This window comes from Leptotrichia sp. (assembly GCF_057270615.1).
On sequence record NZ_DBHIXN010000001.1, the window covers coordinates 1 to 57671 of the forward strand.

Annotated in this window: 62 protein-coding genes and 1 pseudogene (1 of these 63 running past the window's edge); 20 read left to right on the top strand and 43 right to left on the bottom strand. The window is 29.7% G+C overall.

Annotation, left to right across the window (positions count from 1 at the left end):
- Nucleotides 1–124: 124 nt before the first annotated feature.
- Nucleotides 125–706 carry a hypothetical protein gene (locus ACO409_RS00005; protein ID WP_485553791.1) on the top strand — a complete coding sequence of 194 codons (582 nt, stop codon included), beginning with the start codon at nucleotides 125–127 and terminating at the stop codon, nucleotides 704–706.
- Here ACO409_RS00005 and ACO409_RS00010 read toward each other — a convergent pair.
- The 4 genes from ACO409_RS00010 to ACO409_RS00025 all read right to left on the bottom strand — a co-directional run bounded on the left by ACO409_RS00010 (nucleotide 662) and on the right by ACO409_RS00025 (nucleotide 2644).
- Nucleotides 662–847 carry a hypothetical protein gene (locus ACO409_RS00010; protein WP_485553792.1) on the bottom strand — a complete coding sequence of 62 codons (186 nt, stop codon included), beginning with the start codon at nucleotides 845–847 and terminating at the stop codon, nucleotides 662–664. The genes ACO409_RS00005 and ACO409_RS00010 overlap by 45 nt on opposite strands.
- A 76-nt stretch (nucleotides 848–923) precedes the next feature.
- Nucleotides 924–1109 carry a hypothetical protein gene (locus ACO409_RS00015; protein WP_485553793.1) on the bottom strand — a complete coding sequence of 62 codons (186 nt, stop codon included), beginning with the start codon at nucleotides 1107–1109 and terminating at the stop codon, nucleotides 924–926.
- Between the two features lie 94 nt (nucleotides 1110–1203).
- Nucleotides 1204–1932 carry an excalibur calcium-binding domain-containing protein gene (locus ACO409_RS00020; RefSeq protein ID WP_485553794.1) on the bottom strand — a complete coding sequence of 243 codons (729 nt, stop codon included), beginning with the start codon at nucleotides 1930–1932 and terminating at the stop codon, nucleotides 1204–1206.
- Nucleotides 1933–1948: 16 nt separating this feature from the next.
- Nucleotides 1949–2644 carry an XRE family transcriptional regulator gene (locus ACO409_RS00025; protein ID WP_485553795.1) on the bottom strand — a complete coding sequence of 232 codons (696 nt, stop codon included), beginning with the start codon at nucleotides 2642–2644 and terminating at the stop codon, nucleotides 1949–1951.
- 203 nt (nucleotides 2645–2847) lie between these two features.
- On the opposite strand from ACO409_RS00025, the gene ACO409_RS00030 reads away from it, so the two are divergent.
- The 3 genes from ACO409_RS00030 to ACO409_RS00040 all read left to right on the top strand — a co-directional run bounded on the left by ACO409_RS00030 (nucleotide 2848) and on the right by ACO409_RS00040 (nucleotide 3681).
- Nucleotides 2848–3162 (top strand): hypothetical protein, encoded by a 315-nt coding sequence (locus tag ACO409_RS00030; RefSeq protein WP_485553796.1) that lies wholly within the window; start codon nucleotides 2848–2850, stop codon nucleotides 3160–3162.
- Nucleotides 3163–3164: 2 nt separating this feature from the next.
- On the top strand, nucleotides 3165–3368 hold the full coding sequence (locus ACO409_RS00035; protein WP_485553797.1) for a hypothetical protein: 204 nt from the start codon (nucleotides 3165–3167) through the stop codon (nucleotides 3366–3368).
- A gap of 166 nt (nucleotides 3369–3534) precedes the next feature.
- Complete coding sequence (locus tag ACO409_RS00040) at nucleotides 3535–3681, top strand: hypothetical protein (RefSeq protein ID WP_485553798.1); 147 nt, start codon at nucleotides 3535–3537, stop codon at nucleotides 3679–3681.
- Between the two features lie 179 nt (nucleotides 3682–3860).
- On the opposite strand, the gene ACO409_RS00045 is transcribed toward ACO409_RS00040, so the two are convergent.
- The gene (locus ACO409_RS00045) at nucleotides 3861–4043 is read right to left on the bottom strand and encodes a hypothetical protein (RefSeq protein ID WP_485553799.1); all 183 of its coding nucleotides are present in this window, start codon (nucleotides 4041–4043) and stop codon (nucleotides 3861–3863) included.
- An 882-nt stretch (nucleotides 4044–4925) separates the two neighbouring features.
- Here ACO409_RS00045 and ACO409_RS00050 point away from each other — a divergent pair.
- The 8 genes from ACO409_RS00050 (at nucleotide 4926) to ACO409_RS00085 (ending at nucleotide 9833) form a co-directional block, all read left to right on the top strand.
- The gene (locus tag ACO409_RS00050) at nucleotides 4926–5093 is read left to right on the top strand and encodes a hypothetical protein (RefSeq protein ID WP_485553800.1); all 168 of its coding nucleotides are present in this window, start codon (nucleotides 4926–4928) and stop codon (nucleotides 5091–5093) included.
- A gap of 192 nt (nucleotides 5094–5285) precedes the next feature.
- Nucleotides 5286–5954 (top strand): lambda-exonuclease family protein, encoded by a 669-nt coding sequence (locus ACO409_RS00055; protein ID WP_485553801.1) that lies wholly within the window; start codon nucleotides 5286–5288, stop codon nucleotides 5952–5954.
- Between the two features lie 4 nt (nucleotides 5955–5958).
- The gene (locus tag ACO409_RS00060) at nucleotides 5959–7200 is read left to right on the top strand and encodes a hypothetical protein (RefSeq protein ID WP_485553802.1); all 1242 of its coding nucleotides are present in this window, start codon (nucleotides 5959–5961) and stop codon (nucleotides 7198–7200) included.
- A gap of 1 nt (nucleotide 7201) precedes the next feature.
- Nucleotides 7202–8050, top strand: a complete 849-nt coding sequence (locus tag ACO409_RS00065) for a recombinase RecT (RefSeq protein WP_485553803.1) — start codon at nucleotides 7202–7204, stop codon at nucleotides 8048–8050.
- A gap of 35 nt (nucleotides 8051–8085) precedes the next feature.
- Nucleotides 8086–8337, top strand: coding sequence for a hypothetical protein (locus ACO409_RS00070; RefSeq protein WP_485553804.1), 252 nt, complete (start codon nucleotides 8086–8088; stop codon nucleotides 8335–8337).
- A gap of 60 nt (nucleotides 8338–8397) precedes the next feature.
- Nucleotides 8398–8595, top strand: coding sequence for a hypothetical protein (locus tag ACO409_RS00075; protein ID WP_485553805.1), 198 nt, complete (start codon nucleotides 8398–8400; stop codon nucleotides 8593–8595).
- Entirely contained in the window at nucleotides 8592–8771 is a 180-nt protein-coding gene (locus ACO409_RS00080) for a helix-turn-helix domain-containing protein (RefSeq protein ID WP_485553806.1), read from the top strand. The genes ACO409_RS00075 and ACO409_RS00080 overlap by 4 nt, the downstream gene beginning before the upstream one ends.
- Before the next feature lie 12 nt (nucleotides 8772–8783).
- Entirely contained in the window at nucleotides 8784–9833 is a 1050-nt protein-coding gene (locus ACO409_RS00085) for a site-specific integrase (RefSeq protein ID WP_485553807.1), read from the top strand.
- A gap of 197 nt (nucleotides 9834–10030) precedes the next feature.
- Here the strand turns inward: ACO409_RS00085 and ACO409_RS00090 are convergent, their stop codons facing one another.
- From ACO409_RS00090 to nadE, 6 genes are all read right to left on the bottom strand, one after another.
- Nucleotides 10031–10786, bottom strand: coding sequence for a tRNA1(Val) (adenine(37)-N6)-methyltransferase (locus tag ACO409_RS00090; RefSeq protein WP_485553808.1), 756 nt, complete (start codon nucleotides 10784–10786; stop codon nucleotides 10031–10033).
- A 369-nt stretch (nucleotides 10787–11155) separates the two neighbouring features.
- Nucleotides 11156–11875, bottom strand: a complete 720-nt coding sequence (locus tag ACO409_RS00095) for a YebC/PmpR family DNA-binding transcriptional regulator (protein WP_485553809.1) — start codon at nucleotides 11873–11875, stop codon at nucleotides 11156–11158.
- 141 nt (nucleotides 11876–12016) lie between these two features.
- On the bottom strand, nucleotides 12017–12553 hold the full coding sequence (locus tag ACO409_RS00100) for an adenylyltransferase/cytidyltransferase family protein (protein ID WP_485553810.1): 537 nt from the start codon (nucleotides 12551–12553) through the stop codon (nucleotides 12017–12019).
- A 220-nt stretch (nucleotides 12554–12773) separates the two neighbouring features.
- Nucleotides 12774–13871, bottom strand: coding sequence for an RNA-guided endonuclease TnpB family protein (locus ACO409_RS00105; protein ID WP_485553811.1), 1098 nt, complete (start codon nucleotides 13869–13871; stop codon nucleotides 12774–12776).
- A 173-nt stretch (nucleotides 13872–14044) separates the two neighbouring features.
- A complete protein-coding gene (gene pncB, locus ACO409_RS00110) occupies nucleotides 14045–15241 on the bottom strand; it encodes a nicotinate phosphoribosyltransferase (RefSeq protein WP_485553812.1) in 1197 nt (398 codons plus the stop codon).
- A gap of 1 nt (nucleotide 15242) precedes the next feature.
- A complete protein-coding gene (gene nadE / locus ACO409_RS00115) occupies nucleotides 15243–15980 on the bottom strand; it encodes an NAD(+) synthase (protein ID WP_485553813.1) in 738 nt (245 codons plus the stop codon).
- A 203-nt stretch (nucleotides 15981–16183) separates the two neighbouring features.
- Between nadE and ACO409_RS00120 the strand changes: the two genes are divergently transcribed.
- From ACO409_RS00120 to ACO409_RS00155, 8 genes are all read left to right on the top strand, one after another.
- Nucleotides 16184–20500 (top strand): PolC-type DNA polymerase III, encoded by a 4317-nt coding sequence (locus ACO409_RS00120; RefSeq protein ID WP_485553814.1) that lies wholly within the window; start codon nucleotides 16184–16186, stop codon nucleotides 20498–20500.
- 230 nt (nucleotides 20501–20730) lie between these two features.
- On the top strand, nucleotides 20731–22401 hold the full coding sequence (locus ACO409_RS00125) for a formate--tetrahydrofolate ligase (protein WP_485553815.1): 1671 nt from the start codon (nucleotides 20731–20733) through the stop codon (nucleotides 22399–22401).
- 39 nt (nucleotides 22402–22440) lie between these two features.
- Nucleotides 22441–22935, top strand: a complete 495-nt coding sequence (locus ACO409_RS00130) for a pyridoxamine 5'-phosphate oxidase family protein (RefSeq protein WP_485553816.1) — start codon at nucleotides 22441–22443, stop codon at nucleotides 22933–22935.
- Between the two features lie 34 nt (nucleotides 22936–22969).
- Complete coding sequence (locus ACO409_RS00135; RefSeq protein WP_485553817.1) at nucleotides 22970–24091, top strand: AAA family ATPase; 1122 nt, start codon at nucleotides 22970–22972, stop codon at nucleotides 24089–24091.
- Nucleotides 24084–24824 carry a hypothetical protein gene (locus ACO409_RS00140; RefSeq protein ID WP_485553818.1) on the top strand — a complete coding sequence of 247 codons (741 nt, stop codon included), beginning with the start codon at nucleotides 24084–24086 and terminating at the stop codon, nucleotides 24822–24824. Before ACO409_RS00135 ends, ACO409_RS00140 begins: the two co-directional genes overlap by 8 nt.
- 30 nt (nucleotides 24825–24854) lie before the next feature.
- Nucleotides 24855–26060: a MalY/PatB family protein gene (locus ACO409_RS00145; protein ID WP_485553819.1), complete on the top strand. Its 1206-nt coding sequence runs from the start codon at nucleotides 24855–24857 to the stop codon at nucleotides 26058–26060.
- Between the two features lie 469 nt (nucleotides 26061–26529).
- Nucleotides 26530–28167 carry a L,D-transpeptidase gene (locus tag ACO409_RS00150; protein WP_485553820.1) on the top strand — a complete coding sequence of 546 codons (1638 nt, stop codon included), beginning with the start codon at nucleotides 26530–26532 and terminating at the stop codon, nucleotides 28165–28167.
- Nucleotides 28168–28202: 35 nt separating this feature from the next.
- Nucleotides 28203–29978: a L,D-transpeptidase family protein gene (locus tag ACO409_RS00155; RefSeq protein WP_485553821.1), complete on the top strand. Its 1776-nt coding sequence runs from the start codon at nucleotides 28203–28205 to the stop codon at nucleotides 29976–29978.
- Between the two features lie 322 nt (nucleotides 29979–30300).
- Here ACO409_RS00155 and ilvC read toward each other — a convergent pair whose 3' ends face one another.
- From ilvC to ACO409_RS00315, 32 genes and pseudogenes are all read right to left on the bottom strand, one after another.
- Nucleotides 30301–31311, bottom strand: coding sequence for a ketol-acid reductoisomerase (gene ilvC / locus ACO409_RS00160; RefSeq protein WP_485553822.1), 1011 nt, complete (start codon nucleotides 31309–31311; stop codon nucleotides 30301–30303).
- Nucleotides 31312–31398: 87 nt separating this feature from the next.
- The gene (locus ACO409_RS00165; RefSeq protein WP_410000154.1) at nucleotides 31399–32469 is read right to left on the bottom strand and encodes a DMT family transporter; all 1071 of its coding nucleotides are present in this window, start codon (nucleotides 32467–32469) and stop codon (nucleotides 31399–31401) included.
- 36 nt (nucleotides 32470–32505) lie between these two features.
- Nucleotides 32506–33291 carry an ABC transporter ATP-binding protein gene (locus ACO409_RS00170; protein ID WP_291816922.1) on the bottom strand — a complete coding sequence of 262 codons (786 nt, stop codon included), beginning with the start codon at nucleotides 33289–33291 and terminating at the stop codon, nucleotides 32506–32508.
- A gap of 37 nt (nucleotides 33292–33328) precedes the next feature.
- A complete protein-coding gene (locus tag ACO409_RS00175; protein WP_485553823.1) occupies nucleotides 33329–35020 on the bottom strand; it encodes an AAA family ATPase in 1692 nt (563 codons plus the stop codon).
- A 265-nt stretch (nucleotides 35021–35285) separates the two neighbouring features.
- Nucleotides 35286–36344, bottom strand: coding sequence for a 3-isopropylmalate dehydrogenase (gene leuB, locus ACO409_RS00180; protein ID WP_211618793.1), 1059 nt, complete (start codon nucleotides 36342–36344; stop codon nucleotides 35286–35288).
- A 47-nt stretch (nucleotides 36345–36391) separates the two neighbouring features.
- A complete protein-coding gene (locus tag ACO409_RS00185) occupies nucleotides 36392–36763 on the bottom strand; it encodes an OmpA family protein (RefSeq protein ID WP_485553824.1) in 372 nt (123 codons plus the stop codon).
- 89 nt (nucleotides 36764–36852) lie between these two features.
- Nucleotides 36853–36939 (bottom strand): annotated as a pseudogene (locus tag ACO409_RS00190) (type II toxin-antitoxin system mRNA interferase toxin, RelE/StbE family); the annotation flags it as partial.
- Nucleotides 36940–36968: 29 nt separating this feature from the next.
- Nucleotides 36969–37754, bottom strand: coding sequence for an OmpA family protein (locus ACO409_RS00195; protein ID WP_485553825.1), 786 nt, complete (start codon nucleotides 37752–37754; stop codon nucleotides 36969–36971).
- Nucleotides 37755–37846: 92 nt separating this feature from the next.
- The gene (locus ACO409_RS00200; RefSeq protein ID WP_485553826.1) at nucleotides 37847–38044 is read right to left on the bottom strand and encodes a type II toxin-antitoxin system mRNA interferase toxin, RelE/StbE family; all 198 of its coding nucleotides are present in this window, start codon (nucleotides 38042–38044) and stop codon (nucleotides 37847–37849) included.
- A gap of 3 nt (nucleotides 38045–38047) precedes the next feature.
- The gene (locus tag ACO409_RS00205) at nucleotides 38048–38425 is read right to left on the bottom strand and encodes a type II toxin-antitoxin system RelB/DinJ family antitoxin (protein WP_485553827.1); all 378 of its coding nucleotides are present in this window, start codon (nucleotides 38423–38425) and stop codon (nucleotides 38048–38050) included.
- An 84-nt stretch (nucleotides 38426–38509) separates the two neighbouring features.
- A complete protein-coding gene (locus tag ACO409_RS00210; protein ID WP_485553828.1) occupies nucleotides 38510–39058 on the bottom strand; it encodes a DUF2262 domain-containing protein in 549 nt (182 codons plus the stop codon).
- Nucleotides 39059–39288: 230 nt separating this feature from the next.
- Entirely contained in the window at nucleotides 39289–39864 is a 576-nt protein-coding gene (gene leuD / locus ACO409_RS00215) for a 3-isopropylmalate dehydratase small subunit (RefSeq protein WP_485553829.1), read from the bottom strand.
- A gap of 42 nt (nucleotides 39865–39906) precedes the next feature.
- Nucleotides 39907–40155, bottom strand: a complete 249-nt coding sequence (locus ACO409_RS00220) for a hypothetical protein (protein ID WP_485553830.1) — start codon at nucleotides 40153–40155, stop codon at nucleotides 39907–39909.
- Between the two features lie 54 nt (nucleotides 40156–40209).
- Nucleotides 40210–41628: a 3-isopropylmalate dehydratase large subunit gene (gene leuC, locus ACO409_RS00225; RefSeq protein ID WP_314083056.1), complete on the bottom strand. Its 1419-nt coding sequence runs from the start codon at nucleotides 41626–41628 to the stop codon at nucleotides 40210–40212.
- Between the two features lie 62 nt (nucleotides 41629–41690).
- Nucleotides 41691–42365: a Fic family protein gene (locus ACO409_RS00230; RefSeq protein WP_485553831.1), complete on the bottom strand. Its 675-nt coding sequence runs from the start codon at nucleotides 42363–42365 to the stop codon at nucleotides 41691–41693.
- Nucleotides 42366–42402: 37 nt separating this feature from the next.
- Nucleotides 42403–43242, bottom strand: a complete 840-nt coding sequence (locus ACO409_RS00235; protein WP_485553832.1) for a YwqG family protein — start codon at nucleotides 43240–43242, stop codon at nucleotides 42403–42405.
- Nucleotides 43243–43261: 19 nt separating this feature from the next.
- Nucleotides 43262–44107 (bottom strand): metallophosphoesterase, encoded by an 846-nt coding sequence (locus ACO409_RS00240; protein ID WP_485553833.1) that lies wholly within the window; start codon nucleotides 44105–44107, stop codon nucleotides 43262–43264.
- A 39-nt stretch (nucleotides 44108–44146) separates the two neighbouring features.
- Entirely contained in the window at nucleotides 44147–44656 is a 510-nt protein-coding gene (locus tag ACO409_RS00245; protein ID WP_485553834.1) for an NAD(P)H-dependent oxidoreductase, read from the bottom strand.
- Nucleotides 44657–44692: 36 nt separating this feature from the next.
- On the bottom strand, nucleotides 44693–45724 hold the full coding sequence (locus ACO409_RS00250) for a PDDEXK nuclease domain-containing protein (RefSeq protein WP_485553835.1): 1032 nt from the start codon (nucleotides 45722–45724) through the stop codon (nucleotides 44693–44695).
- 70 nt (nucleotides 45725–45794) lie between these two features.
- A complete protein-coding gene (locus ACO409_RS00255; protein WP_485553836.1) occupies nucleotides 45795–46289 on the bottom strand; it encodes an alpha/beta hydrolase family protein in 495 nt (164 codons plus the stop codon).
- 96 nt (nucleotides 46290–46385) lie between these two features.
- Nucleotides 46386–46781, bottom strand: coding sequence for a hypothetical protein (locus ACO409_RS00260; RefSeq protein ID WP_485553837.1), 396 nt, complete (start codon nucleotides 46779–46781; stop codon nucleotides 46386–46388).
- Nucleotides 46782–46805: 24 nt separating this feature from the next.
- A complete protein-coding gene (locus tag ACO409_RS00265; protein ID WP_485553882.1) occupies nucleotides 46806–48338 on the bottom strand; it encodes a 2-isopropylmalate synthase in 1533 nt (510 codons plus the stop codon).
- Nucleotides 48339–48447: 109 nt separating this feature from the next.
- Entirely contained in the window at nucleotides 48448–49197 is a 750-nt protein-coding gene (locus ACO409_RS00270; protein WP_485553838.1) for a class I SAM-dependent methyltransferase, read from the bottom strand.
- A 136-nt stretch (nucleotides 49198–49333) separates the two neighbouring features.
- Nucleotides 49334–49822, bottom strand: a complete 489-nt coding sequence (gene ilvN, locus ACO409_RS00275) for an acetolactate synthase small subunit (protein WP_485553839.1) — start codon at nucleotides 49820–49822, stop codon at nucleotides 49334–49336.
- The gene (gene ilvB / locus ACO409_RS00280) at nucleotides 49815–51536 is read right to left on the bottom strand and encodes a biosynthetic-type acetolactate synthase large subunit (RefSeq protein ID WP_485553840.1); all 1722 of its coding nucleotides are present in this window, start codon (nucleotides 51534–51536) and stop codon (nucleotides 49815–49817) included. The genes ilvN and ilvB overlap by 8 nt, the downstream gene beginning before the upstream one ends.
- 33 nt (nucleotides 51537–51569) lie before the next feature.
- Entirely contained in the window at nucleotides 51570–52793 is a 1224-nt protein-coding gene (gene ilvA / locus ACO409_RS00285; RefSeq protein WP_315047264.1) for a threonine ammonia-lyase, read from the bottom strand.
- 118 nt (nucleotides 52794–52911) lie between these two features.
- Nucleotides 52912–53781, bottom strand: coding sequence for a prolyl oligopeptidase family serine peptidase (locus ACO409_RS00290; RefSeq protein WP_485553841.1), 870 nt, complete (start codon nucleotides 53779–53781; stop codon nucleotides 52912–52914).
- A gap of 103 nt (nucleotides 53782–53884) precedes the next feature.
- Nucleotides 53885–55558 carry a dihydroxy-acid dehydratase gene (gene ilvD, locus ACO409_RS00295; protein ID WP_485553842.1) on the bottom strand — a complete coding sequence of 558 codons (1674 nt, stop codon included), beginning with the start codon at nucleotides 55556–55558 and terminating at the stop codon, nucleotides 53885–53887.
- Between the two features lie 326 nt (nucleotides 55559–55884).
- Nucleotides 55885–56049, bottom strand: a complete 165-nt coding sequence (locus tag ACO409_RS00300; RefSeq protein ID WP_315513792.1) for a LemA family protein — start codon at nucleotides 56047–56049, stop codon at nucleotides 55885–55887.
- A gap of 255 nt (nucleotides 56050–56304) precedes the next feature.
- Entirely contained in the window at nucleotides 56305–57045 is a 741-nt protein-coding gene (locus tag ACO409_RS00305; protein WP_485553843.1) for a tetratricopeptide repeat protein, read from the bottom strand.
- Between the two features lie 17 nt (nucleotides 57046–57062).
- Nucleotides 57063–57200, bottom strand: a complete 138-nt coding sequence (locus ACO409_RS00310) for a hypothetical protein (protein WP_485553844.1) — start codon at nucleotides 57198–57200, stop codon at nucleotides 57063–57065.
- A gap of 26 nt (nucleotides 57201–57226) precedes the next feature.
- Nucleotides 57227–57671, bottom strand: the 3' portion of a protein-coding gene (locus ACO409_RS00315) for a tetratricopeptide repeat protein (protein WP_485553845.1). The gene runs 350 nt beyond the window's last position; the window shows 445 of its 795 coding nt (coding positions 351–795); its start codon lies beyond the right edge, outside the window; its stop codon occupies nucleotides 57227–57229.

The following is a 57671-nucleotide window of genomic DNA, read 5'->3' on the forward strand; positions in this document are numbered from 1 at the left end:
AATTATTTGTAGCAATATTTTTTTCCAGTTCATTTATCTCACCTCCCTTATTTCGCTTTTACCCCCTTTCGAGTTATAATAATATCGCCAAATAAATTAAATCCACAAGAAAGGAGGTGTTATTATGTCAAAATTTTTAAGAAGTATTCAGCAAGGTTTGAAACTTGCCGAAAAAAGATCTAACGATTTCACGATAATCAGAAATGGTCAAGAAATAGGTACTGTAAAAGGATTCATTTGCAGTAAAGAGTACCCTGATACAATCCAAACTGTTCAACCTACCGAAATTTTAGATGGAGATATTTTAAAATTATTAAATAAAGAATATCTAATAATCGACGCTCAACCTAAAATTCATGAAAACGTTTTATGCTATTATATGGCAAAATATAAATCCAATGCTGAAAAATCTTCAATTTCAAATACTTTTAATATTGGTACTGTAAATAGCTCTATCGTTGGTACTCAGCAAAATGCAACTATGAATTTTGATAACTCTATCACAAATTTAAGAGATATTATTTCTCAAGAAACAGAAGATAAAGCTGAATTAGAAAAATTCGCAACATATTTGGAAACTTTTCTTGAGAACAATACCAAAATTGAAAAAAGTAATTTTGAGAAATTTTCTGATTTACTAGCCAAACATTCTAATATTGCATTAGCTGTCGGAAACACTATTTTCCAATGGCTCACTAGAAAATAAAAACATTAATTCCACCCCCAGCATTTCTTTTATAAAAGTTATTTCTTGTAAATCTAATGTTGGGGTAGTTTCTAAAACTTTATTTCTTAAGTCACAAACTAAACTATGAAGTTCGGTTATTCTTTTTTCTTTCTCGTTCATCTCACACCTCCTACCTCGATTCCTGGATTTTCATTTACTTTATTTGCATTTTGTCAAATGATTTTGCATAAAAAAATTAAACCATGTCAAGTTTTTCAAAAACTTTACGAATAGTTTTTTTAGTATTTTTTTTAAAAGCATGATCTATATTTTGCCTAGTATATCCTGTTATTTTTTCAATGTTTTTCCATGTCAGATCTTTGTCAATTTTCAATTTTAAAAATCTTTTGTGCTCAGAATTTTTTTTTATTTTTTTGTTCATTTTTTTCACCTCGATTTATTATAACTTTTAATTTGCATTTTGTCAAATACTTTTTTAAAAAAAGAAGCCAATTGACTTCTTTATATAAACCAAGTTATTCACAAGCTATTCCATCACCATCTTTATCTAGTTTTTGACTATATCCTGGCTGTCCTTTTAATATCCCAGCATAACCCTTGGTTCTAGCTTCTTTACAACTTTTGAAATACAAGTTATTTTGAGAAACGTTTTTATTAATTTTGATTTCTTTTTCAGCAATTTTATTTTGAAGTTTTGGATTATTTATATTTTCAACTATTGCTAATCTTTCTTTTTCGAATTGTTGAGCTTTTGATTGATATAATTGATTAATGACATTTTTCGATTTTTTAAAAATTTTACCAATATTTTCATTTCGGGGGTGTGATTCTGATATATTCCATTCATACATAATTCCTTCAAGTTCTTGACTTCTTTTAGAATTTTTCAACTCATAATATTTCTGTATTACAAATGAATAATCTTTTAAATCTTCTTTATACTTTGCTAATATTTCTAATCGTTTTTTGGATTTTGAGTATTTTTTTATAAAATTATTAATTTTATTATTAAGCAAATTAAAATTTTTAATATTACTTTCAGAAACAGCAGGAAATCCAAAATTATTTATTTCTTTTTCTAATTGTTCGAATTCTGAATTTTCCTGTTTTTTTTCAGGAGAAATAAAAATATCTAACAGTTTGCTAGAAGCCTTTTGCGAAGACTTAGCGTTACCCGCTTCTGAATCACAAGCAAAAATTAATAACGCACCAAAACATAATAAACCAATTTTTTTCTTGTTCAATTTTTGACCCCCTATCTTAAACTCTTTTTCTATTTCTCATACTTACAACCATACTAATAATTCCTTTACATATTACTTTATCAAGTTCATAATTTTGAATCACTATATCTGCATAGGCTGGATTATAAGATTTTAATATCAAATTCCCTGTTCCTTCCTCGAAGAAAATTTTTTTTAAAAATTTTTCCTCTCCATAATACACGACACCTTCTTTTCCGTTCATTGATCGTATGTCAAAAAATCCAGTATCAACAACAATAATATCGCCATCATGGTAATACGGTTCCATACTGTCTCCACGAACTTTTGTAGCAAAATCACTTTTTTTAATATTCCCATTCAGTTTAGGCAAACTTATATATTCTATTTCATCGATATTATCTGTATATTCAATCAAACCATTCCCGGCACTTGCCATACCAAAAAGAGGGATTTGAATAAAACTATTAAATACTTCATCAGATATATTACTTGAATGTTTTTCTGGATTATGTCCTAACATTTCAATAAAATCTTTTTTCAAAACTTTAGACAAAGCAATTAATAAATTCGTATCCAATTTTTGCCTTTCCATGCTTTCAATTCTAGAAAGTGCTGAAACTGAAATATCTACACCTTCTTTCTTCAATTTATCAACAACATCTTCCTGAAAATACCCAAGTTCTTCACGTCTTTTTCTGATTTCGTTAGAAACCCTTTCTATTTTATTCATATTCTTAACCTCCGTTATTATTATTAAAATTATACCTTATTTTTTGACATTTGTAAAATGATTTGAAAAAAATCAAATAATTATTTGACAAATGTAAAATTATATAGTATAATAATCTTGTAAATGAAAAAATATTATTTTTTTAATCATTCATTTGCATTTTGTCAAATGAAATAACAAAAAATATAGAAGGAGATAAAAAAATGACAGATCTAGAAAAAGAAGTAAGAGGCATAGTATTTGATATTATCGCCAGCAAAGAACTAAAAGTAAACGATGATGATGAAATCGAATATACACAGGAATGGCTCAACAAATGGCTTATGAGCTGGATATTGGATGGCTACACAACTAAAGAAGTTATGAAAGTTCTGGAATACTTTGAGAACTTTTATTACGAAGACGAAAGAGAAGTTTGTGATACAGTCTATTATGAAGACTGTAACGGCGGAGTGGACTGGTACGAAGAAAACGAAAGAATGGAAACGTTTATCGTTGAAACTAAAAAGGTGGGATAACAATGGAAAAGATGTGTGAACTTGCAAAAGCCCTAAGTGACTTGAAACTCACGAAAAGAGACGTGAGAACAGGATTGAACGAGTTTGAATTGTCAGTTGTCTCAAAAAGGTGTAAAACAACAGCAGATGGAACTCAAAAACTTATAGAACGTTTTTTAAAAAACAATGCAGATATAAAATTTTTGAAAAGGAGGGCAACAAAATAAAATACACTTTATACAAAGATAATAAATTCGTAATGCAAAGAAAACATTTTTATCCTTTGAGAGTGTATCTTTTAAAAGTTCTGGAGATGAAAAGTGTTTTTGAGATAAGTACAAAAGAAGTGATAAAAAAAGCAAAGAAAAATAATTATAGAATAGAGGTAGAAAGATGAAATTTGACGGATTAAAAATGGTAAACGAAAACAGCAAAAAAGTAAGAGAGGAAATGGAAGCAAAAAAATTAAAGAACAGAATCAAAAGGCTATTTAACAAAAAACAGCCAAAGCGACTAATTTTAAATCCAGACTGGAAATAAATTGATGTTTTATCAATCGTTATAAATCTTAAAATTCAAAGAAAGGAATGATAAATAATGTTCTCAATAAAAGAAATAAGAGAAGAAACAGATTACAAAGTAGTAAACAAATTATTAAAAGAAAGCTGGTGTTTATTAGAAACACTAGCTTATAAAGATAAGATAATTTACATACTCGGTTACAGAGTTTTACCTAATACAAAAACAACCGATTGATGTTTATAAAATATTTCAGGATCATAAGAAGTTGTAAAAATTTCAAGTAATATCCAATTTTCTTTTAATTTTGAATTGACATCAGAAATTGATTTTGTTTGATAAACTTCTTTAATCTTAGTTAAATCCATACCTTTAATTTTCATAAACTTTCTCCTTTCGTTATAGTTTTATTTAGCAATAATATTATAACACAGAGATTAAAGGTATAACTAAAAAAATTAATGTTTTACCAAGCCTATAACAAATACTGTTGTGGGTTTGGATAAGATATTAATTATCTTTTAGGACAATAAAAATTAAATAGTAGGTGGGAATCAATAAAAAAGAGCCGTTGGCTAGACGACTCGTAAAATATGTCCTCTACCCTTAGAATTTATTATTTACCTACGTAAATTTTAAAACACTTCTTACCGTAATCTTTGGCGTAATGTTTTACGCCACTCTTATCAGTAAAAGAAGCTCTAAGGATATACAGACCTTTTTTGTCTCTTCCCATAGGAGGGTTACACCCCCTTTCATATCTGTTGTTAAATCATAAGTTTTTCTCTGGGTAGAGAACTGAAATAAGTATAACATTAATTCAATCTTTTTTCAATAAAAAAACTGACTATCTTTCGACAGCCAGAACTTATTAAACAACAGATATGAAACGGTTTAGCCAAAACCGATTTAAACAAGTTGCTAGCAAAGAGAACAAGAAAACGTTTTTTAATCTCTTTATTATATGATTTTACATTATTTTTTTTAAAAAGTCAAGAAAAAAGTATTAGTTTAATCGTGCCATCTATGTTGCTGCATATTTTTGCACAAGGCATAGCTACTAGAATATGCAGAACTGTCATAATGAGTCTTCTTTTCTAATATTTATTTTTTTAATTTTTAACTGTTATAGATGGCACAATTAAGTTAATACAAACAATATTTTTAGTCAGCATCACAAAGCACGTCAAGAGTAACAAAGGGCTTATCAAAAAGCATTTGGGCAAATCAGGTATTGCTGGCTGAGGATAAAGAATAGGAGGAATATGAAAACAGAAGAACAAATTAGAGAAATGGCAGAGGCATTACATAAAAGAATTGACTTGACAATGAAACAAGGAAAAACTTTTGAAAATCCTGAAGTGCAGAATTTACATACTTCGTTGGGATTAATATATATTATTTTAGACAAAGAAAAAGGAGTGATTGGATGACAAATACAACGAAATGGATAGTTCTAATTGTAGCAACTGCTCTAATGCAGATTGAAGTGATCAGAGTTAAAGGGCATTGGATAGCAGGTGGCAATGTGGTGTTTCCGTTTTTGATGGCTATATTGCTGTGGTGGTGTCCTAGAGTAGTAAAGGAATTCATGAGGTCTTGTAAATAGGTGGGAAAGGAGAAGCATGGAATATAAAGAAATAAGTTATGCTAACGAAGAAGAGTGGCTTAACATCAGAAAAAAAGGAATCGGTGGGAGCGATGCAGGGGCAATAATGGGAAAAAATAAATATAAAAATATTATTGATGTCTGGAATGATAAAACTGGAAGAGTAAATGAAAAATTCACTAGTCTAGCAGCTCAAAGAGGTAAAGATTTGGAAAAAAATATATTTTATTCATATAAAATAGACAATCCTGACAAGAATATTTTGGAAGTCGATAAAATGTATATACATCCGAAGTACGATTTCATACGAGCTAATTTGGACGGAGAAATTGTTTACAAAGGCAAAAAAGGAATACTTGAAATAAAGACAACTACAATCAATAAGTGGAATAAATATGTTGAGGAATGGCAAAACAACATTCCTGAAAGCTATTTGTATCAAATTTTACATTACTTTTTGGTGACTGGCTATGAATACGCCGTATTAGTTGTTGAAATAAAATTTGAATGTTTTAAAAACAAAGATACAACACCGTTTGATTTAGATAAAAGGTTGCAGACAATTGTAATCAATAGATCAGATTGGGAAGATGAGATACAGGAACTTTTAAATAAAGAAATTGAATTTTGGGCATGTGTTGAAAATAACACTGAACCAAGAATGATAAAAACTTACGGAGGTTAAAGAAATGACGGAAGAAAGAAAAAAAGAATTAAAAAATAAATATCAAAATAACGAGATTAAGATCTCAGAATTGAATGAGGACGAAATACTTTTTTTATATGATGAGTGTTATGATTATAGAAGTTTTAACGAAGAAGAAATGGGATATATAATTTCTTGGGTCGGAGAACAAATTAGTTCGGAAGAAGTAGACAGAAGAAGATGGCATGAAGATTTGTTAATTGTAAAAAAAATTGGCGATAGATTTTTTGAGTTTGAATACGGTAGTGGACTTACTGAAGATATAGAAAACGATTATAGTTTTTCAGAAATGAGAGAAATATTTCCTCAAAACAAAGATGTAACCGCATTGGTCAAACTGCCTAAAATGGAGTTTGTTTTTGACAGTGCAAAAATAACTCCGGCTAGAATCGATAAAGATATGATTGATTTTGAAAAAGCTGAACAAAAAGTTGAAGAAATAGAAAAACTTTATGATGTTGTGTTTACGGATGTAAAAGACATCAAAAAATACAGGGAAGAAGTGGCAAGTACAAAATCGAGTGCTGAAAAATTTAAAAAGGATTTGATGGATTATTTAACAGCTGACACAAAAGAAATCAATCAAAAACTTATTAATTTAATCAAGAGAGTTGATGCAGTCAGAAAATATTTACATGACAAAGAAAAAGAATTAGATAATGCTAAAAGAGAAAAAATAAAATCAATAAAAGAATTTGTATTTAAATATAGACCCGAATATTTGGTTTACTTGATAGATAACAAAAAATGGGAAAACAAAACATTTAAAGAGGATGATATTGAAGCCGAAATACAACAGCAATACGACGAATTAATCAGAAAAGAAAATTTCATAAAACAGGAAATTGAAAAAGCAAATAAAGAAATTAAATTCAAAATTGTATTTGAAAGCATGAAATATTTAATTCAAGAAGACTATACAGTCATTTCTAAAGCAATAAATGATAAAATGAATGAAATTAAGCAAACTGAAGAAAATTTAAGAATAAGAGCAGAAGAAGAAAAACAAAGAGAAATCGCTGAACTTGAAAGAAAAAGAGAAATTGAAAAGCAAGAAGCAATTGCTAAAGCTCTTCAAGAAAAAGAGCAAAAAGAAACAGATATTACTCAAAAAAAGGATACTTACATTTGCATAAAAGTAAATGGGCTTTCTAAAGAAAAAGCGTTAGAATTAAAACAATTTTTAGATAAAAATAACATAAAATATTTTAAGGAGATGAAATAAAATGGCAGGAACTTTAACAAATCCAAAAAAATCAAAAGGAACAGTTGGAACAACTACACTAAAATCAATGATAAATGATGAAAGAACAAAAAACAAATTCAAGGAACTGTTAGGAAATAAAGCGGCTGGATTTTTAACGTCATTATTAAATACGACAAATGGAAATAAGCAGTTGCAAGAAGCTGAACCGCAAAGTATTTTAAAAGCTGGAGCAATAGCAGCAACATTAGATTTACCAATTGACCCAAATTTAGGATTTGCCTATATTGTACCATACAATAACAAAGGGAAAAATGAAGCTCAATTCCAATTGGGCTACAAAGGATTTATACAACTAGCAATTAGAACAGGACAATACAAAAAAATAAATGTTACAGAACTTTACGAAGGACAGTTTGAAAGCTATGATCCGATTACTGATGAACTTAAATATAATCTCGATGGTAAAATAAGCGATGAAGTAACTCATTATATTGCATATTTTCAAACCACAAACGGATTTGAGAAATACAATGTAATGAGCAAGGAAGAAGTAAGAGAACACGCTAAAAAGTTCAGCAAGACATTTTTAAGCAGATTTTCAAGTTGGCAAACTAACTTCGACAGCATGGCTAAGAAAACTGTATTAAAACTATTGTTAAGTAAATTTGGTATACTAAGCATTGAAATGCAGACTGCACAAAAAGTAGATCAAGCAGTTATAAAAGAAATAGAGCCGAACGGCAATGTCGAAGTTGAATATGTGGATAATCCCGATAGCGAAAATGATGTTGCTTCTGAAAATGAAACAATAAATGATAACAGCGAAAATGAAAATAATGATGAGATAAATTCGGAAGATATATTTTAATAAAAAAAGGGGAATGAAAGAAACAGAGGAATGAAATGGCAACAAGTGACTGGAACGGAGAAAAAATTAAAGAAGATAAAGAATTTTATATTGTAAACGGAGATATAGTGGATAAAAACGAATTAGAAGAACAGGAGGAAACAGTATACTATGATTGCGATGGAAAAGCATATTTTGAAGATGAAGTAGAATGTTTTGAAAACATTAGTAACGCAATTGAAAATATAAAAAAAGGATGCATTTTGAAATTGATTGTTATACAGAAAATAACAATCCGATTCATTTAGAAGAAATAAAGAAGTTGAATAATACATTGCAAAAATTGAAAACGAAGGATTAAATAATAAATGATAAAATATGCTGAGATACACAAAATCAAAATTGAAAATGAAATAAGATATGTAGCAAAAGTTTTTGTTGATAGAGAAGAAATAGAAGATGAAAGTTTTAGCAGCAGTTGTTTAGAAAAAGTTGTTGAATATTTAATAAGCAAAGAATACGTTATATCAAATTACTTTGATATGACGGAAATGGAGGGGAAATGAAAATAAAAAAATATTTTTATAATGCTAAGGATATTATGAAAATATTGGAAGTAAGTTTAAGTCAAGCATATAAAGTAATCAGGGAGTTAAACGAGGAATTAAAGCAAAAAGGAATACGTGTGCAACGTGGAAAAGTGGCGATTGAATATTTCAACGAACGTTACAAAATTACTTAGGGAGTGATTTATATGTCGGTTTATAAGGAAAAAGGCGATAAAAAATGGAAAGTTGAAATAAGAACTGTTGATTCCACAGGAAAAGCAATTAGAAAAAGAAAAAGCGGTTTTAATACCAAAAAAGAAGCAGTGTTATGGGAGCAAGAATTTTTAAACAAACTTGCCTCAAATTCAAATGTAACGTTTAAAACTATGTGGGAAATTTACTTGGAAGATTGCAGACTAAAAGTAAAAGACAGTACAATTATTAGAAAAATACAGTCAATGAATAATTATATACTGCCTATTTTTGGAAATATTTTGGTGAACGAGATAAATACAAACCATATCAGAAACTTTCAAAATGAACTTCTGAAAAAAAACCTTTCTAAAAATACCCTTAGAATTATCGAAAGCCAAGCGAAATGTGTTTTTAATTTTGCAGTAAAATATTACAATCTTGAATCTAATCCTATGTCCAAAGTAAAAACGATTGGTTCGAGAAAAAATACTAGGGAGTTTTCCATTTGGAGTTTGGAAGAGTTTCAAAAGTTTATATCAGTTATAGAGGATATACAGGATGTCGTGTTTTTTTCACTGCTATTCTGGACAGGTATGAGAGTTGGCGAAGCAATAGCTTTGAATATTAAAGATGTGGATTTTGAAAATAAGAAATTAAATATTAATAAAACAGTTTCAAGAAGTTTTAATGGAGATATTATAACAAAGACAAAAACAGAGAGTAGCATTCGTAAAATTGCACTTACAGATAAAACACTTGAATTATTAAAAAAACAAATAAATAGAATTTATAAGCCAGCAAACAGCCAAAGATTGTTTGATTTTGGAAGAGGATATGCTAGAAAAAGGTTTCTTGAATATATAGAGCTATCTAAAGTTAAAAAAATAAGAATGCACGATTTAAGGCATTCTCACGCAAGTTTTTTAATTCAGAAAGGTGTAAATATTTTAGCCATTTCCAAAAGGCTTGGACACGAGGACGTCAAAATGACATTAAATACCTATGCTCACTTATATGAAGAAGAAAATAAAAGAATGATAGATATTTTGAACAAAATTTAAAAATTTTATTCTGCCCCTTTTTTGCCCCTTTTAGCAAAATAAAAAAGTTGTATAATTCTCTAAAATAAAAGGGATATTCACTTTTAATGGAATATCCCAAACATCATTATATTTTTTATTACTATTATTTATAATTATTTTTACTAGCTTTTATTATACAAGTATTTGACAAAAAATGCAAGAAAATAATAATTTTTTTATTTGTTTTTAATTTCTATATCTGAATTTTTATATAAATTTTCAATATATTTATTTTTTTCTCCATTTTTATCATAGACAAAAATAGGCATCTCAACACAAAATCCCTTTTTTGCATCTTTTATTGCTTCCAATAAACAAATTTTGGAATTTTCATTCCACTTTGTATAGCAATTTTTCATTCTTTTTGGCTCTAAATTATATCTTTGTAAAAGCATTAAAACTTCTACTAGCCGTTCGCTTCGGAATACGATTGAAAAACTGCCCATATTTTTTAATAAATAGGAAGAAATTTTTATGATTTCCTCAATTGTCAAATTAATATTATGTCTTGCATTTGCCAGCTGTTCCAAACTATTTATCTGAGAAATTTCACCAGTAAATTCAAAATATGGCGGATTTGTGACGATTGTGTCAAATTCATCGCAATTAAAAATATTTTTATAATTTTTTATATCTTCGTTTATTATTTTAACTTGGCTTTCAAATTTATTATTCTTGGTATTTTGTTTTGCAATTTCTGCCATTGTTTGATGCAATTCGATACCTGTAATTTGTGCCTTTGAACGTTGGGCTAAAAGTAAAGCGATAATTCCACAGCCAGTTCCAATATCAAGAATTTTTTTAGTCTTTCGATTAATTTTTACAAAATCAGAAAGCAAGACTGAATCAAGCGTGAAATTTTGAAAGTCATTTCGCTGAATTATTTTCATATTTTTTATTGGAGTAATAGTTTCTTCTCCATTTTTTTTCATAAAATATAGCTCCTTTTTTTCTTGTTCTCCTAATTTATATATTCTCTATTTTTAATTATATGCCTTCGATTCTATTTTCTAAATAGACCTGTTCGATAACTATACAAACTTAGAATTTAATAAAATAAATATCTTGAAGCAAGGGGTCTTGACCCCTTGTATAGATAAAAAAACTTAGGTTATCGAACATATCTAATAAAGTTTGTAGTAAGGATTTAAAATTGAACTCAAAAGCTATAACTGTTTTACTAAAATTCCTAAGTTTATATATTTTAACAGTTCAATCTTCAGCAGATTCAAGTGATAGTAATAATTTTTTTATCTTTTATAAAAATAAATGCGGAAAATTAATTCCGCAATGTATGTTTTTTATAATTCTCCAGCATAATTATGATGAACTTTTTGAACATCATCATCATTTTCTAGAGTATCAATTAATTTTTTTAATTTTTGTAAATCATTTTCAGCAAGAGTTTCAACTTCGATTGATGGCAAATACTGTATATCTGCTTCTAATAATTTATACCCTGCATTTCTCAAGGCATCTGCTACTTCATCAAAATTTGATGCTTCAGTTGTAATATAGAAACTGTCTTCCAAAGTTTCCATATCTTCCATTCCAGCTTCAAGTGCCACTTCCATTAACGCTTCTTCATCAATGTCATCAGTTTTTTCAATGATAATCTCACCTTTTCTTCCAAACATATATGAAACTGATCCAGAAACTCCAAGTTTTCCACCATTTCTATCAAAAGCCATTTTTACAGATGAAGCTGTTCTATTTTTGTTATCAGTAAGAGCTTCTACAATAATAGCAACTCCTGCAGGTCCGTAACCTTCATAACTCAATGTTTCAAAGGCTGCTGAACCATCAGTTCCTGCTCCTTTCTTAATTGCTCTGTTAATATTGTCATTAGGCATATTAATTGCTTTTGCTTTTTCAATTGCATGTTTTAGGGCTACATTAAATTCAGGATTTTCTCCACCTCTTGCTGCTACTGTTATAAGTCTAACAAGTTTTGTAAATGATGCAGCTCTTTTTTTATCCTGTGCTTCCTTACGCCCAGCTATTGTACCGTGTCTTCCCATTTTTTCCTCCTAAATTGATTATATAAAATTATATCATAAAAAAAAAGTCTAATCAATGGTAAAATCAACAAAATTTAGCGAATAACTAAAATATAATTTTTGTTTTTCAAAATGAAATTTACAAAAAAAATTATTATAATTTTATATCTTGTTTAAAATTTCCCTCATTTTCCCAAACTCATCCCAATTTTTTTCATTCACAAATTCCTTCCAACTCTCAAAATCATTTTCTCTCATATATTCTCTCAAAGTTGAAGCATTTATTTTTATGTCATCTCTAGAAATTATAATAAACTTTACAGATTTTTTTATCTTTTCGCTAAACCAGCTTTTACATTTAGATTCCTCACCGTATACGATACAGTCAACTTTTTCCAAGATTTTTTCTGCTTCACAAAATAAATAATCTCCCCATTCTGTAACATTTCCAGCTCCTAAATCAGCAAGAGGAAAAATGACCAGCTTATTTTCCACGATTTCTTCTTCATAAACTTTTTTTATCATTTTTTTTCTCAATTCATACGAAAAAGGATTTTCAATTGTTCCAGATTTATCGCTAGAACCGATAAATACCAAAACTTTATCACATATCTCAAGAGCTTTATTTATAATGTATTCATGTCCTTTGTGAAATGTCTGGAATCTTCCCAGAACCAAGCCTGTCTTATATTTTTTCATTAAAGTTTCTCCGTTTTTTTATAAATTAAATATAAAATTTCAAAATTTTTTTATATTTTTACAAGGATTCAAGATTTCTTGCTACTATAACTGCTTATTTACAGATGTGAACTACTCCCACTTTTAGAAGCGGGAGCTTCTTGGGAAGTACCTGCTTTTGCTAGCCAAATATATTTACCAAGCTCTTTGGGTAGTTCCTACCCTGTCTTCTTTTATTTTCCTAATATTTTAACATTTCTTTTCCAATGTTTTTTATATTCAGTGCTGCATTGTAATCTCTATCAATTTCAATCCCACAGCACTCACATTTATAACTTCTTTCTGATAATTTCAGTTCCTCTTTAATATTTCCACATTTACTGCAAGTTTTCGATGATGGAAACCACTTATCTATCTTCAAAAATTGCTTTCCTAAAAACATCAGTTTATACTCAAGCATTCTCAAAAACATTCCCCATCCATTATCTCCTACACTTTTCCCAAAATTTAATGCCTGGCTCATCCCTTTCATATTCAAATCCTCAACAACCACAGCATTATACGTTTCAGACAATTTTTTCGATAATTTATGCAAAAAATCTCTTCGACAATTTTTGATATACTCATGTAATTTTGATATTTTCGCTTTTTGCTTATACCAATTTTTAGAAAATTTCACTTTTCTTGATAATGATTTCTGCAATTTTTTCAATTCTTCTTCCAACATCCTAAAATATTTTGGATAATCAGCTCTTTGGTTTTCAGAACTGACAAATAATTCAGACATTGAAAAATCAAGTCCAATCACTTTATCATTACTTGGCATTTTTTGAATTTCTTTTTCAAATTCCGTCAAAACAGAAACATAGTAATTTCCATTACTGTTTGTCAATGTTACCGACTTTATTTTATAATCCTTTGGTATTTCTCTATGATATTTCAATTTTACTTTTTTCAATTTTGGCAAAACCAAATATTTGTTTTCCTCAATTCGTATCGAATTATTCACACAATTTGTCGTGTAACTTTTAACACTATTCTTTTTAGATTTGAACCTTGGAAATTTCGCTCTCTTCTGAAAAAAGTTCGTAAACGATCGTCTTACATTTAATTGAGCATTTGAAAGTGCCAAACTGTCTACTTCTTTTAGAAATTGATTTTCATTTTTCAAACTGGCAGGTGTAACTATTTTATTTTTTCCAGTTTCTTCATAAATTTTATTCGCAGTATACAAAATTGTATTGTAAACAAAACGAACACATCCAAAAGTCTTATTTATCAATAATTCTTGCTCCTTATTTGGATAAATCCTGTATTTGAATGCTAAATTATATTTCACAAAATTACACCTCCTTTTGATTTTGAATATTATTTTTAATTATTTCTATTCGATATTTTATACAAAAATTGTATCATGGATATATCCTTTTTTCAATTTTTTTACAAAAAAAGCAATTCATCTCCCACTTATAGAAAGCCTACGACTTCTTGCTATTTTTTTGTTAAATTTTTTTAATATTCTTTTTCCCGCTCCAGCCTAAATTTTACCGATGCTTTCAAATATTTTAAATATTTTTCATCATCACACATAACTTTTCCTTCCACATCGCTCAATTTAGCAACTGGTCTTCCGTTTACATATTGAAGTTTTATTACGATATTTAACGGCTTTTCTTTCGTATCATTAGTTATAAATGTCCCTATTCCAAAAGAAAGTTTAACTTTGTCTTTAAATGTCTTATAAATTTTTTCTGCTTCGTCAAAATTTAGCGAGTCGCTGAACAAAAGTGTCTTTGTCTTTGGATCTATTCCATATTTTTGGTAGTGATTCAATATTTTTTCAGCCCAGATATATGGATCACCGGAATCGTGCCGCACTCCTGTGTAGTTATTTACCATGCTTCTGTCAAAATCCCTTAAAAATAAGTCTGTCGTTATTGTGTCGGTAAGTGCTGTTCCGTTATCTCCCTTGTATTCGTCATACCAGTCTTTTAATGCGTAATGATTTGTGTAAGATAGCGGGATCGAGTCGATTCCCTGATACATTTGGACATATTCGTGTGCATAAGTTCCGATTGGTACTAGATTGTATTTCATTGCCAAAAATACATTGGAAGTTCCGACCATATTTTGAGTTTCGCTGGATAATTTTTTCACTACTTCTTCCTGCCATTCCCTTGAAAGACGTCTTCTACAGCCAAATTCGGCAAATTTAAAGTTATATTTTTTATTTTTAAAATCCAAAATCTTTTTTTCTAATTTTTCTTTTGCAGAAGCAAGCAATTCATCATAATTAAACTTCATTCTAAAATACACTTCGTTAATAATTTCAAGCAAGTAAATTTCAAACTGCATTGCACTGAAAAGCGGTCCAAAGACAATAACTCTAAGTTCTCCATTTTCAAGCACCGTAGTCACATAATCCTTAATCGGATGCCAAAGTCTTAAAAATTCAACATAATCTGACTTTATAAATCTTATCGAACGCAAATAGTTCAATTCTTCATTTTTAAATCGCAAACTGCACAAATGGTCAATTTGCTCATTTATTTCCGTAACCATTTCTTTTGTAAAGAAAATATTTGGAGTACGGCATCTAAAGTGATATTCTCCGACTAAATCAGTATGTTTGTGAAAAATTACTTGATTCATATTAAATTTGTAAAGATCTGTATCAAGCAGTGATGTTATAATTGGCTTTAGTTTCATTTTATTTTTCTCCTTTTTTATACGATGGCATAGGTAAAATTTTGTGTAAATTTATTTTGTGTAAATAGTCTATTTTTTCTTTTATTCTCAAATCTGAAATGTTTCCCGTTCTAATATATTCATCCAAAACTTCATAGCTAAATCCCAATTTTTCCTCATCAGATTTCCCGCTCATTCCATCTTCAGGCACTTTTTTCAAAAACATTTCAGGAAGTCCAAGTTCAGATCCAAGTTTTCGCACTTCGGTTTTTGTAAAATCAGAAATTGGCGAAAAATCCCCCGCAGCATCTCCAAATTTTGTCGAATACCCCACAAAATCTTCTGACAAATTACAAGTATTAGCCACTCTCCCGCCAATAATGGCAGAAATCCCATAAAGTACAGCCATCCGTATTCTAGCAGGCTGATTAGTTTTGTAGGCGTCAAATTCATCAGGATTTACTCCCGTTTGCTGCGAAATTAATTCCTTTAAGTCATTCACAGGCTTTTCCACATTCACTTCATAATGCTTTATCTTCAAAAAATCAACTAATTTTTTGGAATAATCAACATCGTGCTGAACTCCTTTTGGCATAAGAACTCCTATCACATTTTCCCGTCCCAGAGCTGCCACACAAAGTGCCGTCACAACTGAAGAATCTGTTCCTCCTGAAATTCCTACAACTGCCTTACAGTTTTTTCCATTTTCTTCAAAATATTTTTTTATCCATTCGATAACTTTTTCTTTTTCATTTTTCATAAAATCACCTCTTTACCTTATTATACCTGGAAGTTTTGTAAATAACAAGGTTTTCAGAGAAATTTATATTGATAAAACTTTATAAAAATTATATAATAAATTTGTTTCACAAGTAAATTTATAGCCAAATTGATTTAAAACTAAACTCAAAAGTTACAATTATTTGATATAAAAAATAAAAAAATAAGGGGGATAAATAAAAAGTGAGCACTAAATACTTAAAAATTAAGCCATCAGATGATTTTTTTAGAAAATACGGAATCAGAAATTTTGAGATTGAGTATGTTAATTTATTTTCAAAAAAAAGAGAGATAGGAATTTTTTTGCGGGTTAATGATTTTGCTGCACATAGTGAAATACAAGATTTAAGGCAGCTGATCTACAAAAATTTTGAAGATGAAATAAAATTGAATATTAAATTAGACGTCAATCCTGAGCTAATTTGCAAAGATGTTATTGGGTTTGTAAAGTTTATGATTGAGAATTATAAAGAGGAAAGCAAAAAGTATCAGTATATTTTTGCAACTTATGAAGTAGAAAACATAGAAAATAGTATATTTATAAAATTGCCATCAAACCATTTGATAGAAGAAGCTAAAAAAACTAACATGAAGGAAAAATTAAAAAATAAAATTTATGAATGTACTGATAATTCTGAAAAAATTGAATTTGTAACTGGAGATTTCAAAGAAATTACTGAGAGTTTGAATGCTCAAAATAAATTAAATTATGTAAAGGCTAGTGAATTGCCTAAATACGAAAACAATAAAAACAACAGCAATTATTCAAATAACGGAAACTATAGGCGAAAAAAAATTCCTGATATGGACGCTGCAGCTTTTTCTACGCTTGATATTTTGAATATTGGAGATAATGTCGCTTTAGAAGGAAAAGTATTTAATCTTGATATAAGAGAAACTAAAAACGGTAAATTTATGTGCGACTTTATGATTACAGATTATACAGATTCAATCAGTTGTAGAATTTTCTTTAATACAATTGAAGATGTTCAAGTAAAAGTTGGAGAATGGGTAAAAGTTACTGGAAGTTTTGAGGCGGATATGTATAACGGAGAAAAATACATAAGAACTCAACAAGTTGAAAACATTGAATCTAAAGATATAAAAAAAGAAGATAATGCTCCAAAAAAAAGAATAGAACTTCATGCACATACAAATATGAGTGAAATGAGTGGAGTTATGTCAATTAAAGATTATGCAAAAAGAGCGAAAGAATTTGGACATAGCGGAATTGCTGTGACAGATTACGGTGTTGTTCATTCTTTTCCATTCGCATTTAAAGAGGCAAATGAAGATTTTAAGGTTATTTTTGGAATAGAAGCTTATGTAGTTGATGATGAACAGGACTTGATTACAAATCCTAAGGACAATATGATTGAAGATGAAATTTATGTTGTATTTGATATTGAAACAACAGGATTTGATCCATTTAATGACAAGATAATTGAAATTGGAGCTGTAAAAATGCGTGGAAGGGAAATTATTGGAGAATTTTCAGAATTTATAAATCCTGAAATACCAATTCCGCCAAAAATAACAGAACTTACAACGATTACTGATGAAATGGTTGCAAATGCTGAAAAAATAGAAACTGTACTTCCAAGATTTCTTAAATTTTGTACAGGAACTACAGTAGTTGCTCACAATGCAAAATTTGACGTGGGATTTATTAAGCAAAAAACTATTGAACAAAGCCTTGAATATTCGCCAAGTGTAATTGATACGCTACCTTTGGCTAGAACATTGCTTCCTGATCTAAAAGGATATAGTCTTGCCAATCTGGTAAAATACTTTGGAATTGTACTTGAAACACACCATAGAGCTGTCGATGATGCAAAGGCAACTGCAGAAGTCTTTCAGAAATTTTTGAATATGATTTTAAGTAAAGGGATTTTAAAACTGATTGAAATTAATAAAGATTTACAGCCAAATATTCAAAATGCCGAAACATTAAATACAATAATTTTAGTAAAAAATCAAGAAGGACTTCGTGACCTTTACGAACTTGTATCACGTTCAAACATAGAGTTTTTTGGAATGAGAAGACCTAGAATACCAAAAACTTTGTTAAACAGCATGAGAAAAAACTTGATAATCGCAAGTTCAGCTTCAGCTTCTGAAAGAAATAAAGGAGAACTTGTAAACCTTTATTTAAGGGGATCTGAAAAAGAAGACATTGAAGAAAAAGCAAAATTTTACGACTACATTGAGATTCAACCTCATACAAATTATACTGACATGGTGGAAAGAGCTAGCAAGGAAATTGAAAATTACGATATAATCAAAGAAATGAATAAATATTTTTACAAGCTTGGAAAAAGTCAGAATAAAATTGTAGTCGCAACTGGAGATGCACAATATCTTGAAGAACATGAATCAATTAATAGAAATGTGCTACTTTTAGGAAGTGGAACAATGTGGAAAACTGAAATTACAGAAGGAGTCAAAGAATATGAATTTTTTGACAGAAAGCTGTATTTCAAAACTACTGAAGAAATGCTAAAAGCCTTTGATTATTTGGGCGAAGATGAAGCTATGGAAGTTGTTGTGGAAAATACGCATAAAATTAGTGATATGATAGAGCAAGTAAGACCAGTTCCAACAGGATTTTATCCACCAAAAATTGATGGAGCTGAAGAAGAAGTAAGAAAAATGACTTATAAAAGACTTGAGGAGCTTTATGGAGAGAATATTGATGAAAGCCTGAAAGAAAGAGTAGAAAAAGAGCTTAATTCGATTATTCAAAATGGATTTGCGGTACTTTACTTAATTGCACAAAAACTTGTGCATAAATCAGTGGATGCAGGTTATCTTGTAGGTTCACGTGGTTCAGTCGGTTCTTCAATTGTAGCCTATCTTATGGGAATTACCGAAGTAAATGGACTTTATCCGCATTACAGATGTCCAAACTGTAAACATACGGAATTTATGAATGAAGAAGGAAGCGGAGTTGACTATCCTGACAAAAATTGTCCAAAATGCGGTACAAAATATATAAAAGATGGGCATGCCATTCCATTTGAAGTATTTATGGGATTTAATGGAGATAAAGTACCAGATATTGACTTGAACTTTTCTGGGGAATATCAAGGAGAAATTCATAAATATACGGAAGAGCTGTTTGGAAGCGACAATGTCTTTCGTGCGGGAACGATTTCTACACTTGCTGAAAAAAATGCTTTTGGGTATGTGAAAAAATATCTTGAAGAAGTAGAAGGAACACCTGAAATAAAAGAAAGAAGAGCAGAGATTATGAGAATTGCGAAAGGATGTGAAGGTGCAAGAAAAACAACTGGACAACATCCTGGCGGAATGATAGTCGTTCCAAAAGATAAGTCAATTTACGACTTTTGCCCAATCCAACGTCCAGCAAACGATATGAAGTCAACTTCCAAGACAACTCACTTTGATTACCACGTAATGGATGAACAGCTTGTAAAACTGGATATACTGGGACACGATGATCCGACAACACTTAGAATTTTACAAGATCTGACAGGAGTCGATATTTATACGATTCCTCTTGACGATAAAAAAGTAATGAGTTTATTTAGTTCAACTGAAGCACTTGGCGTAACTTCAGAGGAAATTGGCTCTCCGACAGGAACATCAGGAATACCTGAATTTGGTACATCTTTCGTAAAACAGATGCTCGTTGACACAAAGCCAAAAACTTTTGCCGAATTAGTCAGAATTTCAGGACTTTCGCATGGAACAGATGTATGGTTAAACAATGCACAGGATTATGTAAAAAGCGGGATTGCAACCTTGAGCCAAATTATTACGGTACGGGATGACATTATGAATAAATTAATTGATGATGGCTTGGATAAGTCATTAGCCTTTTCTATAATGGAATTTGTCAGAAAAGGTCAGCCTACCAAAAATCCTCAAAAATGGCAAGAATTTTCAAAAAAAATGAAAGAACATGGTGTAGAGCAATGGTACATTGATTCATGCGAAAAAATAAAATATATGTTTCCAAAAGGGCATGCCGTAGCTTACGTAATGATGGCAGTCAGAATTGCCTATTTTAAAGTCCACTATCCAATTGAATTTTATACAGCCTTTCTAAACAGAAAAGTTGGAGATTTTAAAATGACAGCAATGTTTAGGTCAATAGATGACTTGAAAAAAGCAAAAATGGAAATGGACAGAAAAGGAAATTTAAATGCAAAAGAAAAGCAGGAATTATTTTTATATGAAATATTAATTGAAATGCACTACCGTAAAATTGAACTAGAACAAATTGATATTTATAAATCAGAAGCAAAACTTTTTACAATACAAGATGGAAAAATAAGAATGCCGTTAATTGCGATGGATGGACTTGGAGATGCCGTTGCTGAAAATATTGTTTCTGAACGGAAAAAAAATAATTTTTTATCAATTGAAGATTTAGTAAAACGAACAAAACTAAATAAAACAATTGTTGAATTAATGAAAGAATATGGATGCTTTAAGGGATTGTCAGAAACAAATCAGCAGACATTATTTTAAATTTTATTCAAAATTAAAATATTTATGAAATATTAAACAATGTATATTGACAATTACAAAAAGATATAATATTATATAACAAAAAAAGGCATGATTAGTCTTTTAATAAAATTTTTGAAAGAAAGTTGAAAAGAACAAATTATAAATGAATATCGGAAAAGTTTTCTAATTAGCAGTTTGCGGCTTTTTCGATTTTTATTAAATAATAGAAAATATAGGAGGATTTAGAGATGACGGATATTGAAATCGCTCAAAATGCGAAATTGAAAAAAATTAGTGAAATTGCACAAAGTATTGGACTTACAGAGGATGATTTTGAGCCATATGGTAAGTATAAGGCTAAAGTTAGTTTAGATGTACTAAAAAGAAATGCAGGAAAGAAAGATGGAAAGCTGATTTTGATGACAGCTGTTACTCCAACACCTCCAGGGGAAGGAAAATCTACTGTTACTGTTGGATTGACTCAAGCGTTAAATAAATTTGGATATAAATCAATAGCAGCACTTAGGGAGCCATCTTTAGGACCTGTATTTGGAATGAAAGGTGGAGCTGCTGGTGGTGGAATGTCACAAGTTGTGCCTATGGAAGAAATAAACTTACATTTTACAGGGGATATTCACGCAATTACAGCTGCACATAACTTAATTTCTGCATGCATTGACAATCATATACATTTTGGTAATGAACTTAATATTGATGTAAACAATATCACTTTTAAACGTGTACTTGATATGAATGATAGAAATTTGAGAAGCATTGTTGTTGGACTTGGACCAAAAGTAAATGGTGTACCTCGTGAAAACTCTTTTCAAATAACAGTTGCATCAGAAATTATGGCTATCTTCTGTCTTGCTGACTCAATTACTGACTTAAAGAAAAGAATTGGCGAAATAGTTTTTGCATATAATAGAAAAGGAGAAATGCTTAAAGTAAAACAGCTTAATATTCAAGGGGCAGTAGCAGCATTACTAAAAGATGCTATAAAACCTAACTTGGTACAAACTTTGGAAAATACACCTGTATTTATTCACGGTGGGCCTTTTGCAAATATTGCACATGGATGTAATTCGCTATTAGCTACAAAAATGGCATTGAAATTGTCAGACTATGTGGTTACTGAAGCTGGATTTGCTGCCGATTTAGGTGCTGAAAAATTTTTGGATATAAAGGCTAGATTTGGAAACTTGGAGCCAAATGTTATTGTAATCGTTGCAACAGTTCGTGCATTGAAGCATCATGGCGGAGATAAAGATTTAAAATCAGAAAACATCGAAACATTGACAAAAGGGCTTGTAAACCTTGAAAAACATATTGAAAGTATGCAAAAATATAATTTGCCAGTTGTAGTAGCAATTAATAAATTTATAACTGATACTGATGCTGAAATTCAAGTAATAAAGGATTTTTGCAGCAAAATGGATGTAGAAGTTGCCAACTGTGAAATTTGGGAAAAAGGTGGAGAAGGTGGTAAAGAGCTTATGGAAAAAGTTCTAAATGCCATTGAAAAGAATGAAAAATCTAACAAGAAATACACTCCACTTTATGATCTGGACTTATCAATCCAAGAAAAAATTGAAAAAATTGCAAAAGAAATTTACGGAGCAGATGGGGTAGATTTTGCACCAAAAGCACTTAACAATATTAAAAAATACGTGGAAAATGGCTACGACAAATTGCCAGTATGTGTGTCAAAAACACAAAAATCATTATCTGATGATCCTAAATTGCTAGGAAAACCAACAGGATTTAAAATAACAATTAATGAAATTAGATTATCAGCAGGAGCAGGTTTCTTAGTAGCAATGGCAGGAACAATCATTGATATGCCAGGATTACCGAGAAAACCAGCGGCAGAGCTAATTGACATTGATGAAAACGGAGTTATTTCAGGACTATTTTAAAAAAATATTAAAGATACAAAAGAACAGGAAAGAATAAAAATGGAAAATAAAAAAACAAAGATGCGAAGACGGGACAGAGAAATTACAGATAACGAAAAAATAAAAGAAATCATAAAAGCCTGTGACTGTTGCCGTCTTGGCTTAAATGACAATGGAAAAGTTTACATTGTCCCGCTAAACTTTGGCTTTATCGAAGAAAACGAAAACTACACCTTTTATTTTCACGGTGCAAGAACAGGGAGAAAACTTGATATAATAAAACAAAATAACTACGCAGGATTTGAACTTGACACAAATCACAAAATTTACACAAAAGGCGATAAAGCCTGTAATTACACTGCTAGATTCCAAAGTATAATCGGAAATGGAAAAATTGAGATTATTGAAGATTCACAGGAAAAAATGAAGGCGTTGCTGGAACTCATGAAGAAAAATACTGGAAAATCTGACTGGGAATTTGATGAAAGAATGTTGAAGGCGGTTTGTGTGTTTAAACTTGTGGTTGAGGAGATGAGCTGTAAGGAGCATGAGTAGAGAAAAAACTAAAAAAAGGATGTGAGGAGGGAAGATGTTAAAAAAATTCACAGTTCAAAATTTTAAAAATTTTGAAGATATTACATTGGACTTTGGAAATATCGGAAATTATAATTTTAAAGAAAATGTAATAAAAAATAATATAATTTCTAAAATGTTGATATTAGGAAAAAATGGAAGTGGTAAATCAAACGTTGGGCTTGCAATTTTTGATATTATTAACCATTTAACAGATAAGCAAAAAAAATTAAAAGATTATGAAAACTATTTAAATTATAACTTATATGATAAAGATAATGCTTCTTTTAGTTATATTTTTGAATTTGGAAAAGATAAAGTTCAATATGAATATAAAAAAATAGACAGTGAAACTGTAATAGAAGAAAAACTTTCTATTAATGATAAACTTTGTATTGAATACAATAAAGATAACAATATAATAGAAATAGAGATAGGCGAATATGTTAAAAATTTTGAAAATTTCAATAGAGATTTATCTGTTAATGAATTTGAAAAAATATCATTAGTAAAATACATTAAAGGAAATACCTCGATTATAAAAGAAAAGGCATTATATAAATTTTTTGATTTCATTGACAATATGTTATGGATTCGTTCCTTGCAGGAAGGTAATACATATATGGGTTATAGTAATGGAAGTGAAAAAATATTAAAAGGAATAATAGATTTAAATAAAGTCAAAGAATTTGAGAAATTTTTAGAAGAAGCTGGAATAAAACAAAAATTAGTACAAAATGAGGATAGAATACTGATAGAGTTTAAGTCAGGAAAACAAGTGGATTTTTATAAAATTGCTTCAAGTGGAACTAAAATTTTGGCATTGTTATTTTTTTGGATGGAAATTTCCATAAAAAACGTAAGTTTTTTATTTATAGATGAGTTTGATGCCTATTTTCATTATTCATTATCAAAATTCATACTTGAAAGATTATTTTCAAATGACAATATAAAGCAAGTAGCATTATCTTCACATGCGACAAGTTTGATAGATAATGAAATTTTACGTCCAGACTGTTATTTTGTTTTAAACGATAAAGGTAAAATTAAACAATTTTCAGAAATTACTGATAAAAAAATAGAAGAATACCATAATATAGAAAAAATGTATCGTACAGAGGTATTTGAATATGAGTAAAATTTTGATACTTACGGAAGGGAAAGATCCTGATAAAAAACTTATAGAACATATAGTAAAAGAATTTCAAATAAAAGGGGAAGTTATTTGGGCGAAAATTGGAACAATTTATGCTTTTTATAAAGATATTAAAGAAAAGTATGATGAAAATATGGACGTTATCAGATATATAAAATACAAATATTCAGATAAAATCAGTAAAGAATTTAAAGCAAGCGAAATATCTTATGTATATTTATTTTTTGATTATGATTTACATTCAAAATTAAATGAAGAATATGAAAATTTTGAAAAAATATATGATAGGATAAATGAAATATCGGAAATAAACAGTTTTTTTGAAAATGAAACTGAGAATGGTAAATTATATTTAAGTTTTCCAATGATAGAAGCATACCATAAACCTATTGGTTGCAATTATATTTATGAAAAAAATAACTTTGAAGAAAAGTTGGAGGATTTTAAGGTTTTTAAAAAGAAAATAAAAAATGAAACTAGAAACATGGGAATGACGGCTCTTAAATCACAATATAAGGAAATTATAAAATTTTATATTAATAATTCAGAAAACATATTAGAAATGAAATTTAAAGATGTAGAAAAAAATAAAATATTGAAATTTCAAAATGAATTACTAAAAAGTAAAAATAAAGTAAAGATTTATCCATCAATACCAATATTTCTAAATGAATATTATAAAATTGAAAAATTACAGGAAAAACTAGAAATATAAAATAAATTTTTTTAAAAGGAAAAATAAAAAATGTCAGAAAATTACGATTTTGAAACACTTTTAAGCAGAAAAGGACAAGGTTCATTTAAATGGGAAGCAATGTACAGAGAAGTGCCTAATTTATCAGATGATATTGTTCCGTTTTCTGTGGCGGATATGGAGTTAAAGATTGCTCCTGAAATAAGAGAAGGATTGAAAAAATATATTGATGAGGCGATTTTAGGTTATACTGGAGCGACTGACAAATATTATGAAGCGGTTATTTCGTGGATGAAGAGAAGACATAATTTTGAAGTGGAAAAAGATTGGATTGTTTGCACGAGTGGTGTAGTTGCGGCACTTTATACGAGTGTGAAGGTTTATTTACAAGAGGGTGAGGGCGTGATTATTTTTACACCAGTGTATTATCCTTTTTATAATGCGATTAAATCTTCTAATAGAAAAATTGTCGATTGCGGATTGATTGAAACTGACGGATATTATGAGATTGATTTTGAGAAGTTTGAAGAATTTGCAAAAGATGAGAATAATAAAATGTTGATTTTGTGTAGTCCGCATAATCCAGTTGGAAGAGTTTGGAAAAGGGAAGAACTTGAAAAGATAGGAAAGATTGCATTGGAGAATAATTTAATAATTATTTCTGATGAGATTCATTGTGATATTTTGATGCCTGGATTTAAGCATACTGTTTTGCAGACTTTATCGGATGAATTGGCAGAGATAACAGTTACTTGTACTGCGCCTACTAAAAGTTTTAATTTGGCTGGAATTGGAGTGTCGAATATTATTATTAAAAATAAGAAATTGAGAAAACAGTTTGAGGCTCAGATGACGAAAGATGGTTCACATGTGTTTGCGGCACTTGGATTTAAGGCTTGTGAGTTGGCGTATAATGAAGCAGAAGAATGGTTTGATCAGTTTTTGAAATTAGTGGATAAAAATCAAAAATTAGTAAAACAATTTTTTGAAGAAAAGTTTATTGGATTTAAAGCTCCGTTAATTGAAGGAACTTATTTACAATGGCTTGATTTTAGAGATTTAGGATTGAAAGATGAAGAGTTAAAGGCATTTATGACGAAAAAGGCAAATGCATTTTTTAATGAGGGATATATTTTTGGAAAAGCTGGTTCTGGATTCGAGAGAATTAATTTGGCAACACCTACGAAATATATTGAGGCTGTTTTAGAGAGAATTTATAATGCGATTAAGGAAGAATATCCTAGACTTTGTAAATAAATTTCTCAATAAGATATTTTTTTTTGATATAAAATTCCATAAAATCAAAACTTCATTTGTTATTTAAAAAAATAAAAAATCAATTTTTCTTATAAAGTAAAGATTTACAATAAAATTACTATTCAAACAATGAATCAATTTATTGTAAATCCTTAACTCAGCAAATAAATAATATTTTTTATCACTAAATAAATAAAACATTATTTTTAAAGCTATTCTAAAAATGATTTTATTATAAAATTAAATTAATTTTATATATTACTTTTTTATAGAAATTATGATATAATATACGAGAAAAGTAAATTACTCATAACAAAATTTTAGAACTTTAAAAATACGAGTCTTTTAGCACTTTATTAAAACAAAAATTTTGAAAAAAGGATGGAAATATAAAAAATGAAAAAAGTAAGCAACTTTTTTAATAATGAGTATAAATTTTTTGAAGAAAGTAAATATTGGAGGGGAAATTGTGATAAAAAAAATTATTAATTCCGGAAAAGAAAAAATAAAAAGAAAAAAAATAGAAATTGGAATGTTAGCCTTAATTAATACAGTCATAGGATTTAATGTAAATGCAGAGCCATTAAACTTGCCTAAGGAATATTCTGAAAACATCGCAGTAAAAGGTCATGAAAAAGATGTATTCGATTATGACTTTAATAATGATGGAATAAATGAAAAAGTCGTTGTGACTTATAATCTAGTTGATAATTTAATTGATCCCGTTATTTCAATTTATACAAATCAAAATGGAAAAGATCTTTTAACGTATCAAATAGCTTTTGATAAAAAATTTGATATAATGGAACTTCAAGCAATGCAAAAAATGTTTGATAAAGTCAAAAAATACTATCCTGAATATTCTAAAAATATTCAGCCAAACGAAACTAGATATATTACAATTTATGGAGATAATAAAACAGACGATATTGTTTTTGATAAAGTAAAATTTAATAATCACTCTCCTGAAAATACAAATAACTTTTTATTTATAAAAAGATCATTAAGTATGCTAGATGCTCCAAATGGACATGCAATAGCTAACTTAGGATTTAGCGAAAAACCTGAAATTTTATTTGATATGGTTTCAGATGCTTCAAATTCTAAAGCAAAGTGGTACTTTACTGAATTTACAAAAAGAATCACTACTAATGTAAGCAAAAAAGTTAATAAAAATAAAAATGGTAAAGTTATTGCAGAAAATCCCAAAACTGTTAAAGGATTTATTGCAGGCGGAGACAACAATGTTTCTAGAAGAGGATTTTATTGGGATAAAATGATTAATAAAATAGAAATTGTAAATGACTTTATTGTTAAAGCAATAAAAGCTAACCAACAATTATATATTGTTACAGAATATGCACCATTATCACGTGATAAGCCAAGTGAAAAAGATAAATTTGGAAATAAAAATAATCAAAGTATTATAGGTTATACAAATTCCAACAAAAAAGGAGAAATAATCAATATTCCTGATCAGACTGTTTTTAGAATAATTGGTGAAGAAAATAATATGTTAAAAATTGAAACACCATTTTATGGAGGACCTTATTTTATTGAAAAATCAGAAGGAACTTATCAAAAGATAGAAAACATAAAAAAAGAAGTTAATAAATTTGTTGCAATTGATCCAAGCAGTCAAACTGAAGTTCTTTTCCAAAGAATTCCTGAAACACAAAAATACGAAGTTGTAACGTATTCTTATGTAACAACTGGAAGAGATGGGAACGGTTCTTATGAAACACCGCACGGAGCATTTTTAATAGCTTTCACAAGACCTTATATGACTTTTACAAGACATGCAAGACCAGGTGATAAAACAATTCCAGGAAGATCTGATTTAGCTGTTGCAGGAAGTGCAAAATATGCAGTAAGATTTAGTGGTGGAGGTTATATGCATGGTATTCCTGTAAACTTCGACTTCAAAGGTTCTACATTGAATACGGGAACTGCTCAAAAAATAGGAACTTATAAAGATTCACATAAATGTGTCCGACATTTTGATGACCAGATTGAATTTATCGTTAAATGGATAAATGCAGGCAGCAAAATTAAGGATAGGGATAATACAATTCCTGAAGAACCTGTAATAGCAGTAGTTTTATAAAATAAATCTTAAAAATAAAAAGGAGAAATAGATTTATGACAAGAAAAATAAATTTAACAAAAATAAAATTTTTAGTAATAGCATTAGTGGCTCTTTCTGTAATGTCAATTAATACTTTTTCAGCACCAAAGGCAAAAGAAGTAAAAAAAGTAGAAATAAAAAAATCTGAATCAAAAAAAATAGAATGGAAACAAATTTCTTTAGAACCTGATTTAGATGGAGATGGAATAAAAGATAAAATTGATGTAGATTATGCAGTAGAAGGAAATCTTGTTCATTTAAAATTTACTCCATACATATTTGGTGAAAAAGCTAAATTTGTAAAAGGAAAAAGTATAGAAAAAACAATAAGTAAGTCTGAATTTGAAGCAAAATTTGATACTTTTATAAAAGGATTTATAGCCGATTATCCTAAAAAATCAGGTGTTGTAGCTAAACCAAAACAAAATACACAAATTCAAGATAAAAGCCAACAAGCAATAAAACCATCAGTAACAAATGAACCTAAAGTTACTGAAGAAAATAAAAAAACTATTTTAAACAATGATTCTCAAAAAAATGATAAAACTACAAAAAATAATGAAGAATCTAAAAATATAACTAATATGGAAAAAGCTCAAAATTCTATAATCAATAAAAAAGAAGATAAACCAAAGGAAAATGAAAAAACAGAAACACCTAAAAATATAAACTCAAATTCTCTAAAGGGTTCTCATTCCTATATAAAAGAATTTTCGACTCCAAGACCTAAAAATCTTACTTTTAATTTTCAGTATGATAAACACTCTCCAAGAGATATGGACGAATTTGTTTTTATAAAAACTGCAACAAACATAAAAAAAGAACCAAATTCAAGTTCTAAAACAATAAAATCTGCATCATATTCTCAAAAATATAAGACTACAGGTATTGTAGGAAGTAAATCAGATGAATGGTATGAAGTATTTTTCGACAATCAGCTTGGATATATTCCAAAATCTGCTGTTGAAAAAAGAGAATTTGACTGGAATGATATGATGGCAAAAGTTGATAAAACAAATAAATTTATAGCTGAAGCAATTTCAGCAAATAAAAAATTATATGTTTTAGATGACTACACTCCTCTTGGTGGCAGCGAAAATGGAAAGCGTGATAAATTTGGAAATCGTGCTAACCAAAGTGAATTTGGATATTTAGATAAAACTTTTAAAGATTATATAAATATCCCAGACAGAACTATTATGGTTGTTGATGAACAAAATGACAAATACATCAAAGTTAGAATAGATGCTTATGATAACGGTGTCTACTATTTAAAACCTTCTACAGGTAAATATTTAAAAGATGCTGGAATTACAGGAGAAATAACTAGATTTATCTACGTTGACAGAGCTAATCAAAATGAAATGGTCATTGAAAAAACTGGAAATGACTGGAATGTTGTAACTTCTTCTTTTGTAACAACTGGAAAAGACAGTGGAAATTCATTTGCCACTCCTTATGGAACATTTTTAATCGCATATTCTAAACCTGTAATGCAATATACAGGTTCAGACAATAAAACTGTCGTTGGAGATGCAAAAAATGCAGTAAGATTTAGTGGTGGAGGTTATATGCATAGTATTCCATCATTATTTGAACCAAAAAATACAAGAGAACAAAGAAAAGCTGCAACAGCTAAAAAAATTGGAACTTATCCAGAATCACACAAATGCATAAGACATTATGATGATCAAATTAAATTTATCTATGACTGGTTAGGAAATTCTACACCAGGACATAAGGAAGGTTACAGAGTTCCTAGTGTACCTACTGTAATGTTAGTTAAATAAAAATCTATTAAGCCCTCAATAAATTTGGGGCTTATTTTTTTGTTATTTTTTATACTATTCCTTTTAAAATAATAGCTTTATTACAATTTTCATGCTCAAGGGATAATTACACTATTCCCACTTTAAAAAGCGAATATCTATTTTGATTATTTGAAGGCAAACATTAGGTTTAATCTGCCAAAAAGATTTATAATTTATTCGTTATTTAAATAGGGTTTAGCATTAGTATTAGCAAACAATACAAAATAATAAAAAATAAAACACCCTAATTTTAGAGTGCTTTATTTTTATTATCTCTTAAATTAATTTTATTTTAAATTAATTATTTTTTAATCCAAGGCATAAGTTTTCTTAATTCTGCTCCAACTTTTTCTACGCCGTGATTAGCAAATTCTTTTCTTTTTTCTTTTAAGAATGGTTGTCCTGCTTTGTAATCAGTTAAGAAGTCGTTAGCAAATTTTCCTGATTGAATATCTTTTAAAATGCCTCTCATAGCTTCTTTAGTTTCAGGTGTAATAATTTTTGGACCAGTTAAGTAGTCTCCGTATTCTGCTGTATTTGAAATTGAATTTCTCATTGTTGCAAATCCACCTTCGTAAATTAAGTCTACGATAAGTTTCATTTCATGAATACATTCAAAGTAAGCATTTACTGGGTCATATCCAGCTTCAGTCAATACTTCAAATCCAACTTTCATAAGTTCTACAACTCCACCACATAATACTACTTGTTCTCCAAATAAGTCAGTTTCTGTTTCTTGTCTAAATGTAGTTTCAAGAATTCCGCTTCTTCCTCCACCAATTGCTGATGCCCAAGCTTTAGCAACTTCCATAGCATCTCCTGCTGGATCTTTTTCCACTGCTACTAAACAAGGTACTCCACTTCCTTCTTGGAAAGTTCTTCTTACTAAGTGTCCAGGCCCTTTAGGTGCAACCATAAATACACTTATATCGTCTCTTGGAACGATTTTTTTGAAGTGAATGTTAAATCCGTGTCCAAATGCAATATATGCTCCTTCTTTTAAGTTTGGTGCGATATCTTTTGCATAAACTTCTGCTTGTAATTCATCTGGAATTAAGATCATAACTATATCTGCACCTTTTACAGCGTCTGCTGTTTCTTTTACTGTAAATCCAGCTTCTGTAGCTGCATCCCAAGATTTAGAACCTTTTCTAAGTCCAACAGTTACATCAAATCCACCTTCTTTTAAGTTTAATGAATGAGCATGTCCTTGAGATCCATACCCTAAAACTGTAATTTTTTTACCTTCCAATTTACTTAAATCGCAATCAGCGTCATAATAAACTGTTGTTCCTAAAATGTTTCCTGCCATTTTTATAATCCTCCTAAATTTTGTATGTATATATTATACACTTTTTAAAAATATTTGCAAATATTTTTTTTTAGGTATTAATATATTTTATATATTTTTAATTTTTTTATCCTTTTTATGTAACAATTTATGTTCTTCACTATTCATGTAGTCTTCATGATTATGCTCGTGTCTTTCTTTTGATATAAAATGACTATGACCATGCTCATGAGTAATAACATGCGTATGTGTTGTCCCATCATGTGTATGAACTATTATGTGTGAATGGCTATGACTATGATATTTAACCACTGTATCATACACAACAAATGCACTTCCAATTAGCATAAAAACAAGTCCAACGAAGTACACCAAAGTAAGTTTTTCTCCATTTACTACAAACGCTAAGAAAGTACCTACAAATGGAGCTACAGCATAATATGCACTAGTTTTTGCAGCACCTAAATCCCTTTGTGCTCTGATATACATAAAAATACTGAGTCCATATGCTACAAATCCAAGTAACAAAGCAATTGATATATATCTAATTTCAGGAATACTTTCTCCTAAAATAAGAGCAACTATAAACGAACCACCACCAGAAAAAAATCCTTTTAAAGTAACAATCTCATAAGTACTTTTATCTGAAAGTTTTCTAGTACAATTATTTTCAAGTCCCCAACAACAAGTTGCTAATATTACAAATAATGAACCTAAAGAAAATTTGAAACTTTCAGCTCCTTCAAATGAAAGAACTATACTTGATATTGTAATAAAACCAATAGCAATCCATAACTTTGATGTTACTTTTTCCTTAAATACTAGAAGAGCAATAAGGGTTGTTGCTACAATTTCAAAATTACCAAGCAATGAAGCATTTGAAGCTGAACCAATATTTATACCAATCATCAGGAATATAGGTGCCGCAATATCAAGAACAATCATTCCAATAGTATATGGAAGATCTGACTTAGTTAATTTTTCATGCTTTTCCTCATCTTTTCTATGAAATAAGTACATAATACCTACACCAATTCCTGCTCCCAGATATAGAAAAGATGCCATAAATGTAGGCGAAATCTTATTCAAAAGTATTTTAGAAAATGGTGTATTTATTGCATAAAAAATAGCTGCGAGTAATGCTAAAATTACTGCCATAAATTTTCTGCTTTTATCCATCTAAATAAATCAACTCCTTCTAAGTGATTACTGAATTTACTTCACAATCAACCAAGGTCTATCATTTTCCCAAACAACTTTTACTGGCATCTCAAACATTTCCGATAAAACTTCATCTGTCAAAATGTCTTTTTTTCTACCTTTTGCAAAAACTTTTCCATCTTTTAAAAGCATTACATGAGTTATCGCTGGAATCACTTCCTCGATTTGATGTGTCACATAAATAAATGGAATCGCATTTTCATTTTTAGAATTTTTTTCCAAAACAGACAATAAATATTCTCGAGATTTTACATCCAATCCTGAACAAGGTTCGTCTAAAATCAATAAATCTGGCTCATTCATAAATGCCCGTGCAAGTAATGTCCGTCTTTGCTCACCTTGTGACAATGTTGCAAAATATTTATCCTTAATGTAAGTTATCCCAAAATCTTCAATTATTTTTTCAGCTTTTTTCCTATCTTCATCCGTCACTTCCTGATAAATTCCAATCGAATTAAATTTCCCAGAAATCACAATATCTTTCAATTTTTGAGAATTTAATGTACTCAAAAAATTATTCAAAGTAGAACTTACAAAACCAACTCTATCTCGAATTTTTGTCCAAGCATAATTTCCAAATTTATGCCCGAAAACCCGCACTTCTCCTGAAGTTGGGAAAGTGTAGGCTGGAATCATTCCCAAAAGGGTAGATTTCCCAGAACCATTTAATCCTAACAAAGCCCAGTTTTCTCCTTTATTTATGTGCCAGTCAACACCTTTTAAAATTTCTCTTCCTTCTCGTCTAAAAGTTATGTTTTCGTAATGTAAAATTTCTTCCATAAAAAACCTCCTTTCTTTTTTCCATTATTAAAAAAAATTATTTTCTCCTTTCAAATTTAACTTCCACTTCTTTCCCAAAAAATGCCAATCCAATTTTCAAAATATTATCAATTCCAGCATTTTTTAGTACTGAAGAATATTTCTTTTCCTCAATTTGTTTTAATGCAATATCACATTCTTTTTCTAACTCTTTTTGAATTTCATTTTCACTCAATTTTTGAGAAGAATTTACAATTTTCAATTCTAAAATAATTCCTTCTTTTATTTTTTCAATATTTTTTGGCTTCAAAAGCAAGTCATATCTGCCTTTTCCAGCAAAATTATTGGAAGAAATTTCATATTCATTTTTTAGCATTATAACTAATCCCAACATAAATCCGTGATAAAATTGTTCCTTGTAAATTCCACCTACATCAAATATTCCAACATTTTCCAATAAAATCTTATTTAATTCTCTTTTAAATTTTTCAGCATCTCCTTTTTTTAATGCTTCCGTCACTTCTAAAAATACATCATAATTTTCAAAATACAAATCAATAAACATTTCAGAAAACATTCTCAAAATTTCTTCGTTTGGAATTTTTAAACTTACATTATTTCTATTTTCGTCGTACTCCTCAGCTAAAGTTAAATATCCACTATGAAAAAATAAATTCCATATATTTTTACTAAAATTTGCTTCTAAATTTTCAAAAATCATATTATCATTTATTCTTTTAGAAATACTATTTTTATTTAAAAGCCGTGAAAAATCATCAAAAATTTCATTTTTTAATTTTTTCAAATATAATTTTATAAGTTCATTCCCACTAGTATTTACCCAATATGGCTTTAATTTTTTTCGCTTTAAGAAATTTACGATAGACCATGGATTATAAACTTTTCTATCGCCAAATAAATATCCGTTGTACCATTTTTGAACATCTTCTAACTCATATTCCAAATCAAAATCTTTTACAGCTTGATTAACTTCCTCTTCTGTAATTCCAAAATATTCTGTAAATTCATTATCTAAAATCGTATGAACTTCTAAATTATTCAATCCTGAAAAAATATTTTCTTTTGCAACACGCAAAATTCCTGTCATAATTCCCATTTCCAAGTAATTATTATCCTTCAAAACCGTACCATAAAAACTTTTAAAAAAATCTATTGCATCATCATAATAACCTTTAACATAAGAATCAATTATTGGATGATCGTATTCATCTATTAAAACTATTACTTTCTGCCCATAATATTCATACAAATACTTAGTCAGCATCAATAAAGAATTTTTCCAATCTCCTTCATCTGTTTCCAACCAAATATTCTCAAATTTTTTTAACTCTCTTTTATCTAACTTATCCATTAAAAATTTAAATTCAGCATAAATATCAGCAATCGTTGTTTTTATCGTTTTAAACCCATTTTCCCAATTCTTTTCAGAATAATTTCTAAAAGAAATTGAAATAACAGGAGCTGATCCTTGCTTTTCAAAAAATTTACTTTTAGAAATTTTCAAATTTTTGAATAATTCTCGATTTTCATCTTTTTCTTTAATATCAAAAAAATATTTTAACATCGACATATTTAATGTTTTGCCAAATCTTCTTGGACGAGTGAATAATTTGACTTCTGAATTATCTGTTAAAATTTTTTCAATTAAATTTGTTTTATCAAAATAATAATAATTTTCTTTGATGATTTTTTTAAAATCTGAAATTCCGATTGGCATACTTTTTTTCATGCTAACCCCTCCTTTTTTTACTTTTCCTTAATAACTCTTATTTAGTAATTGAAATCTTTTAATTACACAAAAAATCAAGACTCTTTGTTTTACTTTACTAATATTAAATTCAAAATTTATATCATTATCAACAATTCTATAGCAAAACTGCTTTAAAACCGAACTCAAAAACTATGCTATTTTAGTCAACTCCTAAATTCATATAATTTTTAGCAGTTTAATTTAAAATAAATTTGAGTATAATTCTAAAATTCAAAAAAGTAAATTATATTCTATTAGCAATTTCAGTTCCCATTTCAGCTGTTCCAACTTTTTTCATTCCATCAGTATAAATATCTACTGTTCTAAATCCATCTTCCAACACTTCTTCGATTGCTTTTTCAATTGCATCTGCTTCTTTTGTCAAGTTAAATGCATATCTTAACATCATTGCCGCTGATAAAATTGTTGCGATTGGATTTGCAATATTTTGTCCTGCAATGTCTGGTGCTGAACCGTGGCTTGGTTCATAAAGTCCAACTTTTCCGTCTCCTAAACTTGCTGATGGCAGCATTCCTAAAGAACCTGTAAGCATTGAAGCTTCATCTGATAAAATATCTCCAAACATATTGTCTGTCAAAATTACATCAAATTGTCTTGGATTTGCAATCAATTGCATTGCAGCATTATCCACATACATATGGGAAACTTCCACTTCTGGATAATCTTTTGCAAGTTCATTTACTGTTTTTCTCCACAATTTTGAAGTATCTAAAACATTGTGTTTATCCACACTTGTAATTTTTTTCCCTCTTAATTTTGCAATTTCAAACGCTTTTTTTGCGATTCTTTCAATTTCCCCTTTTGTATATGGCAATGTGTCGACAGCTTTTTCATCAGAATATTCTCTAGGACCGAAATAAATTCCTCCTGTAAGCTCTCTAACTATCATTACATCTAGCCCTTCTCCAATTATTTCATCCTTCAATGGACTAGCACTTTTCAATTGCTTAAACAAAACCGCTGGTCTTAAATTTGTGTAAACTCCCAAGTCTTTTCTTATCGCAAGAAGTCCTTTTTCAGGTCTTTTATCAGGCTCAACATTATCCCATTTAGGCCCTCCAACTGATCCTAACAAAATCGAGTCACTCTCTTTACAAATTTTCGCAGTTTCTTCAGAATAAGGAATCCCATATTTATCAATAGATTCTCCTCCCAAATATCCTTGAGTATACTCAAATTTATGCCCAAATTTTTCTCCAATTTTATTCAAAACTTTTACCGCTTCATCAACGATTTCTGGACCAATTCCGTCCCCTTTTAATAATGCAATTTTGTAGTTCATTTTTTTACTTCCTTTCTAAATTTTTTATATCATCTTTTTTAAGTTTTTTATTCAAAATTTTTCCATTTTAAATTATTAAACAAAATTTCTACTCTTCTGTTACTATATTTCCCTTGATCTGTCTCATTTAAATCAACTGGATCTTCTTCTCCTTTACCACTTATTTCTCCAATTGAAATAGTATCTTTTAAACCAAACTCTCTAAATAATCTAGCAACATTTCTAGCTCTTATCAACGATAATTTTTGATTATATTTCTTTGTCCCAGTTGAATCAGTGTGCCCTATAAAATCTAAAGTTCCACTTTCTCCAAATTCATTTAATACACTCACAATTTCTTTGAGTTCTGATATTTCATTCTCGTTTATTATTTTTCCATCAACTTTAAAACCTCTTAAAACACATTTTTTCTCTGTCATACTACAAGGTCCTCCTAACATTGAAAAAGAGATACTCACAATTGTAAATATACAAAAAATAATAATTTTTCTCATAAAATTCCTCCAACTCAAAACAAATCCGAATGTGTCCCCATTCTCGACAATGTCAAAACCAAAATATTTTTTTCAATTTTATAAATTAAGAGCCAATCAGGCTAAAAAAATTTTTTAAAATATAAGAAAATTACTCATCATCCAATTGATTTTTTAGTTCATTAAGCAAGCTTAAATCAAAATTTTTTTTAACTACATTTTTTACAATAATTTCAACTTTTCTATTATTATATCTTTCTGCTATTGTATCATTACTATCCACCGGATTTTCTGACCCTTTTCCCAAAACTTTTACAATTCGCATTTCATCTTTCAGTCCACTTTCACGAAATAATTCTGCAAGTCTTTTAGCTCTTTCCAATGATAATTTTTTATTTTCTGTACTATCATTATACCCAATAAATTCCAAATCTGCACTTTTATAAAGTTTATTCCAAATATTTCTAACAATGCCTTTCATTCTATTTCGCTCATACTCATTTAAATCTTTACCATTTTCTTTAAATCCTCTAATTGAAATTTTTATCTCACCTTTATCATCTTCCATTGGAATATCCCAAGCTAAATCGTCCATAACCATTGGATCACTCATAAGTGGAAATTTTTCCAAAATCTTCAAATTTTTCTCAGCTTTTTTAGAACCATTTTGGATTGCCATTTTATAATACTTTTCAGCTTCTTCAATTTGGTCATTTTTAGCATAAAAATTTGCTAAATTATTCATTGCTTTTACATCGCCATTTTCAATTTTTTCTTCAAATTCTTTAATTTTTTTATAATATCCTTTAAAATCAAAATCTGCCATTGAATATCCAGAGATTTTTCCTTTTGAATCATAAAATTCTTTGATATTCCTATCTTGAGAAAATAAATTTATCACAAGTAATAACTGCCAAAATAAAATAAACTTTTTCATAAAATTCCTCCAACTCAAAACAAATCAGAATGTGTCCCTGTTCTCGACAATGTCAAAACCAAGATATTTTTATCAATTTTATAAATTAAGAGCTAGTCAGGCTGAATATGACATTCTCTAAATCCTTTGTAATCACCAGTAAGATAATGATCTCTATATTTTTCAGGCAAAACTTCACTATCAGATAATTTATTAATAATCTTTGCTAATAACTTCAAATCATATTTTCTTTTCTTTAGTTTTTTCAAGTCCTTATCAAACCTTTTGGTCGTCTTTATTGTCAATTTCATCCACTAAACCCCTAAATCCTCAAATAATTCTTCAGCACTATTATACCCTTTTCTTTCAATTTTACCACTCAAAATATCTTCAGTTTCCTGCATTGCCTTTAAAGTTTCTTTATTTGGTGTTTTCTCATTATTTTCTAAATCTTCCGTCAACTCATCTATGCTATCAAAAGTTTTGCTTAATCCAACACCTTTTTCAACTTCATCCAAAACCTTTCTAGTTTCTCTATTCGGCACTTTCAACTCAAACGGAATCCCCTGCTCCAAAATACACTTCTTTAAAAATAAATTCATCGCTGTACTCATATTAAGCCCCATTTTCTTAAACAAAGTTTCCGCTTCCTTTTTCACATTTTCATCAACTCTAGCTGTTACTGTAGCCATTTTTACCACTCCTTTGTAATACTTTTGTTATACAATGTAATTATATTACTAAATGGTATAAAAATCAATTTTTTTATTAAAAATTTATCCTGCAAAATCTCCACCTGAAAATTCTCCATTTATATTTCCGTATACAAACATTATATGCCCGCTAAATATTAATTCATCTATATCAAACAACGAAACATCGAAATTGCCATCTTCATTTAATGTTATAGAATCTACATAAATCAATTTTTTAAATACTTCTAGTGACAATTCTTCATCATTTACCATTTTTTCAGCTTCTTCTTTTCCAACTATTTCAGCTAAATCTTCAATTAAACCAGGCATATCTTCATCTTCATAATCTGCCGACGGCTCCCACCAATACCGAGCATCTTCAAGAATATATTCTCCTGCCGCATCTTTTATCTTTTTATCCCATTCTTTAGAATTTTCAACCAATATTTTCAAATTCTCCAACTTTTCCCTAATTTCATCAATTTCTTTTTCAAAATCCTCAAAATTCAAATCTACTTCAATATTTTTACCATTCCACAAAACTTTGAATTCGCTATTTTCTTCTGGATTTTTTTTAATTTCCTCCATTATTTCATTAACATTTATCTCTTTTAAAATTTTATTTTTCAAATTTAAATTCTCCTTCTTGTTAGATTTTATATTTTTTATTCAAAAATCAATTTTTTTTAAAAATGTGCCTGAAAACTCAAAATATTGAATTTAACAACTTTTACAGAAATCACATTTTCTCTTTCAAATTTTTCTATTATTTTACAGTTCCCAAACACATTTTATTCTTTAATTCATAAAAAATTCTTCTATTTCTCCATCAAAATTAATATTCTCATAATATTTATCGACTACTTATGACTTTCCTCATACTTCCTAATCTCATCTTCATGCTGCAAAGTCAACCCAATCGAGTCAAGCCCTTTCAATAATCTTTGTTTCCAGCTTTCTTCCAGCTCAAAAACATATTCTTTCCCGTTCGCAATCAATTTGTTGTTTTCCAAATCAACTGTAACCTTCACATCTCCAGGCAATTTTGATAATTCAATTCTGTCTGCCTCTGGCAAAGTTATTGGCAGATGCCCATTGTTTAACCAGTTCATATAGAAAATTCCTGAATATCCTCCAGCCACAATTACATGAATTCCGTAATCTTGCAATGCCCAAGCAGCATGTTCTCTACTCGATCCACAACCAAAATTTTCTCCAGTAATTAAAATTGTCCCATTTTTGTATTCTGGCTTATTCAAATTAAAATCCATATTGTCAGATCCATCTTCGTTGTATCTCCACTCATCGAAAACATGTATCCCAAATCCTGTTTTTTCGATACTTTTTAAATATTGTTTTGGAATTAATTGATCCGTGTCAATATTGTCATTCATTATTGGAACGATTGTTCCTTCATATTTTGTAAATGGTTTCATTTTTCTCTCCTTCATTTTTTTGTATAAAAATCCTATTTTTAACTACTTTTTAAAAGGATTTTTCAACTTGTCTTTTATCCCTTTTTTGATTAAATTAAGGACACAATCAAAAATATTGTTTGCTTCGGTCTCACCAATATTTAACTCTTTTACATAACGACTTACAACTTGATCTTTTCCTTTTTGCCCTATTTCTGAGCAACTTTCAAAAATACTTATAACCTTCTGAGAAAAGTTTTCATCATATCCAAGTTGTCGTTGCACTTCCTTAATCATTTCATTTTTATTCATTTTATTTATCTCTTTTTATTTTGTATAAATTATTTAAAATTCTTTAACATCAAATTATTTCACTTCATCCAATTCCCTTACATCCACAAATTTCCCATAAATTGCAGCCGCAGCAGCCATCGCAGGACTTACCAGATGAGTTCTTGCACCTTTTCCTTGCCGTCCTTCAAAGTTTCTGTTAGAAGTTGAGGCACAATGCTCTCCAGCTGGTATCAAGTCAGGATTCATCCCAAGACAAGTGGAACATCCAGCTTCTCTCCATTCAAATCCCGCATCTTTTAATATCTGTGCAATTCCATTTTCTTCAGCCGCTTTTTTAACAACTTGTGAGCCAGGAACTACAACTGCTGTAATATTTGGTGCAACTTTCTTTCCTTTTACAATTTTTGCAACAATTTCCAAATCGCTCAATCTTCCATTTGTACAAGATCCTATAAATACGTGCTTTAAAGGTATGTCAAATGGAGTTTGTCCTGGTTTTAAGCCCATGTATTCGTATGCTTTTTCATCATTGTGATCTCTGATTTCCGGAAATTTTTCAGTAACATTAATTCCCATTTCAGGGTTTGTTCCCCAAGTTACTTGTGGTTCAAGATTTGAAACATCAACTTTTATGTATTTGTCAAATGCATCTACAGAATCTGTGTACAATTCTTTCCATTCAGCCACTTTTTTATCAAATTCTTCGCCTTTTGGTGCAAATCTTCTTCCTCTTACATATTCAAAAGTAGTTTCGTCAGGTGCGATAATTCCTGATTTTCCTCCTCCTTCAATTGCCATGTTACAAATAGTCATTCTTCCTTCCATTGACATATTTCTAATTGTATCTCCAAAAAATTCAAATGCATATCCATTTCCTAGCCCAATTCCGTAAGTTTTAATAATATGCAAGATTATATCCTTCGCATAAACACCTTTTTGCAATTCACCAGTTATTTCAATTCCCATTGTTTTGGGTTTTTTTTGCCAAATTGTCTGTGTCGCCAAAACATGTTCCACTTCACTTGTTCCAATTCCAAATGCCAAAGCTCCAAAAGCTCCATGAGTCGCAGTATGGCTATCTCCACAAACTACAGTTTTTCCAGGCTGTGTCAATCCTTGTTCAGGTCCAACCATATGCACAATTCCATTATTTTCATTAAACATATCAACCAACTCAATTCCAAATTCTTTACAGTTAGCTGACAATGCATCCAACTGTGCCTTTGAAACTTTATCTTTAATATTCATTCTGTCAGCCATAATTGTTGGCGTATTGTGATCCATTGTTCCAAATGTCAAATCAGGTCTTCTAACCTTTCTCCCTGCAATTCTCAATCCTGAAAACGCTTGTGGCGAAGTAACTTCATGAATCAAGTGCAAATCAATATACAAAAGTTGTGCTTCTCCAGGTTCTCCCGTAATCACATGTTTTTCCCAAACTTTATCAAACAAAGTTTTTGGTTTTTTCGCTTCATTTTTAATTTCTGACATTTTTTCTCCTCCGATTTTCTCTCCAAATTTTTTATTTATATTTTTTTAATTTATTAACCTATTTAAAATTGTTCCATTCGTTTCTTTTCAAATTCTTGCAATTCTTTTACTTTATCTAAAATAATATCTGCATTTTGTTCCCTTAAATAGTTCATATACAATGCTCTATCATTTTTTTCAATCACAAACGGACTTATATTTTCCTGAAAACACAAATATAGCATAATCAGCCTTCCTGTTCGCCCATTTCCATCGCTAAAAGGATGAATTCTTTCAAATTCTATATGTGAATTTAAAATTTCCAGCAACTTTTCATCATCAGTTTTACACAATTCCAACCGATAATTCAAGTTTTCAATCCAATTTTTTGTAAGAACTGGTGCTTGACCTGGCGTAGAAGTTTCAAAATCTGCACCAATTATTGCATTACTGCTATTTTTAAAATTTCCCGCATTATCGTTTAACCTGTCTAAAATTTCCTTATTTATATTTTTAATCATATAAATATCTAATTTTTTCTCATTTTCAAGTTCACTTATAATATAATCAATTGCTTTCTTATGATTTAAAACTTCAAAAACTTCACGTACACTCTTGCTTCCAGGTATTGTACTATCCAAAATAATTGTAGCCGTTTCATTTAGTGTCAATGTATTTCCTTCAATAGCATTCGAGTGATGCGTCATTCTTACCGATAAATCTAAAAAATATTCATAATTTATAGTTTTTATATCCATTTTCCCAACTTTCTATTTTCCTGTCTACCCAATAAAATCAATAACAATCCCAATTGTAGAAAACATCTGAAAAGTCCCTATTTTTCAACTTTTCACGATTAATAAAAAAATTCATCACTCCACAATCTCCAATCATTATTTCTTTTCCACTATTAATTTGAAATAATAAAGTATCGTATTCATTCATTTCATCGCCTTTTCTTGGTTCAGATTGTGTGAAAAATGGAAATCCATTACATTTTGTACCAATATTTTCTTCATAAAATTCATATCCATAAATTTCTTCCACTTCTTCAGATAATTTATCTTTTTCATCAAATTTAAAATTTTCTTCTTCCCATACTTTTTCAAATAAAATATCTAAAAAATCATAATCTAAATTCTCTTTTTGTTTTCCCAAAGAAAATTCCATTTTGCAAGGATGATGTGCTATCAAAAAATCCCATGCCGGGTCATATTTGTAAGGATTATACATTTTCTTAAACTCATCTTCAGAAAAATATTCTCCTATTTTTTCATAATAAATTACATCAAAACCATTCCGATTTGTACTGTTGTCAAAATCTAATCCCATTAAGTCATCTCCCAAAATCCAAAACTGCAAAATCCCTTCCTGCGGGAAATCTTCAAGTCCCTTCAAATCCTCACAATTTATCTGTGCAAGAAACATAAACTGTTTCCCTTCTGAATTTGTTGGAATTTTACTCCCTTTTGGAATATATGGAATCCCTTCAATTTTACTATCTGTTATTTCCATTTTCTTTAAAGTACTGACTGAAGCATTTGCAACAATCATTTCTTTTGCTATTTCATAATACTTTTTTTTAATTTTTTCAAAAATATCTTTTGCCAACTTCTTTAATTCTTTATCTTCCATATCGCACCACTTCCAAATTTTAATTAATTCTCTTCAACTCAAAAATCACAATCTCAGGCTGTGCAAAAAATCGAATAAACATCTCAAGAAAAGCACCACCAACTCCAGAAGTAATATAAATTTTATGCCCGCCATACTCTTTCATTCCATAGCCATATTTTTTCTTATCCTTCACTGCCGATACAATAATTTTTCCAAAAAAAGTAACCTGTCCAGCGTGGGTGTGTCCTGCTAAAATCATATCAGTTTTTTCCTTTTCAGCTTCTGACATTTTCTCAAAATATTCAGGATTATGAGTTAAAAACAACACAAAGTCTTCTTTTTTCGTACCTTCAAGAGCTTTTTTCGCATCAGGCTTTCCATGCCACAAATCAGTCACTCCTGCAATATATATTTTTTCGTTATTTATCGTTACTTTTCTATTTTCATTTGTAAGCAGATTAAACCCTAGTTTTTTCATATTTTCAGCAGTTTCCTTTTCACCTGGATACTCATGATTTCCATAAACCGCATATACTCCAAGTTCAGGAATTTTAATATTTTTAGCATCTTCATAAAACTTAGGAATATTTTTCTCCCAAGTCGCATAATCTCCACCTAAAAGAATCATATCCTTTTTTTGTGCATTAATCAGTTCAATTGCCTTTTTCTGCTGCTTTCTATTAAACCGTGTCATCGTATCATACTGAAAATCCGCCACAAACAGCACTCTTTTCCCATCAAATTCTTTTGGAATATCTTTTGACTTTATCTCAATTGTCCTAATTTTAATATGCCTGTACTCATAATGAGCATAAATTAAAAATATCACAATTAGTCCCGCAAAAACCACTAGAAATTTAATAATCCAACTTTTTGCCTTCATCTTTTCTCCTTCTAAATAAAATAAATGCCGATCCAATTTCTATTCACTCACAAATTTCCTAACTTTTTCAAGAAATTTCTTCCTATCTTCATCTTTTCCTTTTGCTCTTAAACTATAATGAATCCATTTCGTTTTCTTAATCCCAACTCCACCAAAATTTGCTTTTTTCATCGTAATTCCGAAACCTGTTATATTTAAAAAAAATTTAGGTGCTGTAGCAGTTGTAATCATTTTTGCTGTTTTTATATTGGTTAAAAAACCTTTTATTCCATTCTGTGTATTTTCGTATGCAAAGCCTCTCAACATAACTTTATCAAAAAATCCTTTTAATATAGCAGGTAACGACATCCACCAAATTGGAAAAATCAATATTAGCTCATCTGTATTTTTCAATATTTCCTGATATTTCAGAACTAAAGGATCAGTACTTTTCCCTTGCGAATATAAGTTCAGTTCTTTTTCAGTCATTACAGGATTAAATCCATCTTTATTTAAAATTGCTTTATTGAAACTTCCATTCCATGGGTGGGAAAAAATTATTGTTTTCATTTTTAAATTTCCTTCTCTCCGTAATCAATTTTCTAATTAATATTCCACTTCATTATTCTTTTTACTTTCAAACAATGTCTTCTGCCTTTCTATTTCATTTATTAATTCCTCTTCACTAGGCAGATAATTTATATATTTACTTGCAAAAAGGTTTTTATTATCATTCAAAATCGAATACTTTATAATAGTTCTGTCTGTTTCCGTACAAAGAAGAAGTCCTATTGTTGGATTATCATTTTCCTGTTTTTTTAAGTCATCATACATTCTTACATACATATCAAGTTGTCCAATATCCTGATGTGTTAATTTTTCTGTTTTTAACTCTACTATAACAAAACATTTCAAAATATAGTTATAAAATACTAAATCAATATAAAAATCTGAATTTTCTGTACGAATATGCTGTTGCCTTTCCACAAATGCAAAACCTTTTCCAAGTTCCATCATAAACTTTTGAATATCGTCTGTTAATGCCTTTTCCAATTGACTTTCAGTATAAGACATATTTGTTGGCAAATCTAAAAACTCCAAAACTACTGGATTTTTTATAAATTCTTCAGTTTGCAAACTTTTTATTTTTTCTTTCATTTCATCTTCAACCGTTTTTTTATCAATACTTGCAACAATACGATTATAGTAAAGTGTAGATATATTTCGATCTAATGTTCTTACAGACCACATATTTTCTGCTGCTTCCATCAAATAAAATATTCTAGCTTTCTCATCAGAAACTCTTAAAACTTTTTGAAAATGAGACCATGTCAATTTGGCGGACACTGTTCGCCATTTTTCAAAATCTGAAAACATAAGATAGAATTGTCTTATTTCTCTTAATGTTCTATAACTATATCCTTTTCCAAATTCTTCTGTAAGTTCCTTAGATAAATTTTTTAATATTTCTTTCCCGTATTCAGCTCTTTCTTTCCCGTTCTGCTCTTCTTCTACAATTCTTCTTCCAATTTCCCAATATGCTTCCACCATCGCCGAATTTACAGCGGTATATGCTTTTTGTCTAGCATTTTTAAGTATTTTCTTTATTTCATTAATGTAATTATTTGATATTCCCATCAAAATCCCCTCCCTTTTAAAATTACTTATTATAAAGTCTATTTATTCGATTTTTTTATAGTCCTCTAATTCATTTTTCTACATAATCAGCCACAATATCATTATTTAAATTTTGAAATATAAAGTGATCATTTCCAAAAATACCTTCTTTTGGAAGTTTAAATAAAACTGAATTTCCACCTTCATCATTGTATTTTTTTACAAAATTTTTACATTTTTCCAATCTTTCCTGCCAAATTGGAGTTGATAAAATTTTAGGATCTCCATTTTCAATGTAATCACCAAAATAAAATGCTATAGGTATTTTTTGTGATAATAATTCTTTGTATTCTATACTATTTTCTGCCGCAGGTCCACCAGGTTCAATTACAACTATTGCTTTTATATTTTTAGTATAAATAGGTGCTAACCAACCTAGAGATCCTCCTTGAGAATGGCTAATAAGTATAGATCTTTTACCTGTTCTCTTGTATACTTCATCAATAGTGGCAGCAAGAGCCTTAGCAACAACTTCTTTATCAATATCAAGCCCTCTGTCAGATTTCATTCCTGTATCAGGAGTCATTTCATTTGTCTAAAAAATTGGTCAATTGAGTATTCATAGTCTGAAAATTGCGAGTTTTTGTTTAAAACTACCTTATATAAATCAATATTTTTTTATTTACTCTTTTACTTTCAAAACTAAAGGATTTCCAAAAACAAAATATAGATTCATCACTATAACAAATAAAATCATATATAAAAAACCTTTACTAGCTTCTATTTTTAGTTTTATTTTCAAGAAAGCTCCAAGTAATGAAATTATAACTAAACATACAAAAAGTAAATATACTCTATAATTTTGTTTTATTTCAATTTCTGTAACTTCTTTTTCAATATTTATTTTTTGTTCAGAACTTTTAAAATACAAAGTTCGTACTTTAATTGTATGTTCTCCATAATCTACATTTTCAATTTCTTTTTTATTTTCTTTAAATTTTATAACTTCATCATCCAGAAAAAAATTCATTGAAGTATTTTTTTTACCTGATTTATCATTTATAACTAATTTAGGCATAATTTTTCACCTCTTCAAAAAAAACTATTTATTATAAAGTCTATTTATCCCATTAATATAAGCCTTAATACTAGCCTCAACCACATCCGTACTTTGTCCTCTACCAATAAATCTATTTCCATCTTTTTCAATTACAACAACAACTTGTGCTTGTGCATCCGTATCCCCTGTAATTGCTTCCAATTTGTATTCTTCTAAGACAAAAGTGTCACTCACTGCTAAATTTACTGCATTGTAAGCTGCATCAACTGGTCCATCTCCAAGAGCTTCTTTAACTAATTTTTCTCCATCTAAGTCGATTGTAACTGTAGCTTTTGGTTTTTTACCTTCTTGTCTTGAAATTTCAAAGTGAGTCAATTTGATTCTTCCTTCGATTTTTGCTGCATCTCCAGCAACTAATGCGATAATATCTTCATCTAAAACATATTTTTTCTTGTCTGCCAATTTTTTAAATTGTGCAAATAATTCTTCCACTCTTTTTTCATCAATATGGTCAAATCCAAGCGATTGTAATTTTTGAACAAAAGCATGTTTTCCAGACAATTTTCCAAGTACCAAGCTATCTGTATTTCTTCCAACAGATTCAGGACTCATAATTTCATAAGTTTCAGGATTTGCTAAAACTCCATGTTGATGGATTCCTGATTCGTGTGCAAATGCATTTGCTCCAACAATTGCTTTATTAGGCTGTGTTGTAACTCCTGTCAAAAGGCTTACTAATTTACTTGTTGGGTAAATTTGTTTTGAGTCAATATTTGTGTAGTATTCTTCAAATAAATCTTTTCTTGTTTTCAAAATCATTGCAATTTCCTCAAGTGAAGTATTTCCAGCTCTTTCGCCAAGTCCGTTAATTGTACATTCAATTTGAGTTGCTCCAGCTTGAATTGCCGCAACTGAATTTGCTACAGAAAGTCCCAAATCATCGTGACAATGCACAGAAATATCAACATTTTCAATTCCTTTTACATTTTTTCTCAAATAAGTTATAAGTTCAAACATTTCATTTGGAGTTCTGTAACCCACAGTATCAGGCACATTTAATGTAGTAGCTCCAGCTTTTATAGCTGTTTCATACACCTCTACCAAAAATTCTTTTTCTGTTCTGGTCGCATCTTCTGAAGAAAATTCAACATCATCAACAAATGATTTTGCAAGTTCTACCATTTCTTTTACTCTTTCAAGAATTTGCTCTTTTGTCATTTTCAGCTTAAACTCTCTGTGAATAGGCGAAGTCGCAATAAATGTATGAATTCTAGGTTTTGCCGCACCTTTTAGAGCCTCCCCTGCTGCTTCAATATCTTTTTTCACAGCTCTTGACAAACTACAAACTGTTGAATTTTTTACATTTTCCGCAATCATTTTAACTGCTTCAAAATCTCCAGGCGATGCCACAGCAAATCCAGCTTCAATTATATCCACTCCCAAACTTTCCAATTGTTTTGCAATTCTTAATTTTTCTTCAGCATTAAGATTAACTCTTGGTGTTTGTTCTCCATCTCTTAGTGTTGTATCGAATATTTTAATATGCTTTTTCATTGTCTTATTCTCCTTGTAAATTAATTTTCTTGTTTCGCTTTTTTATTTTCTATATCTCAATTTATCAAATTTAAAAATTTCTTTCAAAATATTCACTCTAAAAAAAGTTCACTTTAAAAACAAAAATTTACTATTTCTTCACAGCTTCAAATCTCAATCTTACATAATCAGCTATAATTTGTCCATTTTCATTTTTTTCAAGCTCTTTTTCCACTTTTTCAGCTATTTCATCAATCAATTTTTCGTGCATTTCTTTCGGAATATTCACAAAAGCAGGTGCAGAAAAGGTTTGTAGCCATCCTTTTATCCCTGTTGGAAGTAAAGTTGGACGAGAAAAACTTATCATTCTTTTTACTTTTAAGCCATATTTATTAAGTAATTCTGTTTCTTCTTTTTCTGTCGGAAAAAACCAGCATTTTACGGCTTTAAAATTATGTCTTTTTGCAACTTCAAACATTGCATTTTCTATTTTTTCCACATTTCCTTTGCAACCCATTTCGACCACAAATCGTCCACCTTTTTTGAGTGCTTTTGCCACACCTTCCAAAACTTTATCAGGATTTGTCATCCAATGAAGTGCCGCATTGGAAAAAATTGCATCAAATTCATTTTCAAAATTCATATTCTGTGCATCGCCTTGTATCGCATCAACTCCCAATTTTCTAGTCGCTTCAACAAATTTCTGACTCCCATCTAGTCCCAAAACTTTGCACCCATATTTTGAAATTTCCTTAGTCAATACACCATCTCCACAGCCTAAATCCAAAATATATTCATCCTTTTTCGGATTCAGCCATTCAATCAGTTCCTTCCCATAATCCGAAACAAACCGTGCATTTTTCTCATACTTTTCCTTTTCCCAATGCTGACTTACACTCATTTTCTGTACCTTCTTTCTGTACTATTTCAATATTTTTTCTCCATTTTATCAAAACATTTTTTCTAATCAATATTTATTACTATTCATTAATATTCAATCCTAAAATTCCAAAATCCAATTCAAAATTTCTAAAATCCTACAATTTATCTCCACGACTCATCGCTACAACCCCAGTTTTCGCAATTTCTAAAACTCCATAATTATGCATAATTTCTACAAATCCACGCAATTTTTTCACATCTCCTGTAAGTTCAACAACTAGCGAAGTTGGTGATACATCTAAAACTTTTCCTCTGTAAATATCTGCAACTTGAACGATTTGCGCTCTAGTTTCTGGATCAGATTTCACTTTTATTAACATCAATTCCCTTCTAATAACATTTTCAACTGGGAAAACTTTTACTTTTACAACATCCACAATTTTATAAACTTGTTTTTGAATTTGATTTAATGTTTTGTCGTCTCCTTCTACTGTCATTGTCAATCTCGCATAACCAGGTTTATTTGTAACTCCTGCTGTCATTTTTAAAACGGAATATCCTCTTCTGTTGAATAAAGACATTATTCTCGACACAATTCCATCAGTATTTTTTGCAATTATTAAAATTTCATGCTCTCTATTCATTTTCTAACACACCTTTCTTTCCAATCATTTGACTTACAGTTTTTCCTGCTGGAATCATCGGGAATACATTTTCTTCTTTTTCAACAACACACTCGATTAACACACCTTCATCAGATAATATTAAATCTTTTAATTTTGTTCTCAAATCTTCTTTGTTTGTAAGTTTTGCATTTTTAATTCCATACGCTTCTGCAATTTTTATAAAGTCTGGATTTATTTCCAGATTAACGAATGAATATCTTCTGTCTTTAAATAATTCTTGCCATTGTCTAACCATTCCCAAGTAAGAATTGTTCAAGATAACAACTTTTACTGGCAAATTATACTGTTTAATCATCATTAATTCTTGCACTGTCATTTGGAAACCACCATCTCCAACGATTAACACGACTTTTTTATCAGGTGCTCCTATTTGTGCTCCTATTGCCGCAGGAAGTCCAAATCCCATTGTTCCAGCTCCTCCTGAAGTTACGATTGAGTCAGGATTTTTGTAAGTGAAATATTGAGCAGCCCACATTTGATGTTGACCAACATCAGTTACAACAATTGTGTCCCCTTGCAAGATATCGTCAATCGCTTTTAGAACTTCTTGCGGAAGCAATTTATTTTCCCCAACTTCTCTATGTCCTAATGGATATTCTTTTTTCCATTCAACAACTTTTTTAACCCATTCCTCGTGAGTTTGCGGCTCAATTTCAGCATTAATATCAGTCAACACATGTTTTAAATCCCCAACAATTGGTACATCAGCCCTTTTATTCTTATCAATTTCAGCTGGATCAATGTCAATGTGAATAACTTTCGCATTTTCAACAAATTTACTTGGATTTCCAGCAATTCTGTCATCAAATCTAATTCCAGCTGCAATTACTAAATCTGCCTCATCTGTCGCATAATTCGCCGGTACAGTTCCGTGCATTCCTAACATTCCAAGAGATAATTCGTGCGACTCAGGAAATGCTCCCAATCCAAGCAATGTTGTAGCTACAGGTGTCTGTGTCTTTTCTGCATATTCAAACAATTCTTTCGACGCTTTCGATTTCAAGACTCCTGCTCCCGCAATTATCAATGGTTTTTTCGCTTCTTTTATCAATTTAATTGCTCTTTTTATTTGACCTTGGTGCCCTTCATAAGTTGGCGAATATCCTTCTAATTCAATTTCTTCATTAAATAATCTTTCAAATTCTTCATATGGAATTTGATGAACTTGAATATCGTTTGGAATATCAATAAGAACTGGTCCTGGTCTACCTGTTGTCGCAATGTAGTAAGCCTCTTTTACAACTCTAGGTATTTCTTTTATATTTTGAATCAAATAATTACATTTTGTAATTGGCATTGTAATTCCAACTGTATCAGTTTCCTGAAAAGCATCTCTTCCCAATAAATTTGATCTAACTTGTCCAGTTATTGCAATCATTGGTACAGAATCCATATGTGCTGTCATTATTCCTGTAACCATATTTGTTGCACCAGGCCCTGAAGTTGCAAGACAAACTCCCACTTTTCCAGAAACTCTCGCATAACCATCTGCCGCATGTGACAATCCTTGCTCATGTCTTGCAAAATAATAATTTATTTTGTCATAACTATAAATTTCATCAAATATTGGAATTACCGCTCCTCCAGGATATCCAAAAATATCTGTTATTCCTAATCTGTGTAGCGATTCCAGTAAAATTCTACCACCGTTTATCATCTTAGTTTCACTCATTGTTTCAACCACCTTTTCTTAATTTTTTATTTTCTAATCATCCATCATTGCTTGTGCATTTAATCTTCTAATTATATATCCTTTTTTCTCAAATTCTTTAGTTATTTTATTAATATGTTCTTCTCCATTTGTTTCAACCGTAACTTGTAATTCAACTTCATGGAATCTGTCTAAATTCTTAAACTGATTATGTTCAAGTCTAATTACATTCGCATTTTGTTCCGAAAGAATTTGTGACACAGCCACCAATTGTCCTGGTTTATCAGGCAAATCAACCGCAAATGTAAAAATTCTTCCTCTAGCTACCAATCCTTTATTAATCATAGATGAAATAGTTAATACATCTATATTACCGCCACTTATTATTGAAATTATTTTTTTCCCTTTAACATTTAATTTTTTCAATCCTGCTACAGATAAAATTCCTGAATTTTCTGCAACAATTTTATGTTTCTCAACCAAGACCAAAAATGCCGCCATTAGCTCATAATCAGATACAGTAACTATGTCATCTACATATTTTTCAATATAGTCAAATGTAATTTCACCAATTTTTTTAACAGCTGTTCCATCTGCAATTGTATTTGCTTCATCAAGTTCAACTACATGATGACTTCTTCTAGCCTCTAAGGCACTTGCCGCACCTTCTGGTTCAACTCCTATTATTTTTATTAGAGGATTTTTTAGTTTAGCTGCACAAGCTATCCCAGAAATCAAACCTCCTCCACCAACAGGCACTAAAATCACATCTGCATCTGGCAACTCCTCCAACACTTCCAAAGCAATGGTTCCTTGCCCTTCAATCACATCTTCGTCATTAAACGGATGCACGAAAGTGTACCCTTCTTTTTCCTGCAATTTTTTTGCATATTCATAAGCCTCGTCATAAACTTCTCCAGTCAAAATAACTTCTGCACCATATCTTCTAGTCGCTTCAACCTTAATAAGTGGCGTGTGTTTAGGCATAACAATTACAGCTTTAATTCCCAATTTTTGAGCAGCTAGTGCCACTCCTTGCGCATGATTTCCAGCTGAGGCTGCAATTACTCCTCTTTTTTTCTCTTCTTCAGTCAATTTTGCAATTTTATTATAAGCACCTCTTATTTTAAATGCACCTGTTCTTTGTAAGTTTTCAGGTTTAATATAGACATCGTTTCCTGATTCATCAGAAAAAATATTGCTATGAATCAATTTCGTCTTTTCAATAACCGTCCCCAATCGTTCTCTAGCTTCCATAAAATCATATAATTTATGCAATTTTTTCACCTTCTCCAATTTTTTTATTTCCCTAATTTTCTTTCAGTTTTTTACAAGGAGCTACCTCATAAATCAAATAAAAATAATTTATGATTTATTAGGCACTCCCTGTCTCACTTTAAATATTTTTTATTTTTTCGTTCAAGAAATCTATTATCAATTCTGTAACTTCAGGCTGAAACCAATATTCATCTGAATGTCCCGCTCCTGGAACTATGTATCTTTTTGAGTCCACACCCTTTTCAATCAACGCCTTATGAAGTATTTCTGTCTGATTCGGAAGAACCAATGTATCTGCATCTCCATGCATTAATAGAAATGGAGGCGTTTTTTCTGAAATATAAGATATAGGATTTGTAGATTCAATATTATTTCTTACATCATTTAGCCAAAACTTTACTGACATAAGTATCGCCCTATAGCCTTCTTCTGCATCTTCTGGAATATCAAAATCAACTTCTCCAAAATCCGTTACACCATAAATATCTACAACTGCTTGCACTTCACTATTTTCAGACAAATTATCACCTTTATCGTAATCCGCAATTCCACTTGTAACTCCTGCCATTGCTACCAGATAACCTCCAGCAGATTCACCCATCAATGCTATTTTCTCCTTATCAATTCCATACTCATCAGCATTAGCCTTTAAAAATCTTATTGCTGCCTTCACATCTTCCAGACTTTGCGGAAAAACTCCATCAGGAATAGTCCTATATTCCATACTTGCAACTACATAACCTGCTTTAGCTATTTCCAATCTTTGTTGCAAATAATTTTCCTTATAGCTGTGTGCAAAAGACCCTCCCGGCACAAATAATACTGTCGGATATTTCCCCTCTCTATTAGGCTTTAAAATATCCATTTCCAATTTTATATTTTTCCTAAAATAACTAACTGGCTGTGAATAAGTAACATTTACTATTGATTTTATTTTTTCTTGTGTCAATTTAACATTTAGAATTTTACTTTCATTATCATTTACCATTTGATTTTTCTCCTCTGAAATTTTCCTAATAATTACGATTAAAGTTAGCAATATCAAATTCCATCTAATGTTTATTTTCTGACGAACAGTAATGTGGTATTTACTAATCTAAAATTTCAATTGCTCCTCTATCTGCAGAAGACACATGCATAGCATATTTTTTCAAGTATCCTTTAACTTGAAGTTTAAACGGTTCCAATTTAGCTTTTCTAGCTTCAATTTCCTCATCAGAAATTTTAATATTAATTGATCTGTTTGGAATATCAATTTCCACAATATCTCCATTTTGAACAATCGCAATATTTCCACCTGAAGCTGCTTCTGGCGAAACGTGTCCAATCGAAGCACCTCTCGTAGCTCCAGAAAATCTTCCATCTGTAATTAACGCAACATCTTTATCAAGACCCATTCCTGCAATCATAGCTGTTGGCGATAACATTTCTCTCATTCCTGGTCCACCTTTTGGTCCTTCATATCTAATAATTACAACATCTCCTGCCACAATTTCTCCACCAACAATCGCTTTAACGGCTTCTTCTTCACTATTAAATACTTTCGCAGGTCCTGTATGTTGCAACATTTCTGGATCTACCGCACCTTCTTTAACAACACATCCATTTGGTGCCAAGTTACCTTTCAATACAGCAATTCCTCCAGTTTTGTAAGCTGGTTTATCCCAAGGTTTAATTACATCATCATCATTAATAAATGCATCTTTTGCCAATTCTCCTTGTGTTTGCAATGCTACAGTTTTCGCATCTCCATGCAATCTTTCATTTTCAAGCAATCTCTTCATAACTCCAGTAACTCCACCCGCTCTATACAAGTCTTCAATGAAGTATTCTCCAGATGGTGACAATTTACAAATTTGACGAGTTTTTTGCGCAATTTCATTAAAGTCATTTAAAGTCAAGTCAATTCCAGCTTCATGAGCAATCGCAGGTAAATGTAACGCTGTATTAGAAGATCCTCCAAGTGCCATATCTACTGCAACCGCATTTTCAAATGCTTCTCTTGTTAAAATATCGCTTGGTCTTAAATCAGCTTTTAAAACTTCCATAATTTGCATTCCCGCTTTTTTAGCAAGTCTTGCTCTTTCTGAAAATACAGCTGGAACTGTTCCATTTCCAGGAAGCCCCATTCCAAGTGCTTCTGTCAAGCAGTTCATAGTATTTGCAGTATACATTCCTGCACATGATCCACAAGTCGGACAAGCCATTTCTTCTACAGAGTTTAATTCTTTTCTAGTAATTTGCCCAGTGTTATAAGCTCCAACCGCTTCAAACACATTACTTAATCCAATTTTTTTACCTTTATAAACTCCTGCAAGCATTGCTCCTCCACTTACAAATATTGAAGGTATATTTAATCTTGCCGCAGCAATCAACATTCCAGGCACTACTTTATCACAGCTTGGCATAAACACAATCGCATCAAATGGAGTAGCCATAGCAACTGCTTCAATCGAATCTGCAATTATATTTCTTGTAACCAACGAATATTTCATCCCAATATGATTCATCGCAAGTCCATCACAAATTCCAATTGTATTAAATTCCATTGGAACTCCTCCAGCCATTCTAATCCCATCTTTTACAGACTGAACCAAGTTTTTCAAATGAACATGCCCTGGTATTATTTCATTAAATGAGTTTGCAATCCCAATTATTGGTTTTTCCATTTCGTCATTTATGAAACCCAATCCTTTTAATAACGATCTATGTGGCGCTCTTGCTGCACCTTCTGTTAAATTGTTACTTCTTTTTTTTCCATCCATTGATTTTCACTCTCCTAATTTTTTTGTATAAATAAATATCTGCTAACTTTAAAAACTAATAATACTATTTTCCATTTAAACAACAGATTAGTTATAGATTTTCCTGCAAATAAATAAAACTCCTTATTTGCAGATAATATAAAACATAACTTTCCATCTTCAAACAGAGCTTAGCATAACACAATCGTTTAAAGTCATTTGAATATATTTTATCATATATTTTACAAAATTTTTACCTATTTTTTTTATAAAAAATAAAAGACGATTTAATGTAAATCGCCTCAAAGTTATAAAAACAAAAATAGTTTTTTAATATTATTATGATTTTATTGATTATCTTTAAAATTAGTCATTATTTTTTTATCATTTACCGATACAACAAAATCATTATTAGAAACTTTTAAGGCAATATATTTTTTATTTTGCACGATTTTAATTTCTAAAATTTCAATAATCAGTAATAATGATAAGACTAAAATTAATAATGACATAATTTCCTCCAAAATTTACTTTTTTTAATTTTTTACTCTTTTTATATATGAGTTATTATAACAAAAATCATTAATTTTGTAAAATATATTATATATATATAATCTATCTATTTTATTAATCTTTTAAAAATTAACTATTATCAATAATTTCATTTAAAAATAAAATTATATTTTATATTAGCAGGAAATCTCAAATCTCCTACAAAAAAACATAATGAATCCTCTATTGAAAAGAAATTTAGTTAATTATAAAATTTATCTTTTTGCTCGAATAATGTCAAGTGTTTCATTGAATTCCTTTTTCAAATCCTCATCATCTGAATTTTTAGCCAAATTCATCCCTTTTTTTACTAATTTTTCTGCATTATCATAATCTCCCAAATCAATATACAAAACTGCCAAATTATCGTAAGCCCACAAATTTCCTTTTTGTATTGATGCCAAATACCATTTTATTGCTTCCTTTTGATTTCCTTCATTTTCAGCAATTAATCCTAATCTATTTTCTGAAGATCCATCCTTTTCAAATTTTGTAACTTTCAAAAACCATTCCTTCGCATTTTTGTAATCTTCCAATTCTTCATAAGATGCCCCAATCCAAAAATAATTATCAGTATTATCTGCTATTTTTTGATATTCCTTATAATATTTTATAGCTTTCTCGTATTCTTCTTTTTCATAATAAACATAAGCCAAATTTGAAATTGCGTTATAATTTCCTCTTTCTATAGCCTTTAAATAGTATTTTTCAGCTTCTGAATAATTATCCAAATTATCATATAAAACTCCCAGTTTATTTAAATAATCCGCATTATTTGGAAACTCGTTTACATATTTAGTAACCAAAGGCAATAATTTCTTTTGATCATCCCTATCATAAGCCTCGCTTATCTGTTTTTCCAAATTTTCTCTTTCCTGTCTTGTCATTGCTGAAAAACTTTGAATCCCCAATCCTAAGTTTGCAATTAATACTAATAAAATCAAATATTTTCTCATATCAAAACTTTCCTTTCCTAAGTAGCTATTTGTAAAAGTACAAGAATCCAATAAACACAATATTTTTTTAATGCTTGATTTTTCTGATTTTCTCTACTCCCTGGCAAAAAGCCTTGCCCTCTTGTGATTATAAATACTGTTTTTAATTCATTCACTTTTACAATCACCTAAAATAAAAATATTATTTTTGACTATTTTTAATTTCTTCTATAGCTTCCTGTATTTCCTTCGTTTTCTCACTATTTTTTTCTTTTTTTACTGTTTCAAAGGCTTTTTGAAGCCACTCCAATGCCATTTTTTTATCTCCCAGCTGATAATAGAGATCGCCTAAATTAAACTGGCCTCCTAGACATCCCTTATTTGCAGAAGTTAATAGCCATTTTTTTGCTTCCTTCTGATTTCCTTCATCCAAATAAATCATTCCCAGAATATTTTCCGATACTCCGTCTTTATCATAAATAGATGACTTAAAAAGATACTTTTTCGCTTCTTCTGGATTATTATCATAATAATTAAAAATTCCAAAAAGAAAATCCTTTAACTCCGGTTCATCTTTAAACATCTCATTATATTCTTTTTCATCAACTTGATTTAACCATTTTAACGCACTTTTATAATCTTCTGTA

Coding starts and splice junctions, on each gene's coding strand:
- ACO409_RS00005 (WP_485553791.1), top strand. CDS start 125: ATGTCAAAATTTTTAAGAAGTATTCAGCAAGGTTTGAAACTTGCCGAA.
- ACO409_RS00010 (WP_485553792.1), bottom strand. CDS start 847: ATGAACGAGAAAGAAAAAAGAATAACCGAACTTCATAGTTTAGTTTGT.
- ACO409_RS00015 (WP_485553793.1), bottom strand. CDS start 1,109: ATGAACAAAAAAATAAAAAAAAATTCTGAGCACAAAAGATTTTTAAAA.
- ACO409_RS00025 (WP_485553795.1), bottom strand. CDS start 2,644: ATGAATAAAATAGAAAGGGTTTCTAACGAAATCAGAAAAAGACGTGAA.
- ACO409_RS00030 (WP_485553796.1), top strand. CDS start 2,848: ATGACAGATCTAGAAAAAGAAGTAAGAGGCATAGTATTTGATATTATC.
- ACO409_RS00035 (WP_485553797.1), top strand. CDS start 3,165: ATGGAAAAGATGTGTGAACTTGCAAAAGCCCTAAGTGACTTGAAACTC.
- ACO409_RS00040 (WP_485553798.1), top strand. CDS start 3,535: ATGAAATTTGACGGATTAAAAATGGTAAACGAAAACAGCAAAAAAGTA.
- ACO409_RS00045 (WP_485553799.1), bottom strand. CDS start 4,043: ATGAAAATTAAAGGTATGGATTTAACTAAGATTAAAGAAGTTTATCAA.
- ACO409_RS00050 (WP_485553800.1), top strand. CDS start 4,926: ATGAAAACAGAAGAACAAATTAGAGAAATGGCAGAGGCATTACATAAA.
- ACO409_RS00055 (WP_485553801.1), top strand. CDS start 5,286: ATGGAATATAAAGAAATAAGTTATGCTAACGAAGAAGAGTGGCTTAAC.
- ACO409_RS00060 (WP_485553802.1), top strand. CDS start 5,959: ATGACGGAAGAAAGAAAAAAAGAATTAAAAAATAAATATCAAAATAAC.
- ACO409_RS00065 (WP_485553803.1), top strand. CDS start 7,202: ATGGCAGGAACTTTAACAAATCCAAAAAAATCAAAAGGAACAGTTGGA.
- ACO409_RS00070 (WP_485553804.1), top strand. CDS start 8,086: ATGGCAACAAGTGACTGGAACGGAGAAAAAATTAAAGAAGATAAAGAA.
- ACO409_RS00075 (WP_485553805.1), top strand. CDS start 8,398: ATGATAAAATATGCTGAGATACACAAAATCAAAATTGAAAATGAAATA.
- ACO409_RS00080 (WP_485553806.1), top strand. CDS start 8,592: ATGAAAATAAAAAAATATTTTTATAATGCTAAGGATATTATGAAAATA.
- ACO409_RS00085 (WP_485553807.1), top strand. CDS start 8,784: ATGTCGGTTTATAAGGAAAAAGGCGATAAAAAATGGAAAGTTGAAATA.
- ACO409_RS00090 (WP_485553808.1), bottom strand. CDS start 10,786: ATGAAAAAAAATGGAGAAGAAACTATTACTCCAATAAAAAATATGAAA.
- ACO409_RS00095 (WP_485553809.1), bottom strand. CDS start 11,875: ATGGGAAGACACGGTACAATAGCTGGGCGTAAGGAAGCACAGGATAAA.
- ACO409_RS00100 (WP_485553810.1), bottom strand. CDS start 12,553: ATGAAAAAATATAAGACAGGCTTGGTTCTGGGAAGATTCCAGACATTT.
- pncB (WP_485553812.1), bottom strand. CDS start 15,241: ATGAAACTAAAGCCAATTATAACATCACTGCTTGATACAGATCTTTAC.
- nadE (WP_485553813.1), bottom strand. CDS start 15,980: ATGAAAAATGAAAAAGAAAAAGTTATCGAATGGATAAAAAAATATTTT.
- ACO409_RS00125 (WP_485553815.1), top strand. CDS start 20,731: ATGACGGATATTGAAATCGCTCAAAATGCGAAATTGAAAAAAATTAGT.
- ACO409_RS00130 (WP_485553816.1), top strand. CDS start 22,441: ATGGAAAATAAAAAAACAAAGATGCGAAGACGGGACAGAGAAATTACA.
- ACO409_RS00135 (WP_485553817.1), top strand. CDS start 22,970: ATGTTAAAAAAATTCACAGTTCAAAATTTTAAAAATTTTGAAGATATT.
- ACO409_RS00140 (WP_485553818.1), top strand. CDS start 24,084: ATGAGTAAAATTTTGATACTTACGGAAGGGAAAGATCCTGATAAAAAA.
- ACO409_RS00145 (WP_485553819.1), top strand. CDS start 24,855: ATGTCAGAAAATTACGATTTTGAAACACTTTTAAGCAGAAAAGGACAA.
- ACO409_RS00155 (WP_485553821.1), top strand. CDS start 28,203: ATGACAAGAAAAATAAATTTAACAAAAATAAAATTTTTAGTAATAGCA.
- ilvC (WP_485553822.1), bottom strand. CDS start 31,311: ATGGCAGGAAACATTTTAGGAACAACAGTTTATTATGACGCTGATTGC.
- ACO409_RS00165 (WP_410000154.1), bottom strand. CDS start 32,469: ATGGATAAAAGCAGAAAATTTATGGCAGTAATTTTAGCATTACTCGCA.
- ACO409_RS00170 (WP_291816922.1), bottom strand. CDS start 33,291: ATGGAAGAAATTTTACATTACGAAAACATAACTTTTAGACGAGAAGGA.
- ACO409_RS00175 (WP_485553823.1), bottom strand. CDS start 35,020: ATGAAAAAAAGTATGCCAATCGGAATTTCAGATTTTAAAAAAATCATC.
- leuB (WP_211618793.1), bottom strand. CDS start 36,344: ATGAACTACAAAATTGCATTATTAAAAGGGGACGGAATTGGTCCAGAA.
- ACO409_RS00185 (WP_485553824.1), bottom strand. CDS start 36,763: ATGACAGAGAAAAAATGTGTTTTAAGAGGTTTTAAAGTTGATGGAAAA.
- ACO409_RS00195 (WP_485553825.1), bottom strand. CDS start 37,754: ATGAAAAAGTTTATTTTATTTTGGCAGTTATTACTTGTGATAAATTTA.
- ACO409_RS00200 (WP_485553826.1), bottom strand. CDS start 38,044: ATGAAATTGACAATAAAGACGACCAAAAGGTTTGATAAGGACTTGAAA.
- ACO409_RS00205 (WP_485553827.1), bottom strand. CDS start 38,425: ATGGCTACAGTAACAGCTAGAGTTGATGAAAATGTGAAAAAGGAAGCG.
- leuD (WP_485553829.1), bottom strand. CDS start 39,864: ATGAAACCATTTACAAAATATGAAGGAACAATCGTTCCAATAATGAAT.
- ACO409_RS00220 (WP_485553830.1), bottom strand. CDS start 40,155: ATGAATAAAAATGAAATGATTAAGGAAGTGCAACGACAACTTGGATAT.
- leuC (WP_314083056.1), bottom strand. CDS start 41,628: ATGTCAGAAATTAAAAATGAAGCGAAAAAACCAAAAACTTTGTTTGAT.
- ACO409_RS00230 (WP_485553831.1), bottom strand. CDS start 42,365: ATGGATATAAAAACTATAAATTATGAATATTTTTTAGATTTATCGGTA.
- ACO409_RS00235 (WP_485553832.1), bottom strand. CDS start 43,242: ATGGAAGATAAAGAATTAAAGAAGTTGGCAAAAGATATTTTTGAAAAA.
- ACO409_RS00240 (WP_485553833.1), bottom strand. CDS start 44,107: ATGAAGGCAAAAAGTTGGATTATTAAATTTCTAGTGGTTTTTGCGGGA.
- ACO409_RS00245 (WP_485553834.1), bottom strand. CDS start 44,656: ATGAAAACAATAATTTTTTCCCACCCATGGAATGGAAGTTTCAATAAA.
- ACO409_RS00250 (WP_485553835.1), bottom strand. CDS start 45,724: ATGGGAATATCAAATAATTACATTAATGAAATAAAGAAAATACTTAAA.
- ACO409_RS00255 (WP_485553836.1), bottom strand. CDS start 46,289: ATGACTCCTGATACAGGAATGAAATCTGACAGAGGGCTTGATATTGAT.
- ACO409_RS00260 (WP_485553837.1), bottom strand. CDS start 46,781: ATGCCTAAATTAGTTATAAATGATAAATCAGGTAAAAAAAATACTTCA.
- ACO409_RS00270 (WP_485553838.1), bottom strand. CDS start 49,197: ATGAGTGTAAGTCAGCATTGGGAAAAGGAAAAGTATGAGAAAAATGCA.
- ilvN (WP_485553839.1), bottom strand. CDS start 49,822: ATGAATAGAGAGCATGAAATTTTAATAATTGCAAAAAATACTGATGGA.
- ilvB (WP_485553840.1), bottom strand. CDS start 51,536: ATGAGTGAAACTAAGATGATAAACGGTGGTAGAATTTTACTGGAATCG.
- ACO409_RS00290 (WP_485553841.1), bottom strand. CDS start 53,781: ATGGTAAATGATAATGAAAGTAAAATTCTAAATGTTAAATTGACACAA.
- ilvD (WP_485553842.1), bottom strand. CDS start 55,558: ATGGATGGAAAAAAAAGAAGTAACAATTTAACAGAAGGTGCAGCAAGA.
- ACO409_RS00300 (WP_315513792.1), bottom strand. CDS start 56,049: ATGTCATTATTAATTTTAGTCTTATCATTATTACTGATTATTGAAATT.
- ACO409_RS00305 (WP_485553843.1), bottom strand. CDS start 57,045: ATGAGAAAATATTTGATTTTATTAGTATTAATTGCAAACTTAGGATTG.